This is a genomic window from Streptomyces monticola, from assembly GCF_042665355.1.
Taxonomy (GTDB): domain Bacteria; phylum Actinomycetota; class Actinomycetes; order Streptomycetales; family Streptomycetaceae; genus Streptomyces; species Streptomyces monticola.
Genome location: NZ_JBHTCF010000002.1, coordinates 566305 through 622880, shown reverse-complemented (window position 1 = coordinate 622880; position 56576 = coordinate 566305). Strand labels below are relative to the sequence as shown.

The 56576-nt window shown below is 70.4% G+C and carries 49 protein-coding genes and 3 pseudogenes (2 of these 52 only partly in view); 31 read left to right on the top strand and 21 right to left on the bottom strand.

All coding sequences use genetic code 11. The annotated features are described in order from the left end of the window. Both ACFQVC_RS08325 and ACFQVC_RS08320 read right to left on the bottom strand, forming a co-directional pair. Positions 1–1243: the 5' portion of a glycosyltransferase family 4 protein gene (locus ACFQVC_RS08325; protein WP_381828191.1), read on the bottom strand. 38 nt of this gene lie to the left of the window's left edge; 1243 of the gene's 1281 nt are visible here — the first part of the coding sequence; the start codon lies at positions 1241–1243; its stop codon lies beyond the left edge, outside the window. Between the two features lie 34 nt (positions 1244–1277). After that, entirely contained in the window at positions 1278–2141 is an 864-nt protein-coding gene (locus tag ACFQVC_RS08320) for a polysaccharide deacetylase family protein (protein WP_381828188.1), read from the bottom strand. A gap of 217 nt (positions 2142–2358) precedes the next feature. On the opposite strand from ACFQVC_RS08320, the gene ACFQVC_RS08315 reads away from it, so the two are divergent. After that, on the top strand, positions 2359–3057 hold the full coding sequence (locus ACFQVC_RS08315) for a response regulator transcription factor (RefSeq protein WP_381828186.1): 699 nt from the start codon (positions 2359–2361) through the stop codon (positions 3055–3057). 86 nt (positions 3058–3143) lie between these two features. After that, on the top strand, positions 3144–4628 hold the full coding sequence (locus ACFQVC_RS08310) for a sensor histidine kinase (protein WP_381828184.1): 1485 nt from the start codon (positions 3144–3146) through the stop codon (positions 4626–4628). 247 nt (positions 4629–4875) lie between these two features. Here the strand turns inward: ACFQVC_RS08310 and ACFQVC_RS08305 are convergent, their stop codons facing one another. Continuing rightward, entirely contained in the window at positions 4876–5811 is a 936-nt protein-coding gene (locus ACFQVC_RS08305) for an SDR family oxidoreductase (protein ID WP_381828181.1), read from the bottom strand. Positions 5812–5933: 122 nt separating this feature from the next. Here ACFQVC_RS08305 and ACFQVC_RS08300 point away from each other — a divergent pair, with 122 nt between their 5' ends. The 6 genes from ACFQVC_RS08300 to ACFQVC_RS08275 all read left to right on the top strand — a co-directional run bounded on the left by ACFQVC_RS08300 (position 5934) and on the right by ACFQVC_RS08275 (position 10162). Then, positions 5934–6497 carry a TetR family transcriptional regulator gene (locus ACFQVC_RS08300; RefSeq protein ID WP_381828179.1) on the top strand — a complete coding sequence of 188 codons (564 nt, stop codon included), beginning with the start codon at positions 5934–5936 and terminating at the stop codon, positions 6495–6497. Positions 6498–7328: 831 nt separating this feature from the next. Next, positions 7329–7754: a hypothetical protein gene (locus ACFQVC_RS08295; protein ID WP_381828177.1), complete on the top strand. Its 426-nt coding sequence runs from the start codon at positions 7329–7331 to the stop codon at positions 7752–7754. Positions 7755–8154: 400 nt separating this feature from the next. Continuing rightward, positions 8155–8481, top strand: a complete 327-nt coding sequence (locus tag ACFQVC_RS08290; RefSeq protein ID WP_381828175.1) for a PadR family transcriptional regulator — start codon at positions 8155–8157, stop codon at positions 8479–8481. After that, positions 8478–8834 carry a DUF1048 domain-containing protein gene (locus ACFQVC_RS08285; protein WP_381828173.1) on the top strand — a complete coding sequence of 119 codons (357 nt, stop codon included), beginning with the start codon at positions 8478–8480 and terminating at the stop codon, positions 8832–8834. The genes ACFQVC_RS08290 and ACFQVC_RS08285 overlap by 4 nt, the downstream gene beginning before the upstream one ends. Before the next feature lies 1 nt (position 8835). Then, positions 8836–9162 (top strand): DUF1048 domain-containing protein, encoded by a 327-nt coding sequence (locus tag ACFQVC_RS08280; protein WP_381828171.1) that lies wholly within the window; start codon positions 8836–8838, stop codon positions 9160–9162. Between the two features lie 184 nt (positions 9163–9346). After that, positions 9347–10162, top strand: coding sequence for an alpha/beta fold hydrolase (locus ACFQVC_RS08275; protein ID WP_381828169.1), 816 nt, complete (start codon positions 9347–9349; stop codon positions 10160–10162). A gap of 63 nt (positions 10163–10225) precedes the next feature. On the opposite strand, the gene ACFQVC_RS08270 is transcribed toward ACFQVC_RS08275, so the two are convergent. After that, positions 10226–10786 carry a hypothetical protein gene (locus ACFQVC_RS08270; RefSeq protein WP_381828167.1) on the bottom strand — a complete coding sequence of 187 codons (561 nt, stop codon included), beginning with the start codon at positions 10784–10786 and terminating at the stop codon, positions 10226–10228. 172 nt (positions 10787–10958) lie between these two features. Here ACFQVC_RS08270 and ACFQVC_RS08265 point away from each other — a divergent pair, with 172 nt between their 5' ends. Continuing rightward, positions 10959–11534 (top strand): SH3 domain-containing protein, encoded by a 576-nt coding sequence (locus ACFQVC_RS08265; RefSeq protein WP_381828165.1) that lies wholly within the window; start codon positions 10959–10961, stop codon positions 11532–11534. 70 nt (positions 11535–11604) lie between these two features. Here the strand turns inward: ACFQVC_RS08265 and ACFQVC_RS08260 are convergent, their stop codons facing one another. The 3 genes from ACFQVC_RS08260 to ACFQVC_RS08250 form a co-directional block, all read right to left on the bottom strand. Then, positions 11605–12936, bottom strand: a complete 1332-nt coding sequence (locus tag ACFQVC_RS08260) for a wax ester/triacylglycerol synthase family O-acyltransferase (RefSeq protein ID WP_381828337.1) — start codon at positions 12934–12936, stop codon at positions 11605–11607. A gap of 230 nt (positions 12937–13166) precedes the next feature. Beyond that, the gene (locus tag ACFQVC_RS08255) at positions 13167–14381 is read right to left on the bottom strand and encodes an acyl-CoA dehydrogenase family protein (protein ID WP_381828163.1); all 1215 of its coding nucleotides are present in this window, start codon (positions 14379–14381) and stop codon (positions 13167–13169) included. Between the two features lie 72 nt (positions 14382–14453). Next, positions 14454–15275, bottom strand: a complete 822-nt coding sequence (locus ACFQVC_RS08250; RefSeq protein ID WP_381828160.1) for an esterase/lipase family protein — start codon at positions 15273–15275, stop codon at positions 14454–14456. Between the two features lie 897 nt (positions 15276–16172). Between ACFQVC_RS08250 and ACFQVC_RS08245 the strand changes: the two genes are divergently transcribed. From ACFQVC_RS08245 to ACFQVC_RS08215, 7 genes are all read left to right on the top strand, one after another. Next, positions 16173–17027 (top strand): 4'-phosphopantetheinyl transferase family protein, encoded by an 855-nt coding sequence (locus ACFQVC_RS08245; RefSeq protein ID WP_381828157.1) that lies wholly within the window; start codon positions 16173–16175, stop codon positions 17025–17027. Next, positions 17024–18691, top strand: a complete 1668-nt coding sequence (locus ACFQVC_RS08240) for an AMP-binding protein (RefSeq protein WP_381828155.1) — start codon at positions 17024–17026, stop codon at positions 18689–18691. The genes ACFQVC_RS08245 and ACFQVC_RS08240 overlap by 4 nt, the downstream gene beginning before the upstream one ends. Before the next feature lie 133 nt (positions 18692–18824). Further along, a complete protein-coding gene (locus ACFQVC_RS08235) occupies positions 18825–19613 on the top strand; it encodes a ferritin-like domain-containing protein (RefSeq protein WP_381828153.1) in 789 nt (262 codons plus the stop codon). Further along, the gene (locus ACFQVC_RS08230) at positions 19610–20170 is read left to right on the top strand and encodes a PaaI family thioesterase (protein ID WP_381828151.1); all 561 of its coding nucleotides are present in this window, start codon (positions 19610–19612) and stop codon (positions 20168–20170) included. Before ACFQVC_RS08235 ends, ACFQVC_RS08230 begins: the two co-directional genes overlap by 4 nt. A 5-nt stretch (positions 20171–20175) precedes the next feature. Further along, positions 20176–20448: an acyl carrier protein gene (locus ACFQVC_RS08225; protein WP_381828149.1), complete on the top strand. Its 273-nt coding sequence runs from the start codon at positions 20176–20178 to the stop codon at positions 20446–20448. Further along, positions 20445–21302, top strand: a complete 858-nt coding sequence (locus ACFQVC_RS08220) for an SAM-dependent methyltransferase (protein ID WP_381828146.1) — start codon at positions 20445–20447, stop codon at positions 21300–21302. Before ACFQVC_RS08225 ends, ACFQVC_RS08220 begins: the two co-directional genes overlap by 4 nt. 6 nt (positions 21303–21308) lie before the next feature. Continuing rightward, a complete protein-coding gene (locus ACFQVC_RS08215; RefSeq protein ID WP_381828144.1) occupies positions 21309–22181 on the top strand; it encodes an acyl-ACP desaturase in 873 nt (290 codons plus the stop codon). Positions 22182–22314: 133 nt separating this feature from the next. On the opposite strand, the gene ACFQVC_RS08210 is transcribed toward ACFQVC_RS08215, so the two are convergent. Further along, positions 22315–23178, bottom strand: coding sequence for an amidohydrolase family protein (locus ACFQVC_RS08210; protein ID WP_381828141.1), 864 nt, complete (start codon positions 23176–23178; stop codon positions 22315–22317). Positions 23179–23274: 96 nt separating this feature from the next. Beyond that, positions 23275–24132, bottom strand: coding sequence for a class I SAM-dependent methyltransferase (locus ACFQVC_RS08205; RefSeq protein ID WP_381828139.1), 858 nt, complete (start codon positions 24130–24132; stop codon positions 23275–23277). A 287-nt stretch (positions 24133–24419) separates the two neighbouring features. Between ACFQVC_RS08205 and ACFQVC_RS08200 the strand changes: the two genes are divergently transcribed. The 6 genes from ACFQVC_RS08200 to ACFQVC_RS08175 all read left to right on the top strand — a co-directional run bounded on the left by ACFQVC_RS08200 (position 24420) and on the right by ACFQVC_RS08175 (position 33865). After that, the gene (locus ACFQVC_RS08200; protein WP_381828137.1) at positions 24420–26945 is read left to right on the top strand and encodes an ATP-dependent Clp protease ATP-binding subunit; all 2526 of its coding nucleotides are present in this window, start codon (positions 24420–24422) and stop codon (positions 26943–26945) included. Positions 26946–27050: 105 nt separating this feature from the next. Beyond that, on the top strand, positions 27051–28208 hold the full coding sequence (locus tag ACFQVC_RS08195) for a DUF6183 family protein (protein ID WP_381828135.1): 1158 nt from the start codon (positions 27051–27053) through the stop codon (positions 28206–28208). A gap of 204 nt (positions 28209–28412) precedes the next feature. Beyond that, a complete protein-coding gene (locus ACFQVC_RS08190) occupies positions 28413–29195 on the top strand; it encodes a GntR family transcriptional regulator (RefSeq protein ID WP_381828132.1) in 783 nt (260 codons plus the stop codon). Positions 29196–29369: 174 nt separating this feature from the next. Further along, positions 29370–30668, top strand: a complete 1299-nt coding sequence (locus ACFQVC_RS08185; protein WP_381828335.1) for an amidohydrolase family protein — start codon at positions 29370–29372, stop codon at positions 30666–30668. Positions 30669–30827: 159 nt separating this feature from the next. Beyond that, positions 30828–32171 (top strand): amidohydrolase family protein, encoded by a 1344-nt coding sequence (locus tag ACFQVC_RS08180; RefSeq protein WP_381828130.1) that lies wholly within the window; start codon positions 30828–30830, stop codon positions 32169–32171. Positions 32172–32614: 443 nt separating this feature from the next. Further along, positions 32615–33865 carry a lipase family protein gene (locus ACFQVC_RS08175; protein ID WP_381828128.1) on the top strand — a complete coding sequence of 417 codons (1251 nt, stop codon included), beginning with the start codon at positions 32615–32617 and terminating at the stop codon, positions 33863–33865. A 204-nt stretch (positions 33866–34069) separates the two neighbouring features. Here ACFQVC_RS08175 and ACFQVC_RS08170 read toward each other — a convergent pair whose 3' ends face one another. Both ACFQVC_RS08170 and ACFQVC_RS08165 read right to left on the bottom strand, forming a co-directional pair. Beyond that, complete coding sequence (locus tag ACFQVC_RS08170; RefSeq protein WP_381828126.1) at positions 34070–34477, bottom strand: GerW family sporulation protein; 408 nt, start codon at positions 34475–34477, stop codon at positions 34070–34072. 133 nt (positions 34478–34610) lie between these two features. After that, positions 34611–35672: an oxygenase MpaB family protein gene (locus ACFQVC_RS08165; RefSeq protein WP_381828124.1), complete on the bottom strand. Its 1062-nt coding sequence runs from the start codon at positions 35670–35672 to the stop codon at positions 34611–34613. A gap of 92 nt (positions 35673–35764) precedes the next feature. On the opposite strand from ACFQVC_RS08165, the gene ACFQVC_RS08160 reads away from it, so the two are divergent. Continuing rightward, entirely contained in the window at positions 35765–36427 is a 663-nt protein-coding gene (locus tag ACFQVC_RS08160) for a TetR/AcrR family transcriptional regulator (RefSeq protein ID WP_381828122.1), read from the top strand. Between the two features lie 89 nt (positions 36428–36516). Here ACFQVC_RS08160 and ACFQVC_RS08155 read toward each other — a convergent pair whose 3' ends face one another. The 3 genes from ACFQVC_RS08155 to ACFQVC_RS08145 all read right to left on the bottom strand — a co-directional run bounded on the left by ACFQVC_RS08155 (position 36517) and on the right by ACFQVC_RS08145 (position 38691). Beyond that, positions 36517–36654 (bottom strand): hypothetical protein, encoded by a 138-nt coding sequence (locus ACFQVC_RS08155; RefSeq protein WP_381828120.1) that lies wholly within the window; start codon positions 36652–36654, stop codon positions 36517–36519. 492 nt (positions 36655–37146) lie between these two features. Then, positions 37147–37437, bottom strand: coding sequence for a DUF6896 domain-containing protein (locus ACFQVC_RS08150; RefSeq protein WP_465270588.1), 291 nt, complete (start codon positions 37435–37437; stop codon positions 37147–37149). 279 nt (positions 37438–37716) lie between these two features. Next, on the bottom strand, positions 37717–38691 hold the full coding sequence (locus tag ACFQVC_RS08145; RefSeq protein ID WP_381828118.1) for a helix-turn-helix transcriptional regulator: 975 nt from the start codon (positions 38689–38691) through the stop codon (positions 37717–37719). A 140-nt stretch (positions 38692–38831) separates the two neighbouring features. Between ACFQVC_RS08145 and ACFQVC_RS08140 the strand changes: the two are divergent. Both ACFQVC_RS08140 and rph read left to right on the top strand, forming a co-directional pair. Continuing rightward, positions 38832–39229 (top strand): annotated as a pseudogene (locus ACFQVC_RS08140) (RidA family protein). Between the two features lie 438 nt (positions 39230–39667). Next, positions 39668–42292: a rifamycin-inactivating phosphotransferase gene (gene rph, locus ACFQVC_RS08135; protein ID WP_381828116.1), complete on the top strand. Its 2625-nt coding sequence runs from the start codon at positions 39668–39670 to the stop codon at positions 42290–42292. 150 nt (positions 42293–42442) lie between these two features. Here the strand turns inward: rph and ACFQVC_RS08130 are convergent, their stop codons facing one another. Beyond that, a complete protein-coding gene (locus ACFQVC_RS08130; RefSeq protein WP_381828113.1) occupies positions 42443–43507 on the bottom strand; it encodes an aminoglycoside phosphotransferase family protein in 1065 nt (354 codons plus the stop codon). A 198-nt stretch (positions 43508–43705) separates the two neighbouring features. Here ACFQVC_RS08130 and ACFQVC_RS08125 point away from each other — a divergent pair, with 198 nt between their 5' ends. Together ACFQVC_RS08125 and ACFQVC_RS08120 are read left to right on the top strand one after the other, a co-directional pair. After that, entirely contained in the window at positions 43706–44452 is a 747-nt protein-coding gene (locus ACFQVC_RS08125) for a phosphotransferase family protein (RefSeq protein WP_381828111.1), read from the top strand. A gap of 199 nt (positions 44453–44651) precedes the next feature. Continuing rightward, positions 44652–45395 carry a type 1 glutamine amidotransferase gene (locus ACFQVC_RS08120; RefSeq protein WP_381828109.1) on the top strand — a complete coding sequence of 248 codons (744 nt, stop codon included), beginning with the start codon at positions 44652–44654 and terminating at the stop codon, positions 45393–45395. Between the two features lie 40 nt (positions 45396–45435). Here ACFQVC_RS08120 and ACFQVC_RS08115 read toward each other — a convergent pair whose 3' ends face one another. Both ACFQVC_RS08115 and ACFQVC_RS08110 read right to left on the bottom strand, forming a co-directional pair. Beyond that, entirely contained in the window at positions 45436–46236 is an 801-nt protein-coding gene (locus ACFQVC_RS08115; RefSeq protein WP_381828107.1) for an SMI1/KNR4 family protein, read from the bottom strand. A gap of 138 nt (positions 46237–46374) precedes the next feature. Further along, positions 46375–47025, bottom strand: coding sequence for an HD domain-containing protein (locus ACFQVC_RS08110; protein WP_381828105.1), 651 nt, complete (start codon positions 47023–47025; stop codon positions 46375–46377). A 168-nt stretch (positions 47026–47193) separates the two neighbouring features. On the opposite strand from ACFQVC_RS08110, the gene ACFQVC_RS08105 reads away from it, so the two are divergent. Then, positions 47194–48480, top strand: a complete 1287-nt coding sequence (locus ACFQVC_RS08105; protein WP_381828102.1) for an NAD(P)/FAD-dependent oxidoreductase — start codon at positions 47194–47196, stop codon at positions 48478–48480. Positions 48481–48575: 95 nt separating this feature from the next. On the opposite strand, the gene ACFQVC_RS08100 is transcribed toward ACFQVC_RS08105, so the two are convergent. Next, positions 48576–48833 (bottom strand): alpha/beta fold hydrolase, encoded by a 258-nt coding sequence (locus ACFQVC_RS08100; protein ID WP_381828100.1) that lies wholly within the window; start codon positions 48831–48833, stop codon positions 48576–48578. Here ACFQVC_RS08100 and ACFQVC_RS08095 point away from each other — a divergent pair. After that, positions 48795–49487 (top strand): annotated as a pseudogene (locus ACFQVC_RS08095) (GlxA family transcriptional regulator); the annotation flags it as partial. The gene ACFQVC_RS08100 and the pseudogene ACFQVC_RS08095 sit on opposite strands and share 39 nt — an antisense overlap. Positions 49488–49591: 104 nt before the next feature. Here ACFQVC_RS08095 and ACFQVC_RS08090 read toward each other — a convergent pair. After that, a complete protein-coding gene (locus ACFQVC_RS08090; protein WP_381828098.1) occupies positions 49592–50029 on the bottom strand; it encodes a VOC family protein in 438 nt (145 codons plus the stop codon). A 110-nt stretch (positions 50030–50139) separates the two neighbouring features. On the opposite strand from ACFQVC_RS08090, the gene ACFQVC_RS08085 reads away from it, so the two are divergent. Further along, complete coding sequence (locus ACFQVC_RS08085) at positions 50140–50748, top strand: YdcF family protein (RefSeq protein WP_381828095.1); 609 nt, start codon at positions 50140–50142, stop codon at positions 50746–50748. A 136-nt stretch (positions 50749–50884) separates the two neighbouring features. Here the strand turns inward: ACFQVC_RS08085 and ACFQVC_RS08080 are convergent, their stop codons facing one another. Then, the gene (locus ACFQVC_RS08080; RefSeq protein ID WP_381828093.1) at positions 50885–55714 is read right to left on the bottom strand and encodes a cation-translocating P-type ATPase; all 4830 of its coding nucleotides are present in this window, start codon (positions 55712–55714) and stop codon (positions 50885–50887) included. A 136-nt stretch (positions 55715–55850) separates the two neighbouring features. On the opposite strand from ACFQVC_RS08080, the gene ACFQVC_RS08075 reads away from it, so the two are divergent. Further along, positions 55851–56351: a hypothetical protein gene (locus ACFQVC_RS08075; protein ID WP_381828090.1), complete on the top strand. Its 501-nt coding sequence runs from the start codon at positions 55851–55853 to the stop codon at positions 56349–56351. Positions 56352–56468: 117 nt separating this feature from the next. Here ACFQVC_RS08075 and ACFQVC_RS08070 read toward each other — a convergent pair. Beyond that, positions 56469–56576: pseudogene (locus ACFQVC_RS08070) on the bottom strand (MmyB family transcriptional regulator) (its annotated part continues 702 nt past the right edge of the window); the annotation flags it as partial.

Sequence of the window (56576 nt, the reverse complement as noted above, 5' to 3'; positions counted from 1 at the left end):
TGGAGCGCAGGGTGTGCGCCGTGTCGATGGCGGCGGTGCGCGCCCGGTGGGCGGCCTCCTGCAGCGGCCTTGGCGGGCGATGGCGTGGGCCGCGCCTGAGCAAGTCCCGGTAGAGGGCGAGGTGTTGCTCGGCGATGCGGCCGGGGTCGTAGCGGTCCGCGTTGCGCCAGGCTTCCTCTCCCATCTGCCGCCGCAGGGTGGCGTCGCCGATGAGTCCGCACAGCGCAGCGGCGAGGGCTTCGGTGTCGCCGGGGCGGACCAGTCGTCCGTCCACGCCGTCGGTGATGATCTCGCGCGGCCCCAGGGGGCAGTCGGTGGCGACGACGGGCAGGCCACAGCGCATGGCTTCCACGATGGTCATGCCGAAGGACTCCCGGTCGGAGGACGAGACGGCTATGGACGCCTTCGCGAACTCGGCCTCCAGGGCGTCGACATGGTCGTTGAGGACGACGTGGGCGTTCAGCCCGAGGCTGTCGGTGAGGGCGGCCAGGGCACTGTGCTCGTTGCCGGTGCTGTCGCCGCTGCCGAAGATCCGCAGCTGCCAGTCCGGGTGGGCGGCGGCGACATGAGCGAAGGCTTTGATGAGGAGGTCGTGGCGTTTGACCGCGACGAGCCGTCCGGCCGCCACGACGACCTTGCTGGTGTGGTCGGCCGGTCCTGGGGTCTTGGGAGGGACGCTGTTGGCGATCGCTTGCACGCGCACGTGGGGCAGGCCGAGTTGGCGGTACGCGTCCGCGTCGGCTTCGGTCACGGTGGTGAGCGCGTCCAGCGAGGGGTAGCGGTGGCGTATCTCATGGCGCATACGCCGGCCATGGCCGCAGAGAGTGAGGTGTTCCTGCCCCACGCGGATGAGGGCGGGGGGTGCCTGGCGGGCGATGTGCACGTTCAGTCCTGGCCTGGTGCCGACGACGACGTCCGCCTCCAGGCGGGCCAGGCAGCGGCCGATGCGCTCGTCCGTGAGGTGGCTGTACTGCCGGTGGCGGCCATCGGCGCGGGGAAAGACTCGGGCCGGCCGGGCGTGGCGGGGATCGTCGCCGTCGTAGGACGCGCAGTCGCCGCGCAGGTCCACCAGAGGTGTCAGGCGTACCCGCGGGGGTGCGCCCATGGTCGGTGTCTCACGGTGGCGGAAGACCGAGATGATCTCCACGTCGTGGTGGGTGGCCAGGGCTGCGGCGAGGTTGAACGTGGATCTGATTGTGCCGCCGTAGCTGTAGGCGTTGTGGAGCAGGAAGGCAATACGCATACGGCTGCTCACCTCCGGCTGGTGGAGAGGGCGGTCACGGGTGGTAGACGGTGCCGGGCTGCGGGCGGGCGGGGGCCAGGAGTTGGGGGACGGTGACGAAGGTGTATCCCCGGGCGCGGAGCTCGTCGATGATCCTGGGAACGGCGGGGACGGTGCCGTCGTAGATGTCGTGGAGCAGGATGATGCCGTCGCGGGATGCCTGGTCGAGGATTCGGTCGCCTATCAAGCGGGTGTCGGTGGTGGCGTAGTCGCTTGCGGTGGCGCTCCACAGGACTTCGGACAGTCCCAGGGAGCGGGCGACGGAGTCCACCGATTCGTTCGTGCCGCCCTGCGGCGGTCGCATGAGGGTGGGCGCCTTGCCGGTGATCTTCTTGATGGCGTCCTGGGTGCGGCCGAGCTCGTCGCGTATCCCGTCGTCGGTGAGGTCGTCGAGGCGCTGGTGGGTCCAGGTGTGGTTGCCGATCTCGTGCCCCTCGGCTGCTTCCCGGCGCACCAGTTCGGGGTGGGCGAGGACGTGGTTCTTGCCCAGGAGGAAGAAGGTGGCGTGCACCTTCTTCGCTTTGAGGATGTTCAGGAGTTCGGGGGTGTGGGGGCCGGGTCCGGCGTCGAAGGTCAGCGCGATGCACTTCGCCTTCCGGCAGTCCACGGGCGCCCCGCCGGTGTTGCTCGTGGAGTCCGCTGCGGTCAGTGCGCTCCTGCCGGCTTGCGCACGTGCCTTGGCCGGTGTGACGCGCTGTTGCCCGCAGCCGGTCAGGACGGCCGTCCCGGTGACGAGGCAGAGCGCCGCGATCGCCGCTCGATGCCGCCGCAGGGCGCGGTCACGGCGGCTTCGGCGGACAGGGCGGACGGGATCGGCGGGGCGGACGGGGCGGGCGGGGCGGGCGGCAGCGCTGAACATGAGGGGCCTTCTGAGCGATCAGGGTGCGGAGGCGGGGCCGGGCGGAACGCGGGCCGTTGTGCCCTGTTCGATGGGGGTCAGGCGGGCACTCGTGGTCGCGTTCGTCCTCTGACCGGCGCGGTGGAGACACACTCTGCATGAACCGCCCAAAGATGATCTAAGAAACCCAAAGATTTCCTTAGGGGAACAAAGGGTGCGGCATGACAGCCTGGACCGTATGGAAGGCATCCTGGTCGTGGAGGACGATCCGCAGCTCGGGCCCGCTCTGCGGCGCGGACTGACAGCGGAGGGCTACCGCGTCGAACTCGTCCGCGACGGCACCACCGGACTGGAGCGGGCCCTGACCGATGATCACGCGGTCATCGTCCTGGACATCATGCTCCCCGGCCTCAACGGCTACCGGATCTGCTCCGCGCTGCGCGCCGCGGGCCTCGATACGCCGGTGCTGATGCTGACCGCGAAGGACGGTGAGTACGACGAGGCGGAAGGCCTGGACACAGGTGCCGACGACTACCTCGTCAAGCCGTTCTCCTCCGTGGTCCTGCTCGCGCGCCTGCGGGCCCTGCTGCGCCGGAGCGCCACCGCCACGACCAGCCGGTCCAGCCGGTCCGTGCTGCGCGCCGGCGAGCTGTGGGCGGATGTGACCCTGCGCCGCGCAGGTCGGGGCACCACCGAGTTCGCCCTGACCCCGAAGGAATTCGCCCTCCTCACCTGCCTGCTGCGCACACCGGACCACCCGGTCTCGAAGGAGACGATCCTCGACGAGGTCTGGGACCCCGCCTACACCGGGGGCACCGCCATCGTGGAGGTCTACATCTCCGCCCTGCGCAAGAAGATCGACGCCCCCTTCCGCACCCACAGCATCGAAACCGTCCGCGGCTACGGCTACCGCCTCACACTCCGGGACCAGCCGTGACGACCGGCCGGACACATCCGCCACGCCGCGCATCGACACTGCTCCGTGCCCTGCCCGGACAAGCGCGGATCGCGATCGTGGCGGGCATGGCCGCCCTCGTACTGTTCGGCAGCGGGGCGTGGTGGCTGTTCCAGCACGTCCGCGCGGACGCCAGCGGACGGGCTGTGGAGCGGGCGTTCGAACTGTCCGTGCAACTGGCCGCCCAGGCGGCCGACGGCAACGAAGCCCTCACCGACCCCCTACGCAACTGGCCCCTCGTCGAGATCGACCGGACCGGCCGCACCATCGCCGCGACCGGCGGCACCCAGGACCTCGCCAACCTCACGGAACTGCTGCCCCCGCCCCCACTCCCGCCTTCCCCACGGCGGACCACCGCCAGCCCGCAGCAGCACACCGTCCACGTCGGCGCGGTCGACGAACACGACCGCGAGCGCTTCCACGAGCCCGACGGAACGCTCAAACCGCCCCCCAGCAGCGACACCTCCCCCGAGCAGCAGGCTCTCCTCGCCCACCGGCAGGCCCACGAAATGGCCCACCGCACCATGACCGTCTTCGCCACCGCCGTACACGCACCCGCCCGCGTGTGCGACCGGCCCACCGAACCCGACGGGTCGTGCCGCTCCACCCTGTACGTCTTCACCCTCACCGACGGCGTCGATCAGGCCACCGCTCCCCTGCACACGCCGCTCACGATCGCCGCGCCCCTCGCCGCGCTGCTGGTCGCCGCCGTCGCCTGGGCCACCGCACGCCGCTCCCTGCGTCCGGTCGAGGCGATCCGGCAGGAGGTCGCCGAGATCACCGACACCAGCCTCGACCGCCGCGTCCCCGTCCCCGACGCCCGGGACCACGTCCGCCGCCTGGCACTGACCACCAACACCACCCTGGACCGGCTGGAGAGCGCCGTGGAACGCCAGCGCCGCTTCGTCGCCGACGCCTCGCACGAACTGCGCTCCCCCATCGCCGCCCTGCGCTACGAACTCGAAACCGCTCTCGCCCACCCCGACACCATCGACCCCCACCAGGCGCTACGCGACGCCCTGGCCGCAACCCGACGTATCGACACCCTCACCGAAGACCTGCTCCTGCTGGCCCGCCCCGACCAGCCCGCCGCGCACTCCCTCGTCGACCTGGCCGGCCTCGCCGGTGAACTCGTCCACGAGTATCAGCACCGCGGTCACCCCGTCGCCCTGCACAGCAGCCCTGACCAGGCCCCCGTCCGCGGCGACGGAGCACAGCTCCACCGGCTGCTGCGCAACCTCCTCGACAACGCCGTACGCCACGCACGCACCGCCGTCGTCCTGGACATCACTGACAACGGCCGGACCCACACCGTCAGCATCCACAACGACGGCACCCCCCTGACCCCGGACGAGTGCGAGCGCATCTTCGAACGGTTCACCCGCCTCGACGAGGCCCGTGCCCGCGACACAGGCGGCAGCGGCCTCGGACTCGCCATCGCCCGCGACATCGCCGTACGCCACCACGGCACCCTCACCGCCCACTCCGACCACCCCCACCCCGGCACGACCTTCACCCTCACACTCCCCCACCCACACGACACCGCCCCCTGACGGTGCCCGGGACGGCACGGTGCACCTCGTCTCCTGAGGAGGGGCGAGGCGGCGCGACAGGGCGCTCCGGGAAGCGGTTGGGCTGACGGCACCTCACCGTCCGGGGCACAAACGGGCGTTGGATCCCTCGCGCACGGCACACCTTCCTGTCCCGCCGCCGGCGAGTCCAGGGCCGAAGTAGCGGGCGGCGCTGGCGGCGGCGATGGCCGGGGGCTTCCGGAGCTCTCGCCGTCCCCGCGTTCCGCCGTCAGGCCGTACGGAAGTAGTGGCCCTCATCGAGGTCGGCCAGGAGGCCGGCCTGGGTCGGCTCCCATCCGGTCAGTTCGCGCGACAGTGTGCTGGAGGCGGGCTGGTCGCCGGCGAGGATCGGGGCCAGCCAGCCGAAGTGCTCGCCTGCCTCCTCGGGTGCAATGGCGGCCGTCGGCACATTCAGGTGGCGGCCGATGACCTCGGCGATGTCGCGCAGGGCCACGCCCTCGTCGGCGACGGCGTGCAGCGTGGTTCCCGCCGGGGCCTTCTCCAGCGCGACGCGGAACATGTGCGCGGAGTCCAGGCGGTGGACGGCGGGCCAGCGGTTGGTGCCGTCGCCGTAGTAACCGGCGACGCCCTTGTCGCGGGCGGTGGCGACCAGGTGCGCGACGAAGCCCTTGTCGCCTTCGCCGTGGTTGGTGCGGGGCAGGCGCACGACAGAGGAGCGCACTCCCTGCTCAGCGAGGGCGCGCACGTACTCGGCGGTGGCCATCCGGGCCACCGCACCGGCGGCCTCCGGCGAGACGGCGTCGGCCGGCGGTACGTCGTGCCCGTCGTTCTCGGTCGCCACGCGTCCGGCCTCGACGGGTGTGCCGGAAGCGAGGACGAAGGCCTTGTCCGTGCCCGGCAGGGCCTTGGTCATGGCCTCGACGGAGGCGCGGTCCGCGTCGGCGGCACCCTTGAAGTTGCCGCCCGCGAAGGCGACTTCGTGGTTGAAGGCCAGGTGGATCACGCCGTCCGCCGCCGCGGCGGCCGCGCTCAAGGTGTCGAGGTCCTCGAGCCTGCCGCGGACCACTTCCACCCCGGCCGCGGTGAGCGCCTCGGCCGAGGCATCCGAACGGGCGAGGCCGACGACCTCGTGGCCGCCGTCCATCAGATCGGGCACGACGGCGGAGCCGATCCAGCCGGACGCACCGGTAACGAAGACACGCATCAGCAAGACCTCCTCGTACACACCACTGCCAGTGGAGCCATGGGATACGACAGCAGTGATGACAGTTACTGACATCAGTTTACACGCGATGGCAGCAACTGACATCACGTACGATCGCAGGCATGGCCCGATGGGAACCGAACGCGCGCGGACGCCTGGAACAGGCGGCACTGGAGCTCTACAGCGAGCGCGGATTCGACGCGACCACCGTCAAGGAGATCGCGCAGCGGGCGGGGCTCACCGAGCGCACGTTCTTCCGCCACTTCGCCGACAAGCGCGAGGTCCTGTTCCCCTCGAACGCCCTGCAGGAAGCCCTCGTGGCCGCCCTCGCCGAGGTGCCGGGCGACGCGGCGCCGCTCGATGCCGTTTCCGCCACCCTCCAGTCCGCGGCGGAGCAGTTCCAGGAGCGCAGGGAAACCATCCAGCGCCGGCAGGCCGTCATCGCCGCTCACACCGAACTCCAGGAACGCGAGCTGATCAAACTCGCCTCCGTCGCCGCGGCGCTCGCCGACGCGCTCCGCCGCCGCGGCGTCCCGGAACCGCACGCGAGCCTCGCCGCCGAAGCGGGCGTCGCCGTCTTCAAGACCGCGTTCGCGCACTGGGTCAACGAGCCCGACCCGCCGGGCCTCCCCCATCTCGTACGGGACACCTTCGACGCTCTGAAAGACGTGACCGCCGACGACTGATCGCACAGCCGGGATCCGCCAGCCCTTGTCGCGAAGGGCGTCCACGGTCGCCGCGCCCTTGCCCCGCTCCGCGAGCAACTCGCTGATGCAGTCGTACAGTTCGGCCACCGCCTGGCCCGCCGCACCGGCGCCCGCCGTTCTCCCGCGCAGGAACACGTCGACGTGCACACGGAGTCGGCCTCCGTACGCGTCCGGCATCTTCTCGCGTTCTACGACTTCCCGGCCGAGCACTGGATCCATCTCCGCACGACGGATGTAATCGTCAAGCGGTGCAGGTCACGGACTCGGATGCGATGTCGGGTATCGCGGGGAGGCGCGGGGTGCCGACCTTGCGTTGGGTCTGCCATCCACTAAGGCGGGCTCGCAGCCCATCGTTCAAGATCGGCCTGTCCATGCTGCTTCCCCGGGCACCCCTCGTCCTGACGGTCGCACCGTACAACCAGGCCACAGCCCGGTCACCAGGACGCAGACAGCGGCGCCCACAGATTTCATACCTGGTACGAACACATGTGAACTCTTCTCGGCCCCGGCATGCCGAGGTGCTGGACCTGGTGGGAACCGGGGCAGCCTTCACGTGACCGGCGCCGGCTCTCGGCCCTGGCTCACGCCGGCTCCATGACCCACAGGTATTGACAATTGCTCCGGCGTCACGAACAAGCGCTGCCACACCACTGCCTGCACCCTGCGTACGGCGTGCAGCATGCTCCCCTGTGCGCTGTGCGCGGTCAACAGCCTTGTTCTGGGCCGGCGGTACACGCGTGACCCCACAGCGTCCGCCCCGTAAGGTGATCACTCCATCAGGCCAACGATCCGAGAGGACCCATGTCTCAAATGACCACAGCCCCCCTCGCCGCCAAGCGCACCGGCCTCGGCCGCCGCGCCGCCGCCGCACTGCTCGGCGCCGCCGCCCTGACCGGGATGGCCACCGTGACCGCCCCGTCCGCCGGTGCCGCTGCCGGCTGGGACCACACGTACTCCGGCACGGGCGTCAAGGTCTACGTGGAGGAGCGCGGGGACATCGTCCGCGTCTGCGACACGTCCGCGAACGGCCACTCGGCCTGGGTCGCGGTCATGGACAACGACAACAACATCGATCACTACAAGCTCAAGGCCGCAGGCGGCAAGGGCAGTTGTGCCACGAACAGGGCCAGTGAAGGCGGCAGACACAACCTGGCCGAGTACTCCCGGATAGCGCTCAACTTCGAGGGCAAGGGCGGAAACGGTTCCTACTACGTGAGCTTCGTCAACGACCACTGAGCCTGCCGAGTGCACCCAGCAAGGAACTCCTGAAGACGGCGGGTTCCACTGGTCGCTGCCACACCTGCCGGCCGGCTGGGTAGTCGGGGCAGTTCAGCGAGGAGCTTCTCGCCTGCGGGGCCCCTCTGCGTTCCCTGCAGACACGGCCGGCGGAGACGAAACGCGCCAACCATCGCCCGCGAAGGCCGACTTGGTCCCGCACCGGGCCCGCCCCGGGACGGCACTGCAGGAACGCCGCCTGCACCGCTCCCCCTCCCCCTCCCCCCTTCCTCCGCTTCGTGGATCGCCGAGCCCCATCCGCGTAGGCCGATCACACCCATCGCCCACTACTCGGTGGTACCGTATAGTGGTACTCGGTAGCACGCAGTACCGATACGGCCGCACCCGAGGAGGACTCGCGATGGACGACCTGACGGAGATGCTGAAGGGCACGCTCGAAGGGTGCGTGCTCGAAATCATCAGCAGTGAGGAAACCTACGGGTACGCCATCACCCGTCAGCTCAACGGGCTCGGCTTCGCCGACGTCGTCGAGGGCACGGTGTACACCATCTTGCTGCGACTGGAGCGGAACAAGCTCGTCCAGGTGACGAAACGACCATCCGAGGTCGGTCCGCCGCGCAAGTTCTACGCACTCAACGACGCCGGACGCGAGGAGCTCGCGAAGTTCTGGGCGAAGTGGCAGTACGTCTCATCACGCATCAACAGGCTCAAGGAGGGCGGGAGATGAACTTCTGGGAGACCATCACAGGCAGCGATCTCACCAGGGAATACAAGGCGTTCGAAGTCCGGGCCCAGGCCCTGCCGGACGACTACCGGGCGGCGTGGGAACAGATCAAGGCCCACCTCTTCCCCCACGGCGACTTCACCGGCCGCAACCTCATGCCGATCCTCGACGCCGCCCTGGGACTGCTCGAAGAGACGGCGGCGGAGGGGCAGAGCGTCCACGAGGTGCTCGGCGATGACATCCAGGGCTTTTGCACGGCGCTGGCCGGCGGAGAAGGGGCGCGAACCTATCGCGACCGCTGGCGCGAGCAGTTGAACAGGAACGTGGCAAGGAAACTGAAGCGGCTGGGAGGCTGACGTGGGCATCCAGAACGTCATCGAGGGCAAGAAGCAGTGGCGGGCGCACATGGCCCGGGTCAAGGCGCTCCCGCCGGACTACCAGATCGTCTACAAGGAGATGCAGAAGTACCTGTTCAAGGTGGGACCGGTCGACCTGCCCGACGGGCCCCTGCTCCCCGGGATCGTCGACTTCTTCGAGGAGGGCGCCGCCACGGGCAAGGGGGTCCTGGAACTCATCGGCGAGGACGTCGCCGCGTTCTGCGACGACCTGATCAAGGACTCGCGCACCTATGCGGACGTCTACCAGGAATCGATCAGCGGGGAATCCGGCACAGCCGAGAAGTAGCAACTGCACCTGTCATCGCATGCCAGTGGGCGCAGCGCGACCAGCCGCTCAAGCCGAAATCCGAGTGCCAAGTCCCGAGTCCGGAGTTCCGAGTTCCGAGTCCGGAGTTCCGAGTCCCGAGTCCGGAGTTCCGAGTCCCGAGTCCCGAGTCCCGAGTCCCGAGTCCCGAGTCCCGAGAGGGAACATGACGAACAACAGTGCTTCCTCAACCGGTAACAAGTGGACCGGCATGGTGCCGGTCGACGATACGGCCCTGGCTGTCACCGACACCGGCGGCGCCGGCATCGCCGTGGTCTACCTCAACGGCCAGTTCGCCACGCAGGGGTATTGGCGGCGGGTCATCGCCGACCTGGGCACGGGGTGGCGGCACATCACGTACGACGAACGGGCCCGCGGCAGGAAGTCGAAGCGTTCGGCGGACTATTCCTTCGAGGCCGCCGTCCGGGATGTCGACACCGTCCTTGCGGCCCGAGGCGTGGAACGGGCGCTGGTGGTGGGCTGGTCCTACGGAGCATTCGTCGCGGCCCACTGGACCAGCCGCAATCCGGACCGCGCCGTGGGCACGATCCTGGTCGAGGGCGCGCAACCGTACGACTGGCTCACCGAGGACATGGAACAGGGGATCCGGAAAGCGTTTCGGCGGTGGGGCTGGTTCATGCCGCTGCTGCGCCCGACGGGTCTGACTCCGCGGATGAACGCCGACGAGATGGCGAACAGCAACATCGAGCTGGGCAGGCTCGCCCGCGTGCGTGAGCTGGGCCCGGTCCTTGACGGCATCACCGTCCCCACACGGTATGTGGTCGCCTCAGGGGAGTCTTTCGGCAGCCAGGGCGGGCACGAACAGATACGCACCAGCCTCCCTGCGGTCACCGAACGCAACCCGAACATCCAGATCAGTGCGAAGGTCCCCAGCAACCACGGAGCGATCCTGCGCAAGGACTTCCGCGCCGTCGCCGATGCCGTACGCGAGGTCGCCGCCCTCGACCGCGGCGAGCACTGACCTGACGCCGTTCTTGGGAGGGGGGTAGGCAGTCGGCGTGCCTGCCAATGTGGCACTGCCGACTCATTGTCCTTGCGTGCTCAGCCCGCGGCTTCCGGCTCGGTTCTTCGCGATGTTACGGATCTTCCTGCTGTTGCCTGAATCCGCGAGCAGAGCGAGTACCGCCGGCGACGTCGACTCCTCGGCGAGGAGTCGTTGCATCCAGTCCGTGGCCTTCGCCAACTCGACCGGTGTCGGCATGTGACCGTCCTCGATGGCGAGATAGAACAGCCAGTCGTGGATGCGGTGGCGGATGAACGCGCGGTACGCCTCCGTCTTGAACTGGTCGATCTCTGGCAGCAGTTCGGCCGACCACTGCCGGAACTCGGCAGGACCGGTCACCTTCCTCGCGATCCTGTCCACAAGGTCGATCACCGCCGTCTTGGACCCCATCTCGTGGGGGTCGCGCAGGATCGTGGCCACGATCGCGCGGTCTTGATCGCGGGTCCGGGAGGAAACGGTTGCCGAGATGACGCGTTGGTACGCGGACGACCGGACGTGCTCGTCCGCGACGGCATCGTCGACGTCCACGTCAACGATGCCGGCCCCCGCCAGCAACTCGGCCACATCGGAGTGCAATGTCATCGGGCCCTCCCTCCTCGCAGGTCGCGGACTTTACAGCGCGGGCATCCTCCTCTGCTCCGCACGCTGATCCGAACGAATCGTCCCAGTGCGCGTGATCGAGCCCGGGGCGCGCCAGCCTGTCCGGGGCGTGCACAGTTGACTGCCCGTCACTCTCGCGGGGCGTGACAGCGGGGTGTGGTGGCGCGTTGGCATCCACGTGATTGGCCAAGAATCATCAACTCGCTTCTGGCGCAGCCAGTTTGGCAGGGCGCTCGGTGTCCTGTGTGTCCTGCTGCTGTGTCTGCTGACCGCGGTCTTCGCGGCCCGATCCCCCTCCCCCTCGCCCCATGGGTCCGGGCCCGCTGCGCGGAGAGGGGCGTCGTGCGATCGTCTGCCGCCCCGGGTCTACGTGTTGGAGGGCGCATCCGCGCGGATCCGGCTCCGGCCCTCGTTACGTTCGCAGGTCCTGGGGATGCTCTATCCGCAGCATCGTTTCTCCTTGCACGCCCGTGACCGCGGGTGGGTGCGGGTGACGGACACGACGACCGGCGTGCAGGGATGGGTGACAACCGCGCTGCTACAGCCCAAGCGGCGTGCGTGCGGGTCCTCACCCCCACCGAGTCCCGATACGGGCACAGGCGGGCGACGGCACCCGGCGCATGACTCGGACAGGGGCGACGGGACGGAACGTACGGCGCGGGCAGCGCATCCCGGCACGTGCGGGAACAGCTCACCGCCGCGGGCCTCTTGTGGGGGCTCCCGGCGGTGAGGGGGGCCGGTCAGCGGCTTCTTGAGGGTCGAGGGTCTTCAAGTCCCGCTCCCCCGGCTGCTCGATGTCCTCAGGTGCCGCAGGCGGCGACCAGCGCGGCGGCCTCCTCCGCGAGCGACCTGGCAAGCAGGTCCAGGTCGGGCACCGCGGCCGCGTCGGCGAGCAGGCCGAAGTAGACGCGGTCCTCGTACGTGGTGATGCCCACGGCGAGGGAATGGCCGGGGGCGAGCGGGGCGAGCGGATATGCCTCGCGGGCGGGGCTGTTCGCGAGCGTGAGGCCCTGGACACCGAGCAGGGGGACGCTGGTGACGAGCAGGTCGTAGAGAAGGCGGCCCGAGCGGGCGATCAGGCCGCCGCCCAGGCGATGGCCGAGGGGCGGGACGATGTCGGCGAGCAGCGCGGCGGCGCCCGGACCGCTGGTGGGCCCCGCCTTCCTGTTGCGCTCCATGTTCTCGCGTACCGCGCGCAGGCGGGCGAGGGGCTCGGCCTCGTCGACGGGGAGCCGGGTGAGGTAGCCGGAGAGCCGGTTGCCCCAGGCGCTCGTGGCGTGCGGGTCGCTCAGCGAGACGGGAATCAGCGCGCGGGGGCGTACGCCGTCGCTGCCGTCGCCGCGTTTGTTGAGCCAGTGCCGTAGGCCTCCGGCGACGATGGCGAGGAGGACGTCGTTGATGGTGCCGCCCGCGGCCTCGCGGATGCGTTTCACCTCGCGCAGGCGGACGATCGTGCCGTCGGCGCGGCGGGCGCCTGTGGAGCGGGAGATGAGGGCGGGCGAGGAGCGTACGCCCCAGTTGGCGCGGGCCACGGCGGAGCCGATGGACAGGGCCCGTCCGGCGTCGGTGACCGCATCGCGGACCAGGGCGGGCACCTTGCGTGGGTCGGGCAGGCGCAGGCCTGATCCGTTCTTCTGCGGGTAGTGCGCCTCGGCCGGAGCGGGTGCGTCGTCGAGGGCGGGGTCCAGGAGCGACAAGAGGTACGACGCCGAGCGCAGCCCGTCCGCGTGGGCGTGGTGGAACATGAACAGCACGGCGAAGGATGTGCCGTCCGCCCCGGGCAGCACATGCGCGGCCCACAGTGGATGCCTGCGGTCCAGGGGCCGTTGCATCAGGGCCCCGGCGGCCGTGTGGAAGTCCCGTACGGGCGCGGCGAGGTGGACATGGGCCGCGGGGTCGCGATCGGGGGCGGCGCGGCGGGCGACGGCTCCGACGGGGAGCCAGACGGGGCGGATGCGGGTGTTGAGGCCGGGTATGCGCGCGGCGCGGGCGGCGAGCTGCCCGGCGGCACGTTGGGCGGCGTCCGGCGCATCGGCTTCGAAGATCATGAGGCCGCCCATGTGCAGGGGGTGGCCGGCGGACTCGATGTTCCAGAAGGCGAGGTCGAGCGGAGCGAGCAGTTCGGGGGGCATCGTGGTGGTCACGGGGGCTCCGAAGTCACGGGGGGGGTATGGGTGCGGTTGGGTGAGCTCGCGGATCATGTGGGCCGCGGGGCGGTGCTGTCTGCCGCGGGTGAGTCGGTGGCAGCCGGTCGCCACGGCGGTCGGCGGCGGCGGCGGCGGCCAAGTGTGGTCAGGGCGTGCCGCGTTGGCGGGATCATGAAGGTCCGCCAATTCGGGTCCCGTGGGTCTCACGGGGTGCGTCATTGGATATGGCGGCCCGAGATCGCGCGGGCGATGACCAGGCGCTGGATCTCGCTGGTGCCTTCGAAGATCGTGTAGATCTTGGCGTCGCGGTACAGGCGCTGGACGGGGTGTTCCCGGCTGTAGCCGGCGCCGCCGAGGATCTGGACGGCCTTCTCGGCGGCGGTGACGGCCAGTTCACCGGCGCGGAGTTTGGACATGGAGCCCTGGCCGGCGTCGAAGGAGCGGTTGTTGCGGGCCATCCAGCCCGCCTGCCAGATCAGCAGCCGCACGGCCTCGATCTCGGTGCGCAGCTCCGCGAGGGAGAAGGCGATGGCCTGGTTGTCGATGATGAGGCGGCCGAATGCCTCCCGGGCGAGGGCGTACTCCAGGGCGTGTTCGTAGGCGGCGCGGGCGATGCCCAGGGCCTGGGCGGCGACCGTGGGCCGGCTGGCCTCGAACGTGGCCATCGCGGCCTGGCCGTTGGTCCTGCTTCCCTCGCGGGCGCGGCTCAGGCGTTCGTCGAGCCGCTCCTTGCCGCCGAGAAGGCAGCGGCCGGGCACACGGACGTCGTCGAGGAAGACATCGGCGGTGTGCGAGGCCCGGAGCCCCAGCTTCTTGATCTTCGGGCCGGCGTGCAGCCCCTTGGTGCCCGGCGGGACGACGAACGCCGCCTGGCCGCGCGCGCCCAACTCCGGTGCCACGGAGGCGATGACGACATGGATGCCGGCGATGCCGCCGTTGGTGATCCACGCCTTCTGGCCGCGCAGCACCCATGCGTCGCGCCCCTGGTCGTAGCGGGCGCGGGTGCGAAGCGCGGAGACGTCCGAGCCCGCCTGCGGCTCGGAGGCGCAGTAGGCGGCGACTTGGGGGTCGGCCACATCGCCGAAGCACGGGGGTATCCACTCGCCGAGCTGTTCCGGGGTCGCCGCGGCGAGGATTCCGGCGACGGCCAGTTGGGTGCCGAGGACGGCCATGCCGATACCGGCGTCGCCCCAGAACAACTCCTCATTGGCGATGTGGAGGTTGATCCCGCTGGGGTCGGTGTGCATCTCGGCCAGCGACTCGAAGCGGTACAGGCCGATCTTGGCGGCCTCCTGGATGATCGGCCAGGGGGTCTCCTCCCGCTCGTCCCATTCGGCGGCGGCCGGGCGTACCACGTCGGCGGCGAAGCGGTGTACCCAGTCGCGCACATCCCGCTGCTCATCGGTGAGTTCCAGCGAGAACCCTGTCATCCCTGCACCTCGTGGCCTTCCTGCGTCCTGGGTCTGCGATATCCGCCGTGGCGCGCGCAGCAGGTTGTCTCGTCAGGCACCGCCCACCCGGTCCTTCGCGGCGAGGGCGGTAAGCACCGCGCGGGTCGCGGTGGGCGAGTAGACGATCAGGCCGTGTCCGCTCAGGTCGGTCGGAGCGCTGTCCTGGACCAGGACGTTGGTGACCTGGGGACCCTCCGCCAGCCAGCACGAGGTGTACGGAGTGACGACTTCGTCGTAGCGGGTGGCTATCACCGTGTAGTTGACGCCGGGTGTGGTCTCGCCGTCCTCGTTGAGGCGGCGGAGAAACTCCGAGGTACTGATCTGGTCGAGACACGCGGGCGTGACGGCACCGACCAGTTCCTCCGCGCCCGGGAACTGCTTGGCGATCTCGGCGAGGCCGTGCATCGTCGTGCCGTGGTTGGACGGCGAGATGCCGATGAGGTGGTGGACCTTCTCGGCCCCGCCGAGGAACTTGATGTAGTGCCGCGGCAGCATCCCGCCCTGTGAGTGACCGACGATGTCGACCTTGTCGGCCCCGGTGGCGGCCAGGACCCGGTCGACGAACTCGGCGAGTTCCTGTGCCGACTGCTCGAGCGGCGCGATGCCGTGGATCCCGAGGATGCCGGGCATGGCGCCGTAGTCGAGCCGGAAGACGCTGTACCCCGAGGCGGCGAGGAGCGGCGCCATCACCAGCCAGTAGTTGTACGCCGTGCCGTACGTGCCGTGCACCAGGACGACGGGGCGTGGATGCTCGGGGCTCGGCTTGCTGGACCAGTCGTCGATGCCGGGGGCGAGCTTCGCGGCCTCGGCCGCCTTCGCCGCGGCGGCCGCGCTCTGCAGGACGGTGAGCCCGGATGCCGCAGCGTCTCCCATGGCGGCGGTCACCGATTGCAGTGGGTTGTTCTGCAGTGTCTGGGAAAGCTGCGGGGTGCCGAGGGAGGGCAGCACGGACTGCCCCCGGGACGGAAGGGATGGGAATGACGCCATCGGGCTGCCTCCGGTACGGAAAACGGATGGGCGCGGCAGTGCGGCAGCCACCCTTCACTGAATTGACCGAGCATGCCTACCGGGGTTTCGGACAGTCTCCCGTAACCGGTGGCCGGGGAATAGTGGTACGCGTTGAAAAGGATCAGAAGGTGCGCGTTGAAAAGGATCAGGCACCCGTCAATTCAACTCCGCGTTTCCAGCACGTTTCATCATGTCGACGCCACTCGGAAAACGAGCCACAAAACCCTGTTCCCGGTAAGGCAGCAAGCCGAGGTCCGGGCTCCTCACCGCACTGGGCGTCGGGGAATCAGCAGGTGAGAGGCCATGGAGCTGATACGTCCGAAACGTACCGAGCCCTCTTGCCGCTGTCCGGGGCCTCACCTAGGGTCCGAGTGCTTGCAGGAGAAACCTGGTAGCGCCCGGATCACGCGGCCGGCACCGAGGTCAACCCTCCATATCCTGCCGAGTGCCGCTTTCCCGTGCCGCCAGAAGCTGCGCGCCGTTCGGGCCATCGAGTCCTGCCCGAACGCTTCAAGGCCCCCTTCAAGGACCCCTTCATGGAATGCGAATCGCCTGCTCCATAGATCCGTACGGCGCACCGCCGGTGAATTCCCGTACCCGTCATGCGCGAAGTCAGCGATCGCTTCAGCGATTGCTTCGGAGACTGGGAGGAGAATGAGAGAGCAACGCGCCGGCCCGTACGCCGAATTGCCCGGAGCGATACAGGTGCACTTATTGGGGTGGGAGCGATGTCCGTGGCGTGCGGTGGACCGGATACCGGGGTTGTCCGCCGATGACCGGGAGCGCGCCGAGGCATACGAGGGGGCCCAGCGGCAGGTGGCGGCCGGCACGGCGAGACTCCTGCTGCGCACGGTCGCCGGCCACGTCCTGGGCGTGCCCGCCAGCCGGGTGCGGCTCACCGGTGCGCCGGGCACACGCACTGTCGTTGACCATCCGGGCGTCGTGGCATCGGCGTTCTCCGTCAGCCATGACCGCACCGGCGTCGCCGTGGCGTACCACCGGGCGGGCTGCGGTGTCGACGTCGAGGACCTGCCGGAGGCCGAGTTCCGGGAGATCGCCGGGCGTTACTGCACGCCGGAGGAACTGCGTGCGGCACGGGAGACGCCTGCCCCGGCCGATATGCCGAGCGGTGGACGTGCACGTGCCGACGTCCCGCGCGGGCTACGGGAGTTGTGGACGGTCAAGGAGAGCGTGGCCAAGGCGCTCGGCGGCGGGCTCGCTGTGGGATTGCGCGCCCTCACCTGCAGCTCGCGCATGATCTCCGGTCCGCTCACCGGCGCCGGTACGGGACTTGTCACCGGCCCGTCCTGGGCTGCGGCGCTGTGCCGGGGCGCCCCCACCGGTCATCTGGTGTGGGCCGCGGAGTCGCCCGGGCGCCATCTCGCGGTGGCGGTGCGGGCCACGTCTCCGCCGCGGGTGCGGATCTCGCAGTGGGAGGGGTCGGGCGACCGCCTCACCGAGCGGGGACCGCCGGTCGTCGTACCGGACCGCGAAACCCCCGCTGTTGACCGCAGAAACCCCAAAGACCGCAGAGACCAGACCCCAAGCCCCCTCCCAGAGACCCCAAAGATCGCAGAGACCGCAGAAACCGCAGAAAGACTGGTGAATGCCGGATGACCGAGCTCGCGGAAACACTGCACACCTCGCTGGACGAGACAGCCCGCCGCCTCCCGGACACCCCGGTGGAATTCCGCCTCGACCGCTCCGAGCGACGGCAGCTCACCGCTCGCGAGCTGGTGGACCGCTCGCGCACCGGCGCGGCGGCCCTCCTCGCGGCCGGTGCACGGCCGGCGGACCGTGTGGGGCTGCTGTGCCTGAACGAACCGGACTTCCTGGTCGGCCTGTTCAGCGCGGTGCGCCTGGGCTGTGCGGTCTGTCCGCTGCCGCTGCCGACCGGGCTGCGGGACATCGACGGATATCTGGCCCGCATCGGGCGGGTGGCCGAGGTCGCGGGCATGAGCCATCTGGTGCTCTCCGCTTCCTTCGACCGTTTCGCCGACGCGTTGTGCGCCGCTCTGCCGGGAGTGACGGTGGTGCCCGCGGATGCTCTCGCGGCAGGCAGCGGCGACGTACAACTGCCCGTGGTGGCCCCGGACGCGCCGGCCATCGTCCAGTTCACCTCGGGCAGCACCGCCGCCCCCAAGGGAGTGGTGCTCAGCCACCGCAACGTGCTGGCCTGCGTCGAGGCCATGTGTCTGGCCATCGAGGTGGGGCCCCGTGACAGCTACGGCATGTGGCTGCCCCTCTTCCACGACATGGGCTTGTTCAGCACTCTGGGCGCCGTATACAGCGGCATCCCGGCCATGCTCTGGCAGCCGACGGCCTTCGTCAAGAAGCCCGGCCAGTGGCTGCGCGAGTTCGCCGAGAGCCGGGCCACCATCAGCGCCGGGCCCAACTTCGGCTACGACTACCTCACGGCCGCCGTGTCCGACGAGGAAGCCGCGGAGATGGACCTGCGGCACTGGCGGGTCGCCTTCAACGGGGCCGAGACCATCCGGCACAGCAGCGTCTCGGCGTTCTTGCGGCGGTTCGCGCACGCGGGCCTGCGCGAAGGGACGCTGATGTCGGTGTACGGACTGGCCGAGGCCACGCTGTCCGTCACCTTCCCGCCGCTGGGCCGGGCGCCCCGGTGGGACTGGGTGGACCGTGACCGCCTCGCCGGGCAGGGCCTCGCCGTTCCCGCCCGTCCCGGGCTGCGCGGCACTCGGGCCGTCGCCTCGGTGGGACGGCCGGTCAAGGGGATGGAGGTCCTGGTCGCGGAGCCCGGCAGCACCGTGCCGCTGCCCGACGCCACGGTCGGCGAAATCCATATCCGGGGCGCCTCGGTGACCTCCGGCTATCTCACCGCCGACGGCGACAGCGGCGCGGCCACGGAGGACGGCTGGCTGCCCACCGGGGACCTGGGGTACTGGCGCGACGGCGAACTCCACATCACCGGCCGCCACAAAGAGATGATCACCGTCCGCGGCGCCAACTTCTACCCCCAGGACGTCGAGGACCTGGCGCAGTCCGTACCGGGGGTCTACAAGCAGCGCTGCGTCGCCTACGTCGACGGGGCGGCGGACGGCGACGAGCGGATCGTCCTGGCGGCGGAGAGCGGCATGGCCGACGAGAACGCCTGCCGGGAGCTGGAGCGGGAACTGCGCCGGCGCATCGTGGCGGAGCTCGGCCTGGAGGCGGTCACCGTCCATGTCGTCGCGCCGCGCACCCTGCCCCGCACCACCAGCGGCAAGTTCCAGCGCCTCGCGGCCAAGGACGCCCTCGCCGCAGCCTCCGCGTAAGACGTCTCCGGTCCTGCTGATCCTCCCCGCCGGGGGCGTTCACGATCACCGGTGCGTTCACCACCACCGCGACCGCACCTCGACCAGACCGCACCACGTCAGCGAGCCACCGAGGAACCTCAGGGAGCAGTACATGCATGCCTTCGACGTCTTCCGGCAGTACGAACGCAACCACTGGGAGCTCTCCGACATCGACTTCACCGCCATCGACCGCAGCGAGGTGCGCCCCGAGTACATCACCCTCGCCAAGAGCGCGGTGATGGGTGAATGCAACTCCATCGCCGCCACCCACGGCTTCTTCAACGAGTTCGTGGACGACTACGACTTCTCCGCCTTCGCCTGCATCTGGGGCTACCAGGAACTTCAGCACCACTACGCCTTCAAGGCCTGGCTGAACGCTCTCGAAGTGGAGGTCGACCAGCGGCCGGTGGACGCGATGCGCGCCCCCTACGCCCCCGGCTCCACCCCGTCGGCCACCCTCGCCACCAACATCATCTCCGAGCTGACGGTCAACCACATCTACCGCGAGGTCGCGCAGTGGGTGAAGGAGCCGGTCCTCAACGACATCCTCTCCCGGGCCAGTCGCGACGAGGCGGGCCACGCCCGCGAGTTCATCCACTACACCCGCACCCGGCTCGCCCGCCTCCCCCACGAGCTCCCCTCGGTCCTGGAGACCCTGTACGTCTACACCTCCGAGGCCCGTATCAAGCACCCGGTGGGCCTGTTCAAGGACAGCCTGGTCCAGGGCGTGGCCGAGGAGACCATCGACACCGGCTTCGAGATCTTCCTGGAGAAGGTCGCCGCCGACGGTGAACTGGAGCGGCTGCACCGCAAGGTGCGCGGCGCCTTCGGTTCCATGACCGGCCTGGAGCTCGACACCGGCGCGCAGATCCGGCGGGCCCTCGCCGAGGCGATCGCGTGACGCCGCCCGAGCAGGGCACGGCCCCGGCGCCCGGGACCTGGCTCGAGGTCCCCTGGTCCCAGCAGCCCGACTACCGCTGCTTCGGCTGCTCCCCGCACAACCAGCAGGGTCTGCGGCTGCAGTTCGAGGAGTACGACGGCGGTCTGCTCACCCGCCTCGTCCTCGACCGCAACCACGAGTCCTATCCCGGGGTGGTGCACGGCGGCCTGGTCAGCACCGTCTGCGACGAGATCATGGGCAACCTCGTGGTCCTCAAGCACGGCACCCCCGCCTTCACCGTGGGCCTGCGCACCCGGTTCTTCACCCCGCTCGCCGTCGACCGCGCCTACGAGGCCGTCGCCAAGCTGCGCACCGACACCGGCGACGCCCATCTCGCCCACGCCACGGCCGAGGTGACAGGGCCCGGCGGTGACCTGGTGGCATCGGCCTCCGCGAGCTACCGCTGCGTGCCCATGGACCAGGCCCGGCAGTACTTGCTCCTCGGCGAAGAAGAAGCCGCTGCCCTGACGGCACGGCTCGCCCACCGACAGACCCCGACCGAAACAACCGAAAGGTGACCGACATGACGCAGACAGCCGACACCCGTGACCAGATCATCGACGAGATCACCCGGATCGTGGCGGCCGAACTCGACGCCCCGGCCGCCGAGTTCACCCCCGAGACCGATCTGCGCCGCCGCCAGGGCGCGGACTCGGTGAAGGTACTGCGCATCGTCGCCAGGATCGAGCAGCGCTACGACATCGAGCTGCCCGACGAGGAGGTCTTCTCGGTCTCCACCATCTCCCAGGTCACCACCGTCGTCGAGAAGGCGCTCGCCGCGGAGGTGGGCCGGTGAGCGCGCCCCCCATCAGCGGCCGGCCCGGGACGGCCGACACCAACGACCACTACGACCTGGACCCGGAGATCTTCGGACTGTTCCTCGACCCGCTGCGCAAATACAGCTCGGGGCTCTACGAGGGCCCCGGCGACACCCTGGAGACGGCGCAGCGCCGCAAACTCCGCTTCGTCGCCGACCGCCTCGGGGTGCGCACGGGCTCCCGGGTGCTCGACGCGGGCTGCGGCTGGGGATCGCTGATCCTCTTCTTCGCCAAGGAGTTCGGCTGCGCCACCACCGGGATCAGCCCCGCCGGACGCCAGCACGAGTACATCGCCGCCCGCGCCGCCGACCTGGGCGTCGCCGGCCAAGTCAGCAGCGTCGTCGGCCACTTCGAGAAGGCACAGCTGCCCGAGGGCGGCTTCGACGGCGTCACCATGCTGGGCTCCATCGTCCATATGCCCGACCTGTCCGGTGTTCTCGCCAAGGCCCGCCGTCTGCTGCGCAAGGACGGGCGCCTGTACGTGTCGGAGAGCTGCTTTCGCAACGCCGCCGCCCACGAGCGGTTCGACCGGCGCGACGGCACCCAGTTCGTCCGCGACTCCATCTTCGGCTGGGGGGATATGCGTCCGCTCTCCGAGCTGGTCCGGGGTGTGGAGGACGCCGGGTTCTCGGTCATCGCCGTCGACGACCTGACCGCCCACTACCACCGCACCATCGAGGACTGGATCAAGGGCGTGCACGCGCACGCGGACCGGATCGACGCGCTCAGGGACGGCATGTCCGCGCGGCTCGTCCGCTACCTGGAAGTCGCCAACGCGGGCTGGGGATACACCACCAAGCACTACGCCCTCACCTGCCGCAAGGGCAGGTGAGCGGCGATGACACGGGAGATCCGGCCCGCCGGCGGGCCGATGCTCGCTCCCCATGAGGTCGAGGAGAACGTCGCCACGTTCATGCGCGCCACCCCGGTGGGCCGCCGCTGGGACGTCGAGTCGATCGAGAACTGGGAGCTCGCGGACGCCGGCCGGCTCACCGAGGGACAGCGCTCCGCGGTGCGCTTCGTCACCCTCATCGAGGACCATCTGCCCGGCTACTTCGCCCAGTACCACGAGCACTTCCCGGTGACCGACGACGTCGAGCCGCAGACGTATATGCACAACCGGGAGCTGTACCACTTCACGGTGCGCTGGGCCGCGGAAGAGGACACCCACGCCCGTGCTCTGGCCCGCTACCAGACGGCGTCCGGACTGGCCGAACCCGAGCCGCTGCGCGCCGAGTTGGCCCAGGAGGGCAGCAAGCGTTTCTCCGTCCCGTACGAGCACGCGGTGCAGTACTTCGCGTACACCCTCGTCCAGGAGAAGGCCACGCAGATCTACTACCAGCAGCTGCGCGACGTGGTCTCCGACCCGGTCCTCAAGGATCTCCTGGGGCGGCTCAGCCGGGACGAGGCACGTCACTTCGCCTTCATGGCCGACACCGTGGAGCTGTACGTGCGGCGGTTCGGCGACCGTACGGTGGAGCCCATCCGCGAGGTCATCGCCGACTTCCGGATGCCGCTCGCGGACACCATGCGCGGCTACTGGCGGTGGGCGCTGCGGATCGCCGACACGGCGCGCTACGACCACACCGACGCCTACGAGCATCTCGTGCGGGTCGTGAGCCGCGCGGTCGAGACCAGGTCGGACAAGATGGAGGAGATGCTGCGGTTCGTCACCTCCTGCCGGACGGTGGCGCAGCCCGCCGCCCGGTAGGAGTCAAGGGCACCGGAGTCAAGAGCACCGGACGTCCCCGGCCCGCAGCGGGCAGGGCGGGGATGTCCGGTGCTGACATGCAAGCGGGCAGCCCTCGTACGATGCGTACGCCCCGGGCCGACCGAGCCCGCTGCTATGCGGGGCCGGAGGCTTCCTCAGGCCCTTGAAGCCCCTCGAGTCCCTCAAGTCCGAAGACACGGCGTGCGTTGCCCGCCAGGAACAGTTCGCTCGTCTCCTCGTCCAGGCCCAGGCCCTTCACGTCGGCCAGGGCCTGCTCCGCCGTGATCATGGGGTAGTTGGTGCCGAAGAGGACCTTGCGGCGGCCGTGCCGGCGCAGATACTCCACCACCTCGGCCGGGTAGCGGCGGGCCGTGTAGGCGGAGGTGTCGATGTACACGTTCGGGTACTTGGTGGCCAGCGCGATCATTTCGTTGTGCCACGGGTAGCCGATGTGCCCCGCCACGACGGTCAACTCCGGGAATTCCAGGGCCACATCGTCCAGGTACGGGATCGGGCGTCCGGTCTCCGAGGTGCGCAGCGGGCCGGTGTGGCCGACCTGCGTGCAGAACGGGATGCCCAGCTCCACGCACTCGGCGAACAGCGGGTAGTAGCGGCGGTCGTTGGGCGGCAGCCCCCACAGCCAGGGCACGATCCTCAGCGCCCGCAGTCCGAGCTCCTGCACCGCGCGCCTCAGCTCGCGCACCGCGGCCACGGGCTGGCGGAGGTCGACCGAGGCCACCCCGGTGAACCGGTCGGGGTGGCGGGCCACGAACGCCGCCACCTCGTCGTTGGTGATCAGCGGCCCCTCCGGGCCGTACCAGGCACTGATAAGACCGTGCCGCACCCCGCCGGCGTCCATCGCCGCGATGGTCGCCTCCAGCGGCACCTCCGCACTCGGCTCCTCGGCCCCGGTCCAGCGCCGCAGCGAGGCGAACATGTCGTGCCGCAGGAAGGGCAGGGTCGGGTGCTGCATCCAGGCATCGATGACTGCAGTCATGGCGGCATCGTTTCAGCATCGGAGCCGGACCAACACCACAAGGGACCGAAACCGGCCTCGTGTCCCACGCCCGGGACAACCGGCCCCGAAGGCGGCCTAGGTGGCCGCCACCAGGATCTCCTCGCCGCTCGACGTACTCAGGCCGTCCGTGCGGCCGGTGAAGTACCGCTGGTCCAGCTCGGCCGAAGCCACGTGCCGGACGCGTGGGAAGCCGGCTTCCCGGGCCAGTGCCAGCATGTCCTGCGGCGCGTAGAAGCTGATGAAGGGCGTGCCGGACGACCGCGCCCCGGCGGCCGCGGCCCCGAGCCCGGGTCGCTCGTCCTCTTCAGTCAGCTCCAGCGGCGGCAGGAACGACATCACCACCAGAGAGCCCGGGGCGAGCGAGGCGAGGCGGCGCAGCGTGGCCGCGTTCGCCTCCTGGGTGAGGTACATGCTGACCCCGGTGGACGCCACCACCGCCGGCCGGTCCGCGTCGAACCCGGCATCCGCCAGCTGGTCCCACCACGATTCGCCCGCTTCGAAGTCGCACGGCACCAGGCGCAGCCAGTGCGGCATGCCGTAGCCGAGTTCCCTCAGGCGCTGCTGTTTCCACGCCTGGTGAGAGGGCTTGTCGACCTCGAACACCCGCAGCCGGCCTGCGACTTCGGGCCGGCGCTGGGCGAAGGTGTCCAGGCCGGAGCCCAGGATGACGTACTGGCCGATGCCGTGCCCGGCCTGCTCGACGACCAGGTCCTCGACGAAACGGGCCCGGGCCACGATGCCGGCGCGGTAGCGGCTGGTGGCGCGCGGGTCCATGTCCCCGCGCCTTCGCCAGCCCTCCCCCGGGGCGGCGAGACGCAGCCCGATCTCGTCCGCCAGCACATGGGGCGGCGGATCGACCTGCACATGCAGGGCCCGCCACAGGGCGACCCGCTCCGCCGTGCTGTCCGCCACCGCGGCTCGCTCGTTCCGCATTCCGTTCTCTCCCTGTCGCCTGTACGCGCATGCGTGGCCCGCCTGTCCGTCCAGGCGGCCGTTCGCGCTCGCCCACGCTAGGCAGGCGGAGGTGCACGGTGCTTCTCCGGAATTGCGCCGCCGGCGCCGCACCGCTTCCCGGGGGCTGTCCCCACTTCCTGTTCCGCCTTCCTGTTCCGACTTGCGAGAGCAATGAGTGATGAGCGGCCCGTGGGGCACACGGGACAGGCACGGCACGACCACGCACCAGGGCGTCCCGGTCGGCCGGGATCCCGGAAGGGGCGGTCATGAGCAGCAGCGGTTTCATCGGACCCGAGGGCTTCGGGCAGGATCCCTTCGGGGAGGTCTTCGCCCGGTTCCTCGGCAGCGGGCGACGGCAGATCGACATCGGCAGGCTCATGAGCGGGCCCGCGCGGCAGCTGGTGGCCACGGCGGCCTCCTACGCCGCCCAGCACGGCAAGAGCAATCTGGCCACCGAGCATCTGCTGCGGGCGGCACTGAGCGCCGAACCGACCCGCAGCCTGATCGAGCGCTCGGGCGCCGACCCCGATCAGATCGCCGCCGAGATCGACCGGCGCACCGAGGAGAGCGACGGCGGTACACCCCCGCGGGCGGTGGCGCTCACGCCCGCCGTCAAACGCGCGCTGCTCGACGCGCACGAGGCGGCGAGGGTCGTGGGCGCCGGATACATCGGCCCGGAGCACATCGTCCTGGCCCTTGCCGCCAACCCCGACTCCGCGGCCGGGCACATCCTGAACGCGGCCCGGTTCGACCCGGGCGCCGCCCCGCAGGCCTCCCCGGGGCAGCCAGGGCCCGCCGAGCAGCAGCAGACCGGCGGGCAGCAGACCACGCCCACCCTGGACCGGTACGGCAGGGACCTGACCGCACGGGCCGGGGAAGGCCTCATGGATCCGGTCATCGGCCGCGAGGAAGAGATCGAGCAGACCATCGAGGTGCTCTCCCGGCGCGGCAAGAACAATCCCGTGCTCATCGGTGACGCGGGCGTCGGCAAGACCGCCGTGGTGGAAGGGCTGGCCCAGCGGATCGCCGACGGCGACGTGCCCGACACCCTCGCCGGCCGCCGCGTCGTGGCACTCGACCTGGCAGGAGTCGTGGCGGGCACCCGTTACCGCGGCGACTTCGAGGAGCGGATGAAAGGCATCATCGACGAAGTGACCGCGCACTCCGGCGAGTTGATCGTCTTCATCGACGAACTGCACACCATGGTCGGGGCCGGCGGCGGTTCCGAGGGCGGCTCGATGGACGCGGGCAACATGCTCAAGCCCGCACTCGCCAGGGGCGAACTGCACGTCATCGGGGCGACCACCCTGGAGGAGTACCGGCGCTACATCGAGAGGGACGCGGCCCTCGCCCGCCGCTTCCAGCCGATCCTCGTCGCGGAGCCGAGCGCCGCGGACGCGGTGGAGATCCTGCGCGGCCTGCGCGACCGCTACGAGGCGCACCACCAGCTGTGCTACACCGACGAGGCGCTGCTCGCCGCGGTGGAGCTGTCCGACCGCTACCTCACCGAACGCTTCCTGCCGGACAAGGCCATCGACCTCATGGACCAGGCGGGGGCCCGGGTGCGGCTGCGGGCCGGCACGAAGGGCACGGACATACGCGCCCTTGAACGCGAGAGGGAGCAGCTCACCCGCGACAAGGACCAGGCGGTGGCGGCGGAGCAGTACGAGCGCGCCACCGAACTGCGCGACCGCATCGTCGAGTTGACCCGCACGATCGAGTCCGGGCAGGACCGGGAACCGGGCGACGGAGAGAACGTCGAGGTACGGCCCGACGACATCGCCGAGGTGGTGTCCCGGCAGACCGGCATCCCCGTCAGCACCCTCACCCAGGAGGAGAAGGACCGCCTGCTCGGTCTGGAACAGCATCTGCACCGGCGGGTCGTCGGGCAGGAGGAGGCCGTCAGTGCCGTGTCCGAAGCCGTGCTGCGCTCACGCTCCGGCCTGGCGAGCCCCGACCGGCCGATCGGCAGTTTCCTCTTCCTGGGCCCCACCGGCGTGGGCAAGACGGAACTGGCCCGGGCCCTGGCCGAGGCACTGTTCGGCAGTGAGGACCGGATGGTCCGCTTGGACATGAGCGAGTTCCAGGAGCGGCACACCGTCAGCCGGCTCGTCGGAGCACCGCCCGGATATGTGGGCCACGAGGAGGCGGGCCAGCTCACCGAGGCCGTGCGGCGTCACCCGTACTCTCTGCTGCTCCTCGACGAGGTGGAAAAGGCCCACCCCGATGTCTTCAACACCCTGCTGCAGGTCCTGGACGACGGACGGCTCACCGACGCACAGGGCCGGACGGTGAACTTCACCAACACCGTCATCGTGATGACCAGCAACCTCGGCTCCGAGACCCTCACGGGCCGCGGCGCCCTGGGCTTCCGGGCGATGGACTCCGACGCCGACGAAGAGGCCCGGCGCGAGCAGGTACTGCGGCCGCTGCGCGAGCACTTCCGGCCGGAGTTCCTCAACCGCGTCGACGAGATCGTCATCTTCCGCCGGCTGACGGACGAACAGCTGCGCCAGGTCACCGACCTGCTCCTGGAAGAGACCCGGCGCCGACTGCACGCCCAGGACATCACCGTCGAGTTCACCCCGGCCGCGGTGGACTGGCTCGCCCGGCGCGGACACCAGCCGGAGTACGGCGCCCGCCCGCTGCGCCGCGCCATCCAGCGCGAGGTCGACAACCGGCTCTCCCGGCTGCTCCTGGACGGGCAGCTGAGCGCGGGCAGTCTCGTACAGGTGGAGGTGGAGGACGACGCACTGAACCTGCGCACCAGGGCGCGGGCGCCCAAGGGGTGAAGCCTGCGGGGCGGGGTGAGGCCTGCGGAGTGAGGTTCTCCCGTCGCGGGGACCAGAGACCCCGGTGGCCTCACGCCGCGGGAGCGCGTCGTAGGGTCGGTCCTCATGCAGGAGGACATACGAGGTCAGGTCGCCGCGGGTTCGACGTTCGGGCTGACTGACGCCGTGGAGAAACACGCCAGGGAACAGAACTTCACCTACGTCGGCGACCTCGGCGACGCACTCATGGAGCGCCGCGCCGAGGCCCTGGCCACGCTCGACGAACTCCAACGCCACCTCCAGCATCTGGTAAGGGTGTTGGCGCTCACCCCGGGACGCGAGTCCGTCGCCGAGCTGCTGCGGCTGACCGACGCGGACCGTACGTCGCAGGGTGGGCCTCGCAGCCAGCTGCCGTTCCTGGCGTCCCTCCTCGCCGAGGCGCAGCGCCCGGCCGACCTGGCGTTCGCCTTCACCGGGGACACCAGCAGCCTGTTCAGTCCGCTGCGGAGTCTGCTGCCCTGCCTCGCCCAGGAGTTGGTCCTGCGCGGCACCGACGTGATGGCTCTTCCGGAGATCGCGGGATGGGCCGGCCACTGGGACCGGGACCAGGCCTACAACCCGCACCCGCTGGCCTGGTTGCCGCTGCGGCGCACCGGGCTCGAGCGGGATCTGCGGTTCCCCAGCCGCGGCTACCGGACCGGCGCGTACGACGGGATGCCCCAACTACCCGCAGACGGCCGCCGGACCATCGGCCCCGCGGCCTGGACCGGCACTCCCGTAGCTTCGCTGCGTGAGGTCAGCACCCCGGACCTGCACGAGCGCATGGCCGCTGCCCCGACAGCAGGCGGGTGGGGCGGATTCGAGGTGAAGGTGTACGAGGCGACGGCACCCATCGAGCCGCACGACCTGCCGACGGTCCTGGCAGGGCTGCCCGCCGAGTGCCTGGAGGGCCTGGAAGACACGAGCCGTTTCGAGGTCGCGCCGTGTTCCGCCGCCGATGTCTGGGGCGCGCTGTTCCTTCTCGCCTCGCTCGGTGCCGGCTTCGGCACCGGCGTGTACGGCGCCTATGGGCGGCTCAGGGCGTGGCAGTCGCTCGGCGGTCTCAGTGGGGCGCCGGCCGGGGCGAGTTGGGCCGAGGTGCAGCGCCGGGCGATGTCCTGCACCTGGTTCCGTTTCGAGGCGGAGAGCGAGTGGTTCTACAACGAATACAGCGACCTCGGCATCGCGGCCCTCGCCCCCGACGGCCGCCGCATCGCCGTCCTCGCCGCGACGACCACGGACTGAACCCGCCGCACTGACGGCCACCGACTGAACCCGCCGCAGGCAGCTCCGGTACGGCTCCACACAGGATGCCTCCAGCGGCGCCGCCCGGCCCGCGCACGCCTCACAAAGCGCGCCCCGCACGGGAGCCCGTTCCGCGCGCCGTATCCTCCACAGCACAGCAGCCGTCGCGGACGGCCGGGGTGAGGTGAACGGAGGACGGGGCTCGTGGCGGGCAGCACGGAACAGACGTCGTTGAGCGCGCAGGCGCGCGAGGCCGTCCGGCAGCGCATCGTCGACCGCCGCTACGCGCTGGGCGCTCGCCTGATCGAGCGCGAGGTCGCCGAGGAGCTGCGGATGTCGCGCGTGCCCGTCCGCGAGGCCCTGCGCGCACTCGTCGCCGAGGGGCTGCTCGAGCTGCTGCCCAACAGCGGGGTGCGGGTGCGCCGCCTGGAGCGCGCCGACGTCCGGCACCTGTACGAGGTGTGGGAGCCCCTGGCCGTCCAGGCGTCGCGCCTCGCGGCCCGCCGGGTGTCGGCCCATGCATCCGACGGGTCCGCGGGCACCGCCGAACTGCCGGAGTTGGCCGAGTTGCGGGCCACGCTCGACCACGCCGAGGACGCGTCGCGGACCGATGACGGGCCACGTGAGGTCACCGCGCACACCGCGTTCCATGAGGGCATCGTCGCGCTGAGCGGCAACCCGCTCCTGGCGCGCACCATGGAGCAGCTCAGCTGGCAGCTGCAGCTACTGTTCGGGCTGCGCGCCGAGCCGGACCACATGCGCGCCCAGCACCACCTCCTGTACCGGCACATCGCCGCGGGCGACGAGGAGACGGCAGCGGCGAGCACGCTGCTGCACGTCCGGGACAGCCGGGCGGTGGCCCTGCGCTCGCTCTTCGAGGAGCGCGGTGCGGAGGGCACGGACGGTGCGGACGGTGCGCCAGGTGCGGAGACAGGCATGGCAGGCGGCGCGGGGACCGGCGTGGAAGGCGCGCACCAGGGCCGCTGAGGCCTTCCCCCGGCACGGAAATTCTGTATACCACCAGCCTCACGAGCACTCGACATTCCACCTATAGCACCCAAACAACGTCGACATATCCACGGTCTCCTTGCGGGCGCCCTCACCTTGGTATACAAAATGGCGGACGCGTCCCTCCGCTACTGCTGCCCCTGGAGCCGCCAGATGTGCGTCGAGTCCACCCCGCCCCCCTCCGCCCGGCTCACCCGGCGCGGCGTCCTCGCGGGCGCGGCGGCACTCGCGGGCACCACGGCCGCGCTGTCCGCCACTGCGCCGCAGACCTCCGCAACTCCCGGGCGCGCACGGCCTGTTGACGGGACACGGGGCGGTGACCTGGTCATCGAGGGCGGCACGCTGCTCGACCCGGCGACCGGCGAGGTGACCGAGGACGCTGTGGTCGTCATCGCCGGCGGTGTCGTCCGCGCCGCCGGTGCGCGCGGGCGGACCAGGGTCCCCGAGGGCGTCGAGACACTCGACGCGCACGGCCGCTGGGTGCTGCCCGGGCTCGTCGAGGCGCATATCCACCTCAACACCGCGGCCGAGGCGCGCGACGCCGTCCTCAAGGGGGCGACCACGGCCCGCAGCGGCTCGACCAACTTCTACCAGGACATCGCCGTACGGGAGTTGGCCCGCCAGGTGCCGGATGCGGCGCCCCGTCTGCGCGCCGCCGGTGTGTTCGTGACACCCGACCTCGGCGACACGGTCCTCGCCGACCCCGACCTCACCCCGCTCGCCCGGCTGCACGACGGAGTGCGCTCCCCCGAGGCACTCCGCCGTGTCGTCGAGATCAACCTCGCGCGCGGCGCCGACACCATCAAGACCCGCGTCAACGAGCGCGCCGGGCTCCCGGAGCAGGACCCGCTGACCCAGGTGTACGACCGTGAGCAGCTGTCCGCCGTCGTCGCGGCCGCCCGGCGCGGCGGCAAGGGCGTGCTGTGCCACAGCTACAGCGAGAAGGGCTGCCACGACGCGGTCATGGCGGGAGTCCGTTCGGTGGAGCACGGTACGTACATTGGCGAGCACACGCTGCACGAAATGCTGCGCAGGGGAACGTACTTCACGCCGACCCTGACCGCCATCGCCGGGCTCGCCGAGTCCGCCGACCCGGTGCTCGCCGAGCGCGGCCGCACCTATCTGCCGGTCCTCAAGCGTGCCGTACTCGCCGCCCACGAGCTGGGAGTACCGCTCGCCGCGGGTACGGACTCCTCCGGCGGCGAGGTCGACCCCATCGGCCGCGAAGTCGAGCTGATGCGCGCGGCGGGCCTGCCGGGCCTCGACGCGATCCGCACGGCCACCACCGGCGCCGCGAAGCTGCTCGGCCTGGAACGCCACGCGGGCCGTCTCGCGCCGGGCTTCGCCGGGGACGCGGTCCTCGTCGACGGCGACCCGCTGGCCGACGTCACCGTTCTCAAGTCGCCGGTGCGCGTGGTCCGTTCGGGCATCGATGTCCGATCCTCCGATTGACCCGGGACGACCGCACCGTCCCGCGGATCTTCCCCGAATGCCCGGAGGCCCGGATGCCCGAATGCCTGCGTCCCGAACGTCCGTCGCGAACGCCCATTTCGAGCGTCTCTCCTGCACATCTGCCCCCCCCCCCTTCCCCCTCCCCTCAAGGAGCTCCTCATGACGCCCCTGTCCCGCCGCGGCATGCTCGTCGGCGCCGCTCTCGCCGGCGCCGGAACCGCCCTGCCCGCCAGCGCCTCCGCCGCCACCTCCTCCGCCGCCGCGGACGCGCAGCGCACGGCAGGCGCTGCCGGCTCGCGGAACTCCGGCACCGCCGTCTTCCGCAATGTCCGCCCCTTCGGCGCCCGTGCCGCCGTGGACCTCACGGTGGTCGACGGCCGGATCACTGACGGGCCCGCCCCCAGGGGCGCCCAAGTGATCGACGGCGGCGGGCGCATGGCTCTGCCCTCCCTGGTGGACGCCCACATACACCCGGACAAGACGACGTGGGGCGGGTCCTGGGTGACGCGCAAGCCCGCGAGCGGCATCGCCGACTACGTCGCCCAGGACGTGGAGCTGTTCAAGACCCAGAGCCGCTCCGTCGGCGAGCGCGCGTACGGCCTGATGGCGCATGCCGTGACCCGCGGCACCCGGGCGATGCGTGCCCACGTGGACGTGGCGCCCGCCTACGAGCTGGCCGGTGTCGAGGGCGTGGGCGCGGCCCGCGAACGGCTGCGGCACGCGCTCGACGTGCAGGTCGTGGCGTTCCCCCAGCACGGCGTGGTGCGCGCACCCGGCACCGCGGAACTCCTGGAGGAGGCCGCCGCGTCCGGGGCTGTCGACCTCGTGGGCGGTATCGATCCGATCAGCTTCGACCACGCCCTCGACGAGCAGCTCGACCTGCTCTTCGGCCTCGCGGACCGGCACGGGGTCGGTGTGGACATCCACCTGCACGACCGGGACGAGAAGGGCCTGACGGTGCTGCGCGCCATCATCGACAGGACCCGGGCGCTGTCCCTGCAGGGCAAGGTCACCGTCAGCCATGTCTTCTGCCTGCCGGGCCTGTCCGACGCCGAACTGTCGCGGATGGCAGCCGACTTGGGCGACCTGGACATCGCGCTGACGACCGTGGCGCCCAGCGACTCCCTCGTCCTGCCCATCGCGAAGCTGCGCGAGCACGGCGTACGCGTGGGTCTCGGCTCGGACGGTGTACGGGACGCGTGGAGCCCGTTCGGCAACGCCGACATGCTGCACCGCGCGCACCTCCTCGGCTGGGTCACCGATGTGCGCCTCGACGACGAACTGGCGGACTGCTACCGCGTGGCCGCGCACGGCGGCGCCGACGTCATGGGCCTGGACCACGCCGATCTCCGCCCGGGCGCCCCGGCCGACTTCGTCCTCGTCCGCGGCGAGTGCGAGCCCCAGGTGGTGGTGGACACCCCGCAGCGGGACCTGGTGGTGCACGGCGGCCGCGTCGTCGCGCGGGACGGCGAACTCGTCGGCCCCGGCGGCACATCGGCGTAACACCGCACCATCCAGCCGGGCAGAGGCGCTTCTGCTCGCCTCTGCCCGCCCGTTCTTCCGGGTCCTCGGCGCCGGCGGACCTGGGTGATCCTCACCGCCTTCTTCACCGAACTCGTCGAACTCGTCGAACTCGTCGACACCAGCGTCCGGTTCAGCGCAGTCGGCGTCGCCGACAACGGGCTCCGGTCCCGGCCCCGAAGCCTGAGCCGAGACCGGATGTCAGCGCCCCGACGCGGCGGATGCGCAGTGGCGCGCCAAAGCGCGCGGGCTTCTTTGTATGCCAGGGCAGGGGTTTCCGGTGGGGTCGCGGTGGGCTCGTAGGGCGGCGTTGACACCCCCCGTAGCGCGGTTCGACGCTGGCGCCGACATCGAAGTGGCGCATGGCCTCCTGGGCGCCAGCCAGCTCACGAATCCCCACCATCCCGCTCACCGAGGAGTGTTCCGTGCCCGGATCCCACCGCCGGCACAAGCGGCTGCTCGCCAGGGTGTGCGCCGCGCTCGCCACCACGGGCTTACTCGCCGCACTCCTCGTCGGTGCCGCACAGGCCGGCCCCGCCGAGGACTTCTACACCCCGCCGTCACCGCTGCCCGCGGGCGCCAACGGCGACGTCATCAAGTCGCAGCCCTCGCAGTACAGCAACGCCAAAGCCACCCGGATCATGTATCTGAGCCGGGACGCGAAGAACAAACGGATCGCTGTCACCGGCACGGTCATCGTGCCCGACAAGGCCTGGGCGGGGCCCGGTCCGCGCCCCGTCGTCGCCTACGCACCGTTCACCGCGGGCATGGGCGATCAGTGCGCACCGTCCAAGACCCTCGCGGGTGAGAGTTCCGGCGACATCGCGGCCACCTTCCAGAACACCTTCGTCGACTCCCTGCTCGGCAAGGGCTTCGCGGTCGCCCAGACCGACTACGAGGGCCTGGGCACGCCCGGCGAGCACGCGTACGTGATGCGGCTGTCCGAGGCACACACCGTGCTCGACGTACTGCGCGCCGCCCAACGACTGCCCGGCACCGGCCTGCCCACCGACGGGCCGCTCGGCATCATGGGCTACTCGGAAGGCGGCGGAGGCGCCGCATCGGCCGCCGAACTCGCCTCCAGCTACGCGCCCGACCTCGACATCAAGGGCGCCTACGCCGGTGCCGCCCCGGCGGACAAGGCCAAGCTCGCCAAGTCCCTCGACGGAGGGCTGTACGTCGCCTTCCTCGGCTACGCGCTCATCGGCATCAACACCAGCTATCCCGAGTCGGGCATCGTCGAGAACCTGGCCAACGACAAGGGCAAGCAGCTCTTCGAGGCGGCCCGCAAGACCTGCACCATCGGCGCGGTCACGTCGTACATGTTCACCCAGTCCAGCACGCTGACCAAGGACGGGCGGCCGGTCTCGGCGTATCTCAACCAGGCCCCGTTCGACAAGATCGTGGCGGAGAACCGGATCGGCCAGGCGAAGCCGTCCATGCCCGTCCTCGTCGAACACGCTCTCCTCGACGACGCCATCCCCTACGAGAACGGCAAACAGCTGGCGAAGGACTGGTGCGCCAAGGGCGCGAGCGCCGAGTTCCGGGACCTGATCGCGTTCACTCCGGTCGGCGCCCACGCCATGGGGGCGTTGAGCGCCTCCGGCAATGCGGCGAACTGGTTGAACGACCGGTTCGCAGGCAAGCCCGCCACGGGCAACTGCGGGAAGTTCTGACGCACTTGCGGTTCCGCCCGCTTCCGCAGCCTTTCGGATACGGGGGAAGACGGCCCGGGCACGAAGGCGTACCCGGGCCGTCGCAGCGGACCTGCCAAAGCACGGCCCACCGACGCGGTCAGGCACGACAACACAACGCATCTGCCAGGTCTCCCGCCCTACGAAGGCAGGTTCACGTACCAAGCTGTAGATCTGCCGCGTTGTTCAGCGAGGGCGGCGCTTGGCGAGACGGCGAACGAGCAGGGGGACGACGGTTCCTGTCAAGAGGGCGGCGAGCGGTACGGCGACGTTCGCCCAGGGCGCTCGGATGGGTTTGTAGGTGGCGGTGCCGTCTTTGATCTCGATGTAACCGCGGGCGCGGGCGCCGACTCCGCCTCCCCCTTCACCGGCGTGGGGAGCCCCGGCTTCGGGGCCCTTGCCCCCGGCGAATCCGAAGGCGAACTCCGCGACCGGAATGACGGTGACTCCACCACTGGTGACGGGTTCACCGAAGACACCTGTCACGGAGGGCCGGCTGCCGAGCTGTTCGGCCAGGCGTTCCGTCAGGGCTGCGGCCGCGTCGGCCTGCGGGACGGCCTTGTCCGGTCGGTCCGGTGTGTGTGAGCCGGTCATCGGATACCTCCGGGGTGGCGGGTACGGCGGTACCGAGGATACGAGGGCGCCCGGATCGTGGTGAGTGAGGCCGAGTACCACTACGAAGCCCATGTGGGGCACGGCTGAACACCCCGGCCGTTCGGCCGACTGGTCAGGAGAGCGGCCCCAGGACCTCCTGGGATTCGATGAGCCCCTGTTCGCTGGGGGCCTCGCCGTCACCGAAGACGCGTGCGGCCTGCCGGTCGCGGAATTCGAGATGTGCCTCGGCGGGCTTGGCGTACCCGTGGCGTTCGCGGGCCTGTGCGGGGGTGAGCACTTCCTTGTTGCGGGGAGGAATACCCAGCCTGATCGGCGCCACCACCGGGACCGTGGAGGGCGAGATCATCGACAACAGGCCCATTTCCACCTGGCCGTTGAGGTGTGCCAGCGCGAAGGACACCTTCATGACAGGGACGATGAGCATGTCCAGGAGGCGCGACTGCCGGATCCCGGCCATCTCGCGCATCCAGCGCGGCATGGTGGCGATCGTGGCGATCCGCTGCGCCTTCGCGACGACCCAACTCGCGGGCTTCGCCCAGCGAGGCACCGGCGGCAGTACGAGTTCGGTCCTGAGCAGGTGAGTCATGGCCTGCCGGGCAATGGGACTGGCCGACAGCTGCGGGCGCATGCGTTCGAAGTACGCCCGGACCCCTTCACGGCTGCGGGGGACGTCGTCCGGGGAGCACGTCTGCAGTTCGGCAGCGAGAGCGCAGGCCTCCCAGTACTCCTTCTCCTCCTGCGCGGAGAGCTTCCCGGGCCCGTACTTCTCGTACGCGTAGAGGATCGAGTGCCAGCCGGTGAGCTGGATCCACAGCTGCGAGGCGGGGTCGTTGGCATCGTAGGTCCCGCCGCCGTACGGGAGATGGCCGATCGCCTTGGAATGGACTTTGACCAGGACGTCCGCGGCCTTGCACACCTCCCTGGAACCGGCGAAGGCCACCATCGCGAAGTACTTCAGCGTCCGGTCGTAGCGCGTGCGGGAGCGCCGGTAGATGCCCTGGGTCGCGTGGACGGCGGCGACCAGCGGCGGGTCGAGTTCCTCCACCACCACGGACCGCTGGAAACCCACCGTGGGCGCCGTCGGATAGCTCCAGACCTTCCACACCACCGAGCCCGGGCCGAAGAAGCCGTAGTCCTCGTGCGGTTCGACCTCGCTGCGCTTCAGCTTCGCCATGGAGACGCTCCCTCATGCGTTCGCGGCGTACGCCGCCGTCACTTACGACACTGCTGTCTTAAATTAAGACACGCATGTCGTAAACTGCCAAGGTGTCCGCACCTCTTTCTTCCGCCGACAGGCCACGCAAGCGCCGCCCCTACGCTCCACGCGTCCCGATCGAGGAGCGCCGCGAGCAACTGCTCGACGCCGCCCTCGCCGTGATCGTGCACGACGGCTACGACCGGGTCTCCATCGACGCCATCGCGAAGAGGGCCGACGTGGCCCGGTCGGTGGTCTACGGCGCCTACGTGAATCTCGATGCCCTGCTGAGCGCCCTGCTCGACCGGGAACAGGCGCGCGCATTCGACGCCCTGCTGGAGACCGTTCCCGACCCGCAAGGTGCGCGCGCCCCGGCCGAGTTCGCCACCGAAGCGGTGCGCCGGATGTCCTCGATGCTCCACCAGGACCCGGACACGTGGTGGCTCATCCTGATGCCTCCGGGCAACATGCCCACGGTCGTTCGGGACCGCGTAGAGGCGGACAGGGAACGGTTCCGGCAACGGGTCGAAGCATGGATCTCACGCACCCTGGCCGACCAGAGCGCCCCGGCCCCCACCCCGCAGCTCGATGCACGCGTCCTCGCCCACGCACTCGTCGCCTGCGCGGAACACTTCGGCCGCCTGGCGCTCACCGACCCCGGCACGTTCGATCAACAACACCTGATCGGCCAAGTACAGCTGATCCTCGGCGCTCTCCTGCCCCGGACACCTTGACAACAGCCGGCCTACGACCGCCCCCTGGATCCCCCAGCAGAGCCGGGACGCGGGTTTGCGGCAATGCGCTCCAGGTGACAGCCCGTGCTTCACACGCCCATCGCCGCACCAGCCACCGCGCAGGCGAGGGGCTTGGCGCCTTCGCTGGAGGTGTCGTTGGTGTGGCGGCCACGGCCGCACTCCCATCCACAGGTGTTGGATGTGTCGTCGCCGGAGCGTGTGGGCAACCCTCGGTGCATCCCCAGCCGGATCCTGGCTCAGACGCTTCCTCTAGACAGCAGGAAAGCTGAAGCAGGAGCCACAGCCCCAGACGGCACGGCCGGATTGAACGACACAGAGAAGCTCATCTCTCCAGCCTCCTAGTTCGGGCCAATGATCCGAAATCCAGTTTTGCACAGCCCATTTGGACTCGGGACGACGGTAGCCGCCCCGCGCCTGGACGGTACTCCCATCCGGCAATCGCCTGCCCCAACCCGCCCGGAATGCGCACCGACCTGGACCCGGCTCCTTCGACATGGAGTTCCTTCAAGAACTCCGCGGCGGCGTCCCCGCCCACGTCCGATTCCGACTCCAATGTCAGGCCATCGACACCCTCGGCAGCATCCTGAGCCAGATCACCTCCGGACGCCCCGTCCACCGCAGCCGTCGTCCGCTGACGTTGCCGTCAAAGCACCGCGAAGCCCCTCTGCATGAGCTGCAGGAAGAGGGGGCCCTTCATGTCAATTCGCTGTCGAAAACCATCCGTTGCGCAGCTCCGACAATCGTCCCAGCGCGACCAAACTTCTACACGCGGAAACGATTTCTTCCAGGCTTTCCGTGGATTCTTCACCGACGCTTATCGAAAGCCTTCTGACCCTCCAGGCATCAAATACCTCAGTCCCTTCTTCTAGGAAGTCCACGTCCACCTCGGCTCCACTGGACTCAATGAAAAGGCATCCAGAACCGTGGACGTGGTATTCAACACCTTCCCGGATACGACCGGCCTTCTCCAGGGCTCGCGACCGATACAGATGGAGGATGCTGGCCGGCTACAGATGGAGGATGCTGGCCGGCTACAGATGGAGGATGCTGGCCAGCCCTTGAGCACCCGGGTGACAGCGCTGAACAGCGCTGCGTACCCGCGAGAGGGCCTGCAAGCACGCCTCAACTTCCCTCAAAATCTGGCCCGTCATCGATACCCCGGTCTCTTGTGCTTGTTCACCAGACGGTCCGGCCCTACCTCGGCCCAGGCAGTTGCGCTGTCATCGGCGCCCCCGGAATGCCTGGCATGCAGCTCGGCACAACAGCTCTCAAGGGGCTTCCTCGTAGCAAGATGCAATCGCCACGGCCCGGTCACGCAAGGACGTGCGCAGCCACTGCGGGGCCAGGGCTTCCGCGTTCGTGGCGAGCTGCCACAGGGCCCATTCGGCGTGGCGGGGGTCCTGGAAGGTGGCTTCGAGCCGCAACCAGCCGTCTGCGTCCGTCTCTTCGGAGCGGACGGCCAGCGCGGTGGCCGTCAGCTCGTCGCGCCGGGCCGGGTCTACCCGTACCAGCACGGCGACTTGGTCACCGCCGGTGCGGAACTGGGTGCTGCGTTGTTGCCAGGCCCGGTCCAGGTCGACCCGGTCCGGTCGCTGTGCGGGTTCGTCGAGTTCCTCGGCGGCCATCACCCGCGACAGCCGGTAGGTGCGGTCGGCGCCCGACATCGTGGCCAGCAAGTAGCCCTGGTCGTGCACCGTGACCAGGCCGATCGGGTCCACCGTGCGCCACTTCGGGGCCTGGTCCACCGCCGCGTAGTGGATGCGCAGCTTGTGTCCGGCGAACACTGCGCGCCGGACCTCGGCCACGATGGTGTCGGGTATCTCCTCAGCGGCCACGCGGCGCGAGAGGAGGTCGGTTTCCGGGTCGATGAGCAGTCGCTGCGCCGCGTCGGCCGCGGTGTCCCGATAGTCCTCGGGCAGCGCGTCCACCACCTTGAGCATGGCCGAAGCGAGCGCCGAGCCGAGGCCGAACACCTGCGCGCCGCGCCGTGATCCGGCGACCAGCAGGGCCAAGGCTTCGTCGTGGTTCAGTCCGGTGAGCTCGGTCTGGAAACCGGGCAACAACGCGAACCCGCCGTGCCGACCGCGTTCGGCGTAGACCGGAACGCCGGCCGCGGACAGCGCCTCGATGTCGCGCAGCACGGTGCGGGTGGATACCTCCAGCTCGCGGGCCAGCGTGGCCGCGGACAGCCGACCGCGCCGGCGCAGCATCAGCACCAGCGAAACCAACCGGTCGGCGCGCATGCGGAGATCTTCATGGCATACGTGACACAGGATGTCGTGTATGCGTCGGGAGGCTCCCAACACGACGTCGGCGGTGGGCGGTTGCCTGGCCGTTGGACGTACGTGCTGTTGTCGACGTATCGAATGGAGCTGATGTGGCTGTGGAGCGAATGGCGGTCAACCCGTGGACGTGGTCGGTGGAGTTGGGCTACAACCAGGGCGAGGTCGTCTCTCCGGGCCCACCCGGACCCTGTACTGCGCCGGGCAGACCGCGATGAGCGGGGAGGGCAAGCCGCTGCACGACGGTGACATGGCGGCGCAGTTGGCGCTGAGCCTGGACAATCTGGAGGCCGTGCTCGGCGAGGCGGGTATGTCCCTCGCGAACCTTGTGCGGCTCGGTGTCTACACCACGGATGTCGATGTGCTGTTCCAGCACTACGGCGTGCTGGCCTCGCGGTTGGGCGGCGCCGGGGTGGCGCCGGCGACCACGATGCTCGGGGTGGCACGGCTGGCGACCCCCTCTCTGATGGTCGAGCTGGAGGGGACCGCCGTCGCGTGAGGTGACCTCGCCGCGTTTGCTGCTCGTGCCGGCCAGGCCGGCGCGAGCAGCGACTCTCCGCGGGAAGCTGGTCAGTCCCGGCGGACGGCAGGAGGCAAAAAGGAAAGGCAAGGAGAGATCTCTCCTTGCCACTCTCAACTTATAGCGCACAGGGGGGCTTGCGGCAAGGCCCAGGTGGTGGCGCACAATCCTCGCTCAAGGCCACAACCTGCGGAAATGGGGAGCACACGACGTGCGGGTGCTGTTGTCGATGTATTCGACGTATGCGACGTATGAGGGACGCGGTGGCATCCCACCGACAGCGAGGGCGGCAGAGGCAGGGCAGTCACGGACCGGGACGCGCCGGACACGAGGTGCGACGGAGCCGGGGGCGCCGGTGATTCGATCGGCCGGTGCAATGCAAGGGGACACGAACACGACTGCCTCGGAGGTAGCGCGATGATCGAGCAGTACGTGTGGGATCTGCAGGAGGCCGACGAGACGCACGTCGCAGTCGTCGGCGGCAAGGCGGCGCACCTGGGCGGCCTGTCACGGATCGACGGCATCCGCGTGCCGGCCGGTTTCTGCGTGACGACGGACGCCTTCCGGCGGGTGATGGCGCAAGCGCCGTCGTTCGACGATCGGCTCGATGAGTTGTCGCGCCTGAACCCCGGCGACCGGGAGGCGATCCGCGCACTCAGCGCGGAGATCCGCCGGACCATCGAGGACATCACCATTCCCGACGATCTCGCGGCGGCGATCACCCGCGGCGTCGGCCGGCTCGGCGAGGGGGCCGCCTGCGCCGTCCGCTCCAGCGCTACCGCGGAGGACCTGCCCACAGCCTCCTTCGCCGGGCAGCAGGACACGTACCTGAACGTGGTGGGGCCTGCGGCGATCCTCCAGCATGTCAGCCGGTGCTGGGCCTCGCTGTTCACCGAGCGCGCGGTGAGCTACCGCCAGCAGAACGGCATCGACCACCGTGCGGTGCACATGGCCGTGGTCGTGCAGCGGATGGTCTTCCCGCAGGCGTCCGGCATCCTGTTCACCGCCGACCCGGTCACGGGCAACCGGACGATCGCCACCGTGGACGCCGGCTTCGGCCTCGGCGAGGCCCTGGTCTCCGGCCTGGTGAACCCGGACGTCTTCAAGGTGCGTGACGGCGAAGTCGTCGCCAGGACGATCGCCGCCAAACAGCGTGCCGTACAAGCCTTGCCGGACGGCGGCACGCAGGAAGTGGCGATCGACTCGCAGCGGCAGGAGCAGCCGTCGCTGACCGATGCGCAGGTCGCGCGGCTCGTCCAGCTCGGGCGGCGGATCGAGGCGCACTTCGGCGGCCCGCAGGACATCGAATGGTGTCTGGCCGACGGTGACTTCCAGATCGTCCAGAGCCGGCCGATCACGACGTTGTTCCCCGTGCCCGAGACCGGCGACCAGGAGAATCACGTCTACGTCTCCGTCGGCCATCAGCAGATGATGACCGACCCCATGAAGCCCCTCGGGTTCTCCATGTGGCAGCTGACGGCCATGGTGGCGATGCACGAGGCAGGCGGCAGGCTCTTCGTCGACGTCACCCAGCGGCTGGCCTCGCCCGCGAGCCGCGCCGCCCTCCTGGACCTCGTAGGAAGAGGCGATCCGCTGATCAGGGACGCCCTGGAGACCGTCCTCGAGCGTGACGATTTCGTCCCGTCGCTCCCGGACACCGCTCCCGCCGGGCCGCCGCCCGGCAGTGCGTCGCCCGGCGGTGCGCCCGCCCCGATCGAGGCCGATCCGGCCGTCGTCACCGAGCTGATCGAGCGCAGCCGGGCGTCCCTCGCCGCCCTGGAGCTCGACATCCGCACCAAGACCGGACCGGAGCTGTTCGACTTCCTGCTCGAGGCCTTCAAGGAGCACAAGCGGGTCCTCAGTGACCCGCTGAGCATGAAGGTGATCATGGCGGGGATGGAGGCCACGTGGTGGCTCAACGACAAGCTGCAGGAGTGGCTGGGCGAGAAGAACGCGGCTGACACGCTCACCCTGTCCGCCCCCGACAACATCACGTCGGAGATGGGCCTCGCGCTGCTGGACGTCGCGGACGTGGTCCGCCCGCATCCGGAGGTGGTGGCGTTCCTGGAGGGCCTGCAGGGCGTCGAGGACGAGGGCTTCCTGGACGAGCTGGCGAAGCTCGCGGGCGGGCCCGAAGCGCGCGACGCCATCGAGGCCTATCTCGACCGGTACGGCATGCGCTGTGTCGGCGAGATCGACATCACGCGGCCGCGTTGGCGCGAGCGCCCCACCACGCTCGTGCCGGTGATCCTCGACAACGTCAGGAACTTCGAACCGGGCGCCGCCGAGCGGCGCTTCGAGGAAGGACGGCACAAGGCGCAGGAAAAGGCGCAGGACGTGCTGTCCCGCTTGCGGGCCCTGCCGGACGGGGACCAGAAGGCCGACGAGGCCCAGCGAATGATCGACCGGGTCCGCACCTTCATCGGATACCGGGAGTACCCGAAGTACGACATCGTCAGCCGCTACTTCGTCTACAAGCGGGCCCTGCTGGAGGAGGCCGCGCGCCTCGTGCATGCCGGCGTCCTGCCTGAGCCGGAGGACATCTTCTACCTCACGTTCCAGGAACTCCACGACGTCGTACGCACGCACCAGGTGGACGACCAGCTCATCCAGCAGCGCAAGGAGGCGTTCCGCTCGTACCAGGCGCTCACACCGCCCCGGGTGCTCACCTCGGACGGCGAGGCCGTCACCGGGGCGTACCGGCGCGACGACGTGCCGGCCGGGGCGCTGGTCGGCCTCCCGGTTTCCGCAGGGACCGTCGAGGGCAGGGCCCGCGTCGTCCTCGATATGGCGGACGCGGACCTGGAAGCGGGCGACATCCTGGTCACGACGTTCACCGACCCCAGCTGGTCGCCGCTGTTCGTCGGCATCGCGGGTCTGGTGACGGAGGTGGGCGGCCTGATGACCCATGGCGCGGTGATCGCCCGTGAGTACGGTCTGCCGGCCGTGGTGGGCGTGGAGCAGGCGACCCGGCTGATCCGGGACGGGCAGCGGATCCGCGTACACGGGACCGACGGGTACATCGAGATCCTGACCGACTGACCGACTGACCGACTGACCGACTGACCGACTGACCGGGCCGGGCCGGGCCGGGTGATCGACGCCGGCGGCCGCTTGACGCCCTGGCCAACTGAGATGGCTGCCGCCTCGCCGACGGTGACGAGGCGGCAGCTTCTCTCCGGTCCTACGGTTCTACGGGCGTTTCGCAGGCACCGGCTGAAGCGCGGGCCAGCGAGCGAGCATTCGTCGGCGCATCTCAGCGGTGAGGCCGCTGACGCCGCCAAGAGAGGGGTGGCCGACGGTCATCTCGCTGACGACACCGAGCCGGTGGACGAGGCGTTGCCTGGCTGTCGCCGTGCCCCACTCCCAGTCCTGGTGCGGAATCCTGGCCAGGTGGTCAATGCTTTCGCGGCGCGCCCGCTCGACCAGGGCGTCGCCGCGGAGCAGCCAGCCGGCGCATGCCTCTGTGAGGCCGTGCTCGGGCTCGGCGCCGGTCTCGGAGCCGGTATCGGGACCGGCTTCGGACCCGGTCTCGGCGTGCCAGGCAATGCGGTATGCGCGCTCAGCCCGTTCCAGCAGCGGCGCGGGCGACGACGTGACACACCAGCAGGTCGGGAACCCGATACGCAGATAGGCCAGCTCCATCAGGCCGCTGCCCAGTGACGCCTGCTCGAAGTCGATGAATCTGATTCCCGTGGCGGTGTGGAGATCGTTTCCAGGGCAGGGGTCCCCGTGCAGAAGGGCGTGCCCCGGTGCCTGGTCGAGCCGGCGGACGAGGTCACCGAGTTCGTCGGCAACGCCAGGCTCGACAGGAATCTGCAGAGCCATGGCCAGCCCGAGGAAGGAGTCGATGTCGGCTTGGCTCGGGCCCTTCCATCGGGGAAGTAGCCCCACGTCCGCCGGGCGGGCGGTGGCGTGCAGCCGTGCCAACGCGGCTGCGTAGGCGACGATCCAGTCGGCGGGCGGGTGCCGGTGATCCACATGCTCGAGGACCAGCACCCGCTCACCGGGGTCGGTAGCCAACAGTGCGGGCACCACGGGCGATTCAGCCCGGGCGGCGAGCCGCAGGGCGGTCACCTCCCGGGCGTACCGCTCATCGGCGTCGGGGCCGTCGACGACCTGCTTCACGACCGCAGTTCTCTCCGGCAACTCGACGCGCCACACCCGCGAGCGCGGGCTGCTGTCAAGTTGGCTCCAGTGCCTCGGCGTTCCCACCTCGGCCCGTAGCTTGTCCCCCAACGTCAACTGGGTCCCCATGGGCGCATCCTGCCACGCGGCCGAGTGCAACTGCGGTGGGAATACTGCCGGTTCTCACCACCCCTCGATGGTTCGCGTCAGCGGGCGCCGCCACTCACGAGGCCGCCGTGACCGCCGGGCAACGGGGACGCCGTCAGCCGCGCAAGCGCACGCGATAATCCCGGCGACGCGGACCTTCCTCCGGGATACTGCTCGCCCATGGACGAAGTCAGCGTCGTCGTCGCCCATTCCGAACGTGCGACCCTGCGCGTCGGCGATGTGTTCCTGAAGGTGGACACCGATCAGGGACGCATCGACGTCGAGGTCGAGGCGATGGCCCTCGCGCCGGTCCCGACCCCGCAGATCCTGTGGCGCAGGCCGCCCGTGCTCGCGCTCGCCGCGGTCCCGGGGGCGGCCCTCGGCCGTCTCGGCGAGCCGTCGACCGCGTCGCCGGAGGCGTGGGCCGCGGCGGGTGCGGCCATCCGGACATTGCACGACGCGCCGTTGCCGCCCCGGCCCGGCCGGGCGGGCCGGAGCCTCGACGAATTGGCGCAGGAACTCGACGGCGAGTGCGAATGGCTCGTGACGAGCGGCGTCCTGCCCGCCGACCTGGTCACCCACAACCGACGGGTCGCCGAGGCCGCGCTGCGGCCGTGGGCCGAGGTGTTCACGCACGGCGACCTGCAGGTCGCTCACGTATTCGTCGACGGCGACGACATCACGGGCATCATCGACTGGTCGGAGGCGGGCCGGGGGGATGCCCTGTACGACCTGGCCACCTTGACGCTCGGACACCAGGAGCATCTCGGCGACGTCGTCGCCGGCTATGGCACCGGCATCGACCTCGACGTCATCCGGGCGTGGTGGTCGTTGCGCAGCCTGCTGGGCGTGCGCTGGCTGGTCGAGCACGGCTTCGACCCGAGTTCGCCGGGCTGTGAGGTCGATGTCCTGAGATCCCAGATGTGAGGCTTCCAGGGTCCGACGGTTCCGCATGCGTTGTGGCCGGACGGCAAGTGGACCCGGTTGTCGGCTGCCTGTCGGCATTCCCCGCCCACGGCCACGGATCGAGCGCGGACCGGCCGCACCACCCGATCAGAGGGCCGGCCGACCTGCCCGTTACGGTATAGCTAGCCAGTCTCCGTACCGTCTGCCAGGAGCCCTCCGCATGTCCCCGCGCACCGTCCTGATCCTTCAGCACGTCGAGGTCGAGAAGCCCGGCCTGATCCTCGACGCTCTGCAGGGCAGCGGTCTCGACGTCGATGTGCGCAACCTGATCGCCATGCCCGGTGTCTCGGCCGACGATCTGCCGCCGGTGTCCGAGCTTGCCGGACTCGTCGTGATGGGCGGCCCCATGAACGCTGACGACCTGGCGGGGTATCCGGCGCTGAAGGTGGAGCGGGACCTGCTGGCCGAGGCGCTGCGGGCCGGCATCCCCACCCTCGGCGTATGTCTCGGCGCCCAACTGCTCGCCCGGGCCCAGAACTTGACTGTACGGACCGGTGCCGAGCTCGGCCTGGAGAGCGAGATCGGGTGGGCGCCGCTGAGCGGTGTGGACCGCGACGATCCCGTCGTGGGCCCCCTTGCCGACGCCCCCGCCGTTCTCCACTGGCACGGTGACCGCATCGAGCCGGCACCCGGCACCCGGGTCCTGGCCCGCACCGACACCACCACGTGCCAGGCGTTCCGGGTCGGCCCGGTCGCCTGGGGCCTGCAGTTCCACCTGGAGGTCACCCCCGACCTCCTGGACGACTGGCTCGCCGAACCGTCCTTCGCCGCCGAGGCACGTGACGCCCTCGGCCCCGGCGCGACGGAGCAGCTGCGGGCCGACGCCCACGCCACCGCTTCGGCCCTGCGCCCGCTGGCCGAGCGAAGCCTGGCCCATCTGCGCGCGCTCTTCCTGGGTCAGTAGCCGCGCGCAAGGAGCTGATGCCGCTGCGGGCGGGGCCCAGTCAGTCGTTTCCCCCGTAGTTCATGAACCAGTGGGTGTCGAAACAGCGGGCCATCGTGAACGGGTGGTGCGCGTCGGTGAGGATGCGGCAGACGAACTCCGCCGTCCGGCAGTCGAAGGTGAGGTCGTCCTCGCCGTCGAAGGAACGCACCACGACGGGCCAGCGGTCCGGATCGTCGCCTTCGACCCGCCAGCAGTGCACGTCCTCGTGCTCCGTGCCCGCCCAGATGAGCAGACCGTCCTCCCTGAGACTTGCCCATGGCTCCGGATTCAGGGTCAGGAAAGCATCGAAGGCGCCCTCTCCGAACGTCGCGACCATGGACTTGTAGTCGCCCGGCAGCGCGGTGCCCAGGCGCGATTCCACCTCTGCCAAGGCCGCATCCGGCCGCGGGGGCGGCTCGGTCCAGCCGGTGATCCGTATGAGCCGGTCCATCCAGTCGACGTCCTCGCCCGGAGCGAACGCCGGGAGTTCAGGCGTCTCCCGCCGGGCAACCACCAGCACTGGCCGCTCGATCTCCTCCCCGTCCCGCGCCGTACCCGTACCGACCCACTGGCCTCCGTATGCCCACGCCCGTATCGTCACGGCCCGGTCCTCGAAGGGAACGAGCAGGGCCGCGCCTCGGGAATCGTCGACCGTCGGATCGGTGAAACCGTCGAGGACGAGGGTGCGCGGGGCGCCGAATCTGGCGGCGAGCAAGTCGGTCAGGCTCTGCGGGTCCACGTCTCCCGGCAGGTACATGTACCCCTTTCCCGCGCCGAGTTGGGTCAGCAGGCCGTGGATGGTCACTTGCGTCAGCTCCATGGCCGACAGTGAAGCGCACCGCACCGCACCGCACTGACAAGGGACGCGCTCAGAGGACGTGGCCGGCCGTCCACGGACGACGACCATCCACGGGCGACGACCGGACCGCTCCGTGGGCGCTTTCGCCGTCGGCCGGGTCTACGCCGGCCCGCCGCTCCCGGACCACCCTCGCCTCTCTCCTTCATCGATGAGCTGGCGCCCTGCCTCCCACAGCACGCTGGAGGCGTCTCCGATCAAGGCCTTGCGGGCGCGCACGTCGTCCGCCGTCACGCCGGGCGTCTTCCAAGTGCCCTCGCGCGCCATCCAATTGAGCAGAAGCGGCTGGAGGCGGTCCATCGCCTTGGCGAAGCGCGCCTCGGGCGTGCGGCGCTCCTCGAACTCGTCCCACAAGGCACGCACGCGCAGCGCCTGGTCCTCGGGCAGCAGAGCGAACAGCTCATCGGCGGCCTCCACTTCACGTTCCCGCTGATCCACCCCGGCGGCACTGTCGTAGAGCGGAGTGTCCCCGGCGTAGATCTCGATGAGGTCGTGGATGAGTACGAGCTGCACGGTGTGCCCGATGTCGATGGGCTCGTCGGAGTACTCGGCCAGGAGCAGCACCATCATGGCCAGGTGCCATGAGTGCTCGGCGTCGTTCTCGCGGCGCTCGGCCGAGACCAGCGGCGACTGACGCAGGATTGACTTCAGCTGATCCACCTCGACGAGAAAGGTGAACTGCCGGCGCATTCGCTCCTCCAAGTCAGCGGGGAACGGCGTCTTGTCCGCCAGTAGTCTCCTGCCATCAGCCATGGACTCATCGTGACACGAGGCGCCCGCGGATACAGGAGTTGAGTCCCGTACAGAAGTTGAGTCCCGGCAGCCATCCCCCAGGTCTTGACAATTGATCATGCCCCTGACAGCAGTAGCCCTGTACCAATCCTGCGAACGGCAGCACATCCCAAGGGGGACGATCAGCACATGGCCCATCCCGAGAGCGCGGAATACGACTACGACGTCGTCATCAGCGGAGCCAGCCTCGCCGGCAGCGCCGCGGCGATCCTGCTCGCCCGGCGCGGTGTCCGCGTCGCCCTGCTGGAACGCCGCTCGGACGCCGAGGCGTACAAAGCGCTGTGCACCCACTCCCTCCAGGCCTGCGCCTACCCGGTCCTGGACGAGCTGGGCCTGGTACCCGCACTGGAGAAGGCCGGTGCCGTCCGCAACGAGGCCCGCTGGTACACCCGTTGGGGCTGGATCGAGCCGAGGGCCGCGGCGGCGGGTCCCGAGCTGCCGTACGGGTACAACATTCGGCGCAGCGTCCTCGATCCGCTCATCAGGTCCCATGCCGCCGAGACCCCTGGTGTCGAGCTGCTCCTCGGTCATCAGGTGACGGGCCTGGTCCGGGAGGGCGGACGGACCTCGGGGGTGCGTGCCTCGACACCTGAGGGCGAGCGTGAGATACGGGCCCGCCTGGTGGTCGGCGCCGACGGCAAGGACTCGGCCGTGGCGAAGTTCGCCGGGGTGCCCACTCGGCAGTACGAGAACACGCGGTTCGGCTATCTCGCGCACTTCCGCGATCTTCCGCTGCGCGACGGGATCAGCCACACCTGGTTCCTCGAGCCCGATATGGCGTACGCGTTCGTGAACGACGACGGCGTGACGGTCCTCGCGGTGCTCCCGGACAAGAAGCGGCTGCCGGCCTTCCGCGACGACCTGGAGGGCAGCTTCCTCGACTTCGTCCATGCCCTGCCCGAGGCTCCGCCCGTCGACTCCGCCGAGCGCATCACGAAGATCACCGGCACGGTCAACTACCCGCTTCACAGCCGCAAGCCGACCGCGCCGGGCGTCGCCTTGATCGGTGACGCCGCCCTGACCGGCGATCCCCTGTGGGGCGTGGGATGCGGATGGGCTCTGCAGTCCGCGAAATGGCTGGCGGAGGCGGTCGCATCGGCCGCAACCGGGCAGGGCGACCTGGACAGTTCGCTCGGGAGATACGCACGCGGCCACCGGCGCCGCCTTCGCGGCCACCAGTATCTGGCCGCCGACTTCGCCAAGGCCCGCCCGTTCAACCCCATGGAACGGCTGCTGTTTTCAGCGGCAGCACGCGATGAGTCGCTGGCGCGGCACATGCATCTGTTCGGATCCCGCCTGATCGGCCCGCTGCGTTTCCTCAATCCCGTGGCGTTGGCCAAGGCATCGGCCGTCAACATCAGGCATCGCCGGGCGGCTGCGTCCGCCACGGCGGCCCACTCACACAGGGAGTCGTGACCGGCTCTCCCCCGCCCACCCCGCCCACCCCGTTCGCTCCGTTCGCTCCTGGGGCCCTGCGGTCCTGCGGTCCACGGCAGCGAACGGTCTGCCGCCTATCGTGCGGGTGCCGTGAAGAACGCGGCCAGCGCGTCGGCCACGGCGTCGGGCGCGTTCTCCATGGGAATGTGCCCGGCGTCGCGGATACGGACCAGGGCGGTGGCCGGGATCTCCGTGGCAAACCGCTCGGCGAAGCTGACGGGCTGGAAGGTGTCGTCTTCGCCCCAGACCAGCAGCTTGGGCACCGTGGACGCGCGCAGGGCGGGCAGGAGTTCGCGCGTGTACGTGCTGTCGGCGGCACCAGCCAGCGCCATCCAGGAGCGGCACACACGCGGGTCCCGCCAGGGATCGACGTACTCCTCGATCTCCTCCCCGGCCGCCGCGCCACCACCCACTGGCGCCGCACCGCCCAACTCGCCGCCACCTTCCCCGAGGTTGAGGTGGACCCGGACGTGCTCTTCGTGGATCACGGCGACGTGGCGACCAGCGCCGGAACAGGCGCGGGTATCGACCTGTGCCTCCATCTCGTACGGCGCGACCACGGCGCGGCGTACGCCGCCCAGATCGCCCGGAACATGGTCCTGCCGCCGCACCGGGAGGGCAGCCAACTCCAGTACGCCGCACAGCCCGCACCGGCCAGGGCGGACGAGTCACTGGCGCCCCTGCTGGAGTGGACCGCCTCCCGGCTCGACGCCCCGCTGACCCTCGATCGCCTCGCCGAACACGCCGGGCTCTCCAGCCGGACCCTCGCCCGGCGGTTCACCGGACAACTCGGCACCAACCCGGGACAGTGGCTCCTCAGCCAGCGCCTCGACGCGGCACGGGTGCTTCTGGAACACACCGACCTGCCGGTCGAAGCCATCGCCACGCGCGTGGGACTCGGCTCGCCGGTCAACCCGCGCCGCCGCTTCCGGGCACACCTGGGCACCACACCCAGCGCCTACCGACGGACCTTCAGCGAAACCTGACGGGCGGCGATCGGCCCGACGAATACAGGGTTGTTCCTGACCCATTGGCCCGGTCAGCCGTGTGCTCTTCCTCGGCCCTTCCTCGGCCCTTCCTCGGCCCTTCCTCAGCTCTTCCTGAGGTCCTCGGCGAGCATCACCAGGATGCCGCTGGGACCGCGGAGGTACGTGAGCTTGTAGACGTCCTCATACGTCGCCACACCGCGAAGCGGATGGCATCCGTGCTGTGCGGCTGCCTCAAGGGCTTTGTCGATGTCGTCGACGGAGAACGCGACGCGATGCATGCCGATCTCGTTGGGGCGGGTGGGCTCCGACTCGATCGCTTCGGGGTGGATGTACTCGAAGAGTTCGAGGCGCCCCTGACCGTCCGGTGTCTGGAGCATCGCAATCTTGGCGTGATTGCCGTCAAGGCCGACGGCGGTGTCGGCCCACTCCCCACTGACCGTGTCACGCCCGAGGACCGTGAGTCCGAGGTCGGTGAAAAAGGCGATCGTCGCTTCGAGGTCGCGAACGGCGATGCCGACGTTCTCAAGTTTGATGGCCATGCGCCGCATGCTAGCGAGCCGGTCGGATCGGGTGTTTCCGGCAATTCACGATCGGGTGCTGTCCACCGGCCGGACATCGCTTCATGAAAACGCGGGGCTAGAGTCACCGCATGCGACGAAGGACAGGACTGGCGATCGCTGGGGCGGCAACCTTGGCCTGGGGCGAATGGTTGAACTGGCGCTGGTCGCGGGCTCTCATCGGAAACAGTGGGGGCGATTGCGAGGCCGTGGTCGTGCTGGGCTTCCAAAACCCCCAGGCGACGGCGAACTTCGTCAACCGCTGGCGGGTCCGTGCCGGAATTCGCTCCCTCTCCGCTGACAGCGCCCGCGGCTCCCGCGGCACTCGCGTGATCTTCAGTGGTGGTGCGGCCAACGGTGACGCCGCGGAGGCCCAGTTGATGGCCGACTACGCGACGTCGGTGCTCACGTTCGACGGCACGGTGCTTCTCGAAGACAGGAGCGCGACGACCTGGGAGAACATCAGGAACGTGATCCCCCTGCTTGAGGACGTCGACCGCATCAAGATCGCCTCCCAGCCGGCTCACGCGCTCAAGGCCCGCGCGTACTTGCGGCGCCAGCGCCCTGACCTTGCCGAACGGCTCGTGCGCGCGGATGACTACCGCCCCGGCGAGTGGATGCTCCTCAAGCCGCTGCTGGCTCTGTACGGACTGTGGACGCTTCGCGGTCTCGATGCCGACGAGCGGATGGTCTCGCCGTAGGAGCCGAGAAGTTCGTCGAGTACGGCACTCGAGTACGACACGACGGCCGCCACCGGCAGTGCCCACGCCGCCCACCCCGCACGATCCGCCTCAAGAGCCGTCTCTGGCGCCCCACCTGCCTCGGCGGTCTCACGCTTCAGTCGTGCCGGGTCGTCGGCGACGCCGGCCCGTGCCGCACGGCGTCCAGTGGCCAGGGGGGCCACCGCACGCTGAACTGCCGGATGGAATCGAGGCAGTTGGCGAGCAGGGCGCCGTTCGCGGATACGGCCGTGGCCACCCCTGAGGCGGCCACGGCGATGGCCCAGGAGACGGGGCTCAGCGGGGTGCAACCGAAGAAGCGGCTGATGGCCGGGGTCTGGACGGCGGCCAGGAGGGCGGCTCCCGAGGTGGCGCACGTGGCGACGACCAGGCGGCTGTGCCGGCCTGCCGTGAGGGTCTGGCCGAGCTGGCTGGCGATGAGGCTCACGAGTCCGACGGTGTTCGTCTCGTGCCGGCGGCCTCCCAGGCGGCTCGCCCCCCAAGCGAGGGTGGCGCCCAAGGTGGTGGCCGTACTGCGTACCGCCAGGCTGTGGATGAGGGAAGGCCCCCACAGTGTGGTGACGGGACCGGCCGCCAGTGGATCGCCGTGCATGCCGGGGTCGTGGGGTTCTTCGCTCTCACCGTCGGGGTCCGCCGGGGCGAGTGCGACCGCGAGCGCGGGCAGCATGTCGGTGAGCATGTTCACCAGGAGCAACTGCCGTGTGGTCAGCGGGGATCGTCCGTCGAGAGCCGTGCCGATGATGGTGAACGCGACCTCGCCGGCGTTGCCTCCCACGAGGATCGACACCGCGTCGCGTACCCGGCTCCACAGCGAGCGGCCCTCCTGAACCGCCGCAGTGATCTTCGACGGGTCGGAGGCCGCGAGGACGAGGTCCGCGGCGGCGCGTGCGGCGGTGGACCCCTTGCCCGCGATGGCGATGCCGACGTCGGCGAGGCGGATCGCGGCGGCGTCGTTTGCGCCGTCGCCCGTCATCGCCACGACATGGCCCGCGCGCTGCATCGCTTCCACGATGCGGGCCTTCTGCTCGGGTGAGATACGGGCGAACACGGTGGTCTTGGCGATGCGTTGCATCCGGTCGCGCTTGGGCAGGGTGTCGAGTTCGGCGCCCGTGAGGATGCGGTCGGCCGCGGGGATGCCGAGTTGGCGGGCGATGGCGGTCGCCGTGACCGGGTGATCACCGGTGATCATGGTGGTACGGGTTCCCGCGTCCGTGAGCTGCCGGATGGCGTGCACGGATGTGGCACGGGGGGTGTCGGCGAGTGCAACGAAGCCGAGCAGCGTCAAGTCGGTGGCAGCACCGTCCAGTTCGGTTCCGGGCACTGCGCCGTCCTGGTCCGGCAGGGCCTCTGCCACGGCGAGCACCCGCAGTCCGTCCTCGGCGAGGCGGCGTACCGTCGCCTCCGCCCTGCCGCGACGGGCGGGGGTCAGGGGCGCCGGGGTCGGGGAGGAGGCCGTCGTCACCGTCGCGCACCGGGCGAGCACGACCTCCGGTCCGCCTTTGACCTCCAGGCGCAGCCGGCCTGCGTGACTGCCCAGGGAGGCGGCGTAGCCGCGGTTCGTCTCGAACGCGAGCTCACTGACCAGACGCCAGTCACGGTCGGGGCCGAGGCGCTGGTAGGTGGCTTCGACGACGGCGCTGTCGGTGGCGTGGGCCGCCAGGTGCAGGTCGGTGGGGTCGGTCTGCGGGCACGCCCTGCCGGCGACCCGGAGCAGATGTTCTGCGCCGGGACTGTTCTCGGGCATGTCGCCATCGATGCCGGCCAGGCGGGTCACCGACAGGCGGCCCTCGGTGAGAGTGCCGGTCTTGTCGAAGCAGATGGTGTCGACGCGGCCGAGCGCCTCCAGGGCGCGTGCGGAGCGTACGAATGCCTCCTGGCCGCCGAGTCTGCGGGCAGCGGAGAGCTGGGCCGCCGTGGCCACCAGCGGCAGGCCTTCGGGGACCGCCGCCACCGCGATGGCCAGACCGGATGCCAGCGCCTGGCGCAGCGGCATGCCCCGCAGCAGGGCCAGGGCAGTGACCGTGGCGCCTGCGGCGGCCGTCAGGGGCAGGGTGACGCGGGTGAGTTCGGCGAGCCGCGCCTGCACGCCGACGGGGGGCGCGGCCCTGGTCGCGGTGGCGGCGCGGCCCGCCTCCGTGGCCTCGCCGACGGCGGTGACGACGGCCTGGCCCCAGCCCGCGACGATCGTGGTGCCCTCGAACAACATGCAGGAGCGCTCGGCGAGTTCGGCTCCGGGGATGGCCTCGGCGTTCTTGGTGACGGGCAGGGATTCGCCGGTCAGATTGGACTCGTCCACCTCCAGATCGGCGGCGGACAGCAGTCGCATGTCGGCGGGTACGACGTCGGACGCCATGAGTTCGACGACGTCTCCGATGGCCAGCCGGTCGGCGGTGACCGTCTCCCCCGGGGCTCGGTACAGCGCCTGCCGCCAGTCGCCGCTCTCGCAGCCCTTCGTCAGCCGCACTCTGCGGGCGGTGAGCTTCCCGGCGTCCAGGAGGTGACTCAGGGAGCGTTCGGCGCTTTGGCGCTGTGTTCCGCTGACCATCGCTCCGCCCGCCATCACTCCGCTGACCAGGAACGCGTCGACGCGTGAGCCGAGGGTGGCCGACGCCGCCGCGCCGAAGGCCAGGACCGGGGTCAGCGGGTCCTTGAGCTCTTCCATGGTCGCCACGACGAGGTCACCGGCCCGGCGTACAACCTTGTCGGCCCTCGGCGCAGCGGCGAGCCTGCGCCGCAGCAGGGTACGCAGGCGGTGGCGCGTGGTGGTGCGGCGCCGGGCCCGGTCCGGGTCGCCGTTGTCCGCGTACGAGGCCGCGTGTTCACGCAGGCGTACATAGGTCTCTTCGGCGTCGAGCGCGTGCCAGTCGCCCCGCGGCACGGGTGCGGGCTCGGGCAGCAGGCCGACGCGGTAGGCGCACCACACTCCGCGCAGCACCGCGAGCGCGGCCATGCTGTGCACCGGGGAGATGTGCAGCCCGCTCGGGCGCCGGCTCGGTGCCACGACGGTGGTCAGGGCTCCGAGTGCGGCGCCTCCGATCGCGGTGCGTGAGACCTCCTCGCTCACCCGTCTGGCGGGTTCGAGGGAGCGCAGCAGTCGCCAGGCGGAGAGCAGGCCGTCCCCGCAGATGAGGTCGGCCGCCCAGCAGGAGCCGAGCGGGTTGCGCAGGACGGCGACACCGATGTCGGCGGCGGCCAGGGCGGTGTCCTGGTGGGCCGTGACCACCAGGACACCGTGCCCGCCGCCCTGCAACTCCCGCACATGGTCGGCCAGTTCCGTGCCCGCGGGCAGGATGTCGTCGGCGTGCGCGCGCAGGTCCCCCATGCTGGCGTGTTCGGTGAGCAGTACCCGGTCGACGCCGGTGCGCGCGGCCGTGAGGACGGCATCGGCCAAGGGGTCCAGTTCGCAGCCGACCTCGACGGTGCCGCGCTGTCTGCCCGCCCGGTCGTGGAGCTCCATCGTGACGCCGCGCGGGTCGTCGAAGGTGTGCGCCGGGCAGTCGTCCGCGCGCCGCAGCTCCCAGCCGTTTCGCCGCCATGACGTGCGCTGCTGCAGCTGCGCCGGGTCCTGGGCGGACAGCAGGCTCTGGGCCACGCGCCATACGTCGGCGTCGTTCCAGGCGGCGTCATCGTCGGCACCGCCCGAGGCGGCCGAGGCGGCCGAGGCGGCCGAGGCGGCCTGTGCGGACACCACACGGGGCCGGTCGCGGCACAAGGCCCCCGAGTCGACGATCACGCAGGAGATGCGGTCCAGCAGGCGCAGCGATCCGGCGTTCATGGCCAGCACACCGTGCTGGGCGAGCCACCAGTCGACCACCGCCGCATACGCCTGCCGGCCCAGCCTGGCCGCCTCGGGGACACAGGCGAGCAGGAACTCCATGGCCTGGCCGGGGCGTCGGGTGCCGGCCAGCAGGGCTCCCGCCCCGACCAGGGACGCCACGGCGACCTTGTCGCTCGCCGTCTCGATCGGGCCCGGCCGGATCGGTTCGGGCCTGGGCAGGCGCTGGACGGATTCGTGCGGCAGCGCGTGGGCGATGGAGTGCAGATCGATCTCGTGCCGTTCCCAGGCGGCGCGCCGCGCGCGGCTCTCCAGGAGCTGCGCGGTGCGGTGCAGAACACCGACGGCCAAGGGCGCGCCCCGGCGGTTGAGGGCGTGGGCGACGGTGACGGCGAGCGAGAGACAGACATCCCCGCGGATTCGGCCCAGGCTTCCGGTGACGGCGCCGCGCACTCGGAGGTGGTTGTCCACCAGGACCAGGCTCTCGCGGACGCCGTACGGCAGTAGCGGCAGATTGAGCACGCGGCCCACCGCGGCGGCGCCGAGGCCGGCCAGACCCGAGACGAGGGAGAGCGAGGCCGCTGCCTGGTCGGCGCTGTCGGTGGGGTGGGGGACGGCGGCGGGAAACGGCTGCTCGGCGATGCCGTGGGCCCGCTCCACCGACTCGACGATGTCCACGAGGGCGTCGACGTCCACGGCCTGCTCGTTGAAGATCACCAGGAGGCGCCGGGTCTCGCCGTTGACCTCGGCCCAGTAGACGCCGTCGGCGGCCATCAGCGCCAGGATGGCCGCCTTCGCCAGCCGCCGGTGGCGCAGGCCCCGGCCGGTAAGTCCGCGCATCTGCAGATGGGCGTGGCCTCCCTGGGCCCATACCTGCCGCTTGACGCGGGAGTCCCCGGAGTCGGCGATCTCTTCCGCGAGGGTCTTGATCTGCACCGGGGCGCCGGCCACCAGCTCCCCGATCCGGCCGGGTGCCACCGCGATCAGAGCGGCGGCCGCTGTTCCGCCGGCCTCCATGGCCTTGGCCACGGTGGGCACCGCCGAGTCGGCGAGCGCCCTGGCGCCCCCGTGGACCAGACGTCCCCCGTGGGAAATCAGCCGGACGGGGAAACGCCGCATCGTCTCGCGCAGCGCCGACCGCACACCAGGCACGCGTGTGCCCCTCCCTCGCACCCCGGCCGACGGCGTCGGCACACGAAAGGGCTCCCCACCAGAAATGACACGAAATGCGAATAAAAGCCACATAGTCCTACGCTGGTTCCCTCGAACGAATGCGAGGAGTGAGCCCGTGACCACGACGCGACGTGCAAGCCAGGGGGCCAAGAAGAGTCCCGCCAAGAAGGCCGCCGGCAAGGCCGCCACCACGAAGGCGGCACCGAGCGCGAAGAAGGCGACGCGGAGCACGAGCACCCGCACGCGATCCGCCTCGGCCACGTCCGCCACTGCGCACAGCACTCCCGCCAAGGCGAAGGCGTCAAAACCCGCCGCCCACAAGAGCACCCGCTCGCACACGGCGAAAAGCACGGACGGCTACACCCTGACGATTCCCCCCGTGAGCCACATGGCCGCCGGCGTCGCCAACGCCGCCAAGGCCCCGCTGGCCAAGGGACACGAGCTCCTGACGGCGAAGAAGGGCCTGCCGGTCTACCTCGGCCTCGGCGGCGCCGCCGTCCTTGGCGTACTCGAACTGCCGGTGGCCGCGGCCGCCGGGGGCGGCTACGCCGTACTGCGCCAGTGGGGACCGACGCGTGGCCTTCTCGGGGGCGGCGGGAAGACGGCGCACGCCTGACGCCTTTTGCCGTCGCGCGCTCTTTCGGCAGCCCGTCCTGTCCCGTCCCGAGCAGAGCCCGGTTCGGCGGCGGCCGCGCCAGGCGACAGGCCTCATGAGCCAGGCGCGCGGCGACGGTCAGTCGGCTGCCGATGTGCGCGGCCAGGAGGCCTCGGCTTCCTGTGTGGCGGCCCAGGAGGCGAGCAGACGCAAGCCCTCCTCGGAGGGGGAGCCGGGTTCGGCGGT

Bases quoted from the DNA above. Each gene is read 5' to 3' on its own strand.
- ACFQVC_RS08110 (WP_381828105.1), bottom strand. From the start codon at position 47,025: ATGGCTGATGGCAGGAGACTACTGGCGGACAAGACGCCGTTCCCCGCT.
- ACFQVC_RS08300 (WP_381828179.1), top strand. From the start codon at position 5,934: ATGGCCCGATGGGAACCGAACGCGCGCGGACGCCTGGAACAGGCGGCA.
- ACFQVC_RS08170 (WP_381828126.1), bottom strand. From the start codon at position 34,477: ATGACCGGCTCACACACACCGGACCGACCGGACAAGGCCGTCCCGCAG.
- ACFQVC_RS08115 (WP_381828107.1), bottom strand. From the start codon at position 46,236: ATGGAGCTGACGCAAGTGACCATCCACGGCCTGCTGACCCAACTCGGC.
- ACFQVC_RS08125 (WP_381828111.1), top strand. From the start codon at position 43,706: ATGGACGAAGTCAGCGTCGTCGTCGCCCATTCCGAACGTGCGACCCTG.
- ACFQVC_RS08090 (WP_381828098.1), bottom strand. From the start codon at position 50,029: ATGGCCATCAAACTTGAGAACGTCGGCATCGCCGTTCGCGACCTCGAA.
- ACFQVC_RS08120 (WP_381828109.1), top strand. From the start codon at position 44,652: ATGTCCCCGCGCACCGTCCTGATCCTTCAGCACGTCGAGGTCGAGAAG.
- ACFQVC_RS08290 (WP_381828175.1), top strand. From the start codon at position 8,155: ATGGACGACCTGACGGAGATGCTGAAGGGCACGCTCGAAGGGTGCGTG.
- ACFQVC_RS08105 (WP_381828102.1), top strand. From the start codon at position 47,194: ATGGCCCATCCCGAGAGCGCGGAATACGACTACGACGTCGTCATCAGC.
- rph (WP_381828116.1), top strand. From the start codon at position 39,668: ATGATCGAGCAGTACGTGTGGGATCTGCAGGAGGCCGACGAGACGCAC.
- ACFQVC_RS08305 (WP_381828181.1), bottom strand. From the start codon at position 5,811: ATGCGTGTCTTCGTTACCGGTGCGTCCGGCTGGATCGGCTCCGCCGTC.
- ACFQVC_RS08250 (WP_381828160.1), bottom strand. From the start codon at position 15,275: ATGGGAGACGCTGCGGCATCCGGGCTCACCGTCCTGCAGAGCGCGGCC.
- ACFQVC_RS08205 (WP_381828139.1), bottom strand. From the start codon at position 24,132: ATGCGGAACGAGCGAGCCGCGGTGGCGGACAGCACGGCGGAGCGGGTC.
- ACFQVC_RS08285 (WP_381828173.1), top strand. From the start codon at position 8,478: ATGAACTTCTGGGAGACCATCACAGGCAGCGATCTCACCAGGGAATAC.
- ACFQVC_RS08240 (WP_381828155.1), top strand. From the start codon at position 17,024: ATGACCGAGCTCGCGGAAACACTGCACACCTCGCTGGACGAGACAGCC.
- ACFQVC_RS08320 (WP_381828188.1), bottom strand. From the start codon at position 2,141: ATGTTCAGCGCTGCCGCCCGCCCCGCCCGCCCCGTCCGCCCCGCCGAT.
- ACFQVC_RS08235 (WP_381828153.1), top strand. From the start codon at position 18,825: ATGCATGCCTTCGACGTCTTCCGGCAGTACGAACGCAACCACTGGGAG.
- ACFQVC_RS08165 (WP_381828124.1), bottom strand. From the start codon at position 35,672: ATGGCGAAGCTGAAGCGCAGCGAGGTCGAACCGCACGAGGACTACGGC.
- ACFQVC_RS08295 (WP_381828177.1), top strand. From the start codon at position 7,329: ATGACCACAGCCCCCCTCGCCGCCAAGCGCACCGGCCTCGGCCGCCGC.
- ACFQVC_RS08145 (WP_381828118.1), bottom strand. From the start codon at position 38,691: ATGCGCGCCGACCGGTTGGTTTCGCTGGTGCTGATGCTGCGCCGGCGC.
- ACFQVC_RS08085 (WP_381828095.1), top strand. From the start codon at position 50,140: ATGCGACGAAGGACAGGACTGGCGATCGCTGGGGCGGCAACCTTGGCC.
- ACFQVC_RS08130 (WP_381828113.1), bottom strand. From the start codon at position 43,507: ATGGGGACCCAGTTGACGTTGGGGGACAAGCTACGGGCCGAGGTGGGA.
- ACFQVC_RS08310 (WP_381828184.1), top strand. From the start codon at position 3,144: ATGGCCGCCCTCGTACTGTTCGGCAGCGGGGCGTGGTGGCTGTTCCAG.
- ACFQVC_RS08180 (WP_381828130.1), top strand. From the start codon at position 30,828: ATGACGCCCCTGTCCCGCCGCGGCATGCTCGTCGGCGCCGCTCTCGCC.
- ACFQVC_RS08270 (WP_381828167.1), bottom strand. From the start codon at position 10,786: ATGACATTGCACTCCGATGTGGCCGAGTTGCTGGCGGGGGCCGGCATC.
- ACFQVC_RS08255 (WP_381828163.1), bottom strand. From the start codon at position 14,381: ATGACAGGGTTCTCGCTGGAACTCACCGATGAGCAGCGGGATGTGCGC.
- ACFQVC_RS08260 (WP_381828337.1), bottom strand. From the start codon at position 12,936: ATGCCCCCCGAACTGCTCGCTCCGCTCGACCTCGCCTTCTGGAACATC.
- ACFQVC_RS08215 (WP_381828144.1), top strand. From the start codon at position 21,309: ATGACACGGGAGATCCGGCCCGCCGGCGGGCCGATGCTCGCTCCCCAT.
- ACFQVC_RS08200 (WP_381828137.1), top strand. From the start codon at position 24,420: ATGAGCAGCAGCGGTTTCATCGGACCCGAGGGCTTCGGGCAGGATCCC.
- ACFQVC_RS08185 (WP_381828335.1), top strand. From the start codon at position 29,370: ATGTGCGTCGAGTCCACCCCGCCCCCCTCCGCCCGGCTCACCCGGCGC.
- ACFQVC_RS08225 (WP_381828149.1), top strand. From the start codon at position 20,176: ATGACGCAGACAGCCGACACCCGTGACCAGATCATCGACGAGATCACC.
- ACFQVC_RS08210 (WP_381828141.1), bottom strand. From the start codon at position 23,178: ATGACTGCAGTCATCGATGCCTGGATGCAGCACCCGACCCTGCCCTTC.
- ACFQVC_RS08275 (WP_381828169.1), top strand. From the start codon at position 9,347: ATGACGAACAACAGTGCTTCCTCAACCGGTAACAAGTGGACCGGCATG.
- ACFQVC_RS08100 (WP_381828100.1), bottom strand. From the start codon at position 48,833: ATGGCGCTGGCTGGTGCCGCCGACAGCACGTACACGCGCGAACTCCTG.
- ACFQVC_RS08195 (WP_381828135.1), top strand. From the start codon at position 27,051: ATGCAGGAGGACATACGAGGTCAGGTCGCCGCGGGTTCGACGTTCGGG.
- ACFQVC_RS08315 (WP_381828186.1), top strand. From the start codon at position 2,359: ATGGAAGGCATCCTGGTCGTGGAGGACGATCCGCAGCTCGGGCCCGCT.